This is a genomic window from Diplocloster agilis (assembly GCF_019042275.1).
GTDB lineage: Bacteria > Bacillota > Clostridia > Lachnospirales > Lachnospiraceae > Diplocloster > Diplocloster agilis.
In genome coordinates, this window is the sequence record NZ_JAHQCW010000047.1 from 1 (window position 1) to 45,638 (window position 45,638).

General features: G+C 50.1%; 32 protein-coding genes. 7 read left to right on the top strand and 25 right to left on the bottom strand.

Annotation, left to right across the window (positions count from 1 at the left end; all coding sequences use genetic code 11):
- Positions 1-217 precede the first annotated feature (217 nt).
- Positions 218-1,669, bottom strand: coding sequence for a glutamate--tRNA ligase (gene gltX / locus KTH89_RS20875; protein ID WP_238722962.1), 1,452 nt, complete (start codon positions 1,667-1,669; stop codon positions 218-220).
- 75 nt (positions 1,670-1,744) lie between these two features.
- Positions 1,745-1,999, bottom strand: a complete 255-nt coding sequence (locus KTH89_RS20880) for a LysM peptidoglycan-binding domain-containing protein (protein WP_238722963.1) — start codon at positions 1,997-1,999, stop codon at positions 1,745-1,747.
- A 1,276-nt stretch (positions 2,000-3,275) separates the two neighbouring features.
- Between KTH89_RS20880 and KTH89_RS20885 the strand changes: the two genes are divergently transcribed.
- Positions 3,276-7,520, top strand: coding sequence for a 2-hydroxyacyl-CoA dehydratase (locus tag KTH89_RS20885; protein ID WP_238722964.1), 4,245 nt, complete (start codon positions 3,276-3,278; stop codon positions 7,518-7,520).
- Between the two features lie 88 nt (positions 7,521-7,608).
- Here KTH89_RS20885 and KTH89_RS20890 read toward each other — a convergent pair whose 3' ends face one another.
- A complete protein-coding gene (locus KTH89_RS20890) occupies positions 7,609-8,208 on the bottom strand; it encodes a TetR/AcrR family transcriptional regulator (protein WP_158346715.1) in 600 nt (199 codons plus the stop codon).
- Positions 8,208-12,203, bottom strand: a complete 3,996-nt coding sequence (locus tag KTH89_RS20895) for an efflux RND transporter permease subunit (protein ID WP_238722965.1) — start codon at positions 12,201-12,203, stop codon at positions 8,208-8,210. The genes KTH89_RS20890 and KTH89_RS20895 overlap by 1 nt, the downstream gene beginning before the upstream one ends.
- A 628-nt stretch (positions 12,204-12,831) precedes the next feature.
- Between KTH89_RS20895 and KTH89_RS20900 the strand changes: the two genes are divergently transcribed.
- Positions 12,832-13,860, top strand: coding sequence for a 3-deoxy-7-phosphoheptulonate synthase (locus KTH89_RS20900; protein WP_238722966.1), 1,029 nt, complete (start codon positions 12,832-12,834; stop codon positions 13,858-13,860).
- A gap of 197 nt (positions 13,861-14,057) precedes the next feature.
- On the opposite strand, the gene KTH89_RS20905 is transcribed toward KTH89_RS20900, so the two are convergent.
- The 9 genes from KTH89_RS20905 to KTH89_RS20945 form a co-directional block, all read right to left on the bottom strand.
- Positions 14,058-14,339 (bottom strand): type II toxin-antitoxin system YafQ family toxin, encoded by a 282-nt coding sequence (locus tag KTH89_RS20905; RefSeq protein WP_238722967.1) that lies wholly within the window; start codon positions 14,337-14,339, stop codon positions 14,058-14,060.
- A gap of 6 nt (positions 14,340-14,345) precedes the next feature.
- Positions 14,346-14,633, bottom strand: a complete 288-nt coding sequence (locus KTH89_RS20910; protein ID WP_238722968.1) for a type II toxin-antitoxin system RelB/DinJ family antitoxin — start codon at positions 14,631-14,633, stop codon at positions 14,346-14,348.
- Positions 14,634-14,763: 130 nt separating this feature from the next.
- Positions 14,764-15,648: a site-specific tyrosine recombinase XerD gene (gene xerD, locus KTH89_RS20915; RefSeq protein ID WP_158346704.1), complete on the bottom strand. Its 885-nt coding sequence runs from the start codon at positions 15,646-15,648 to the stop codon at positions 14,764-14,766.
- 236 nt (positions 15,649-15,884) lie between these two features.
- Positions 15,885-16,499: a stage II sporulation protein M gene (locus KTH89_RS20920; protein ID WP_238722969.1), complete on the bottom strand. Its 615-nt coding sequence runs from the start codon at positions 16,497-16,499 to the stop codon at positions 15,885-15,887.
- A gap of 81 nt (positions 16,500-16,580) precedes the next feature.
- Positions 16,581-17,120 carry an NUDIX hydrolase gene (locus KTH89_RS20925; protein ID WP_158346700.1) on the bottom strand — a complete coding sequence of 180 codons (540 nt, stop codon included), beginning with the start codon at positions 17,118-17,120 and terminating at the stop codon, positions 16,581-16,583.
- 189 nt (positions 17,121-17,309) lie between these two features.
- Complete coding sequence (rny, locus tag KTH89_RS20930; RefSeq protein WP_158346698.1) at positions 17,310-18,857, bottom strand: ribonuclease Y; 1,548 nt, start codon at positions 18,855-18,857, stop codon at positions 17,310-17,312.
- A 143-nt stretch (positions 18,858-19,000) separates the two neighbouring features.
- Positions 19,001-20,320, bottom strand: coding sequence for an aspartate kinase (locus KTH89_RS20935; protein ID WP_238722970.1), 1,320 nt, complete (start codon positions 20,318-20,320; stop codon positions 19,001-19,003).
- 362 nt (positions 20,321-20,682) lie between these two features.
- The gene (locus KTH89_RS20940) at positions 20,683-21,708 is read right to left on the bottom strand and encodes a zinc-dependent alcohol dehydrogenase (protein ID WP_238722971.1); all 1,026 of its coding nucleotides are present in this window, start codon (positions 21,706-21,708) and stop codon (positions 20,683-20,685) included.
- 344 nt (positions 21,709-22,052) lie between these two features.
- Positions 22,053-23,177: an ROK family transcriptional regulator gene (locus KTH89_RS20945; protein ID WP_158346692.1), complete on the bottom strand. Its 1,125-nt coding sequence runs from the start codon at positions 23,175-23,177 to the stop codon at positions 22,053-22,055.
- Between the two features lie 204 nt (positions 23,178-23,381).
- Between KTH89_RS20945 and KTH89_RS20950 the strand changes: the two genes are divergently transcribed.
- From KTH89_RS20950 to KTH89_RS20965, 4 genes are all read left to right on the top strand, one after another.
- Positions 23,382-24,068 (top strand): response regulator transcription factor, encoded by a 687-nt coding sequence (locus KTH89_RS20950; protein ID WP_238722972.1) that lies wholly within the window; start codon positions 23,382-23,384, stop codon positions 24,066-24,068.
- Positions 24,055-25,044 carry a sensor histidine kinase gene (locus KTH89_RS20955; RefSeq protein WP_238722973.1) on the top strand — a complete coding sequence of 330 codons (990 nt, stop codon included), beginning with the start codon at positions 24,055-24,057 and terminating at the stop codon, positions 25,042-25,044. Before KTH89_RS20950 ends, KTH89_RS20955 begins: the two co-directional genes overlap by 14 nt.
- Before the next feature lie 82 nt (positions 25,045-25,126).
- Entirely contained in the window at positions 25,127-25,813 is a 687-nt protein-coding gene (locus tag KTH89_RS20960) for an ABC transporter ATP-binding protein (RefSeq protein ID WP_158346686.1), read from the top strand.
- Positions 25,813-28,512, top strand: a complete 2,700-nt coding sequence (locus KTH89_RS20965; RefSeq protein ID WP_238722974.1) for an ABC transporter permease — start codon at positions 25,813-25,815, stop codon at positions 28,510-28,512. Before KTH89_RS20960 ends, KTH89_RS20965 begins: the two co-directional genes overlap by 1 nt.
- Before the next feature lie 11 nt (positions 28,513-28,523).
- Here KTH89_RS20965 and KTH89_RS20970 read toward each other — a convergent pair whose 3' ends face one another.
- From KTH89_RS20970 to KTH89_RS21025, 12 genes are all read right to left on the bottom strand, one after another.
- Positions 28,524-31,121, bottom strand: a complete 2,598-nt coding sequence (locus KTH89_RS20970; protein ID WP_238722975.1) for an AAA family ATPase — start codon at positions 31,119-31,121, stop codon at positions 28,524-28,526.
- Complete coding sequence (locus tag KTH89_RS20975) at positions 31,118-32,269, bottom strand: exonuclease SbcCD subunit D (RefSeq protein ID WP_238722976.1); 1,152 nt, start codon at positions 32,267-32,269, stop codon at positions 31,118-31,120. The genes KTH89_RS20970 and KTH89_RS20975 overlap by 4 nt, the downstream gene beginning before the upstream one ends.
- 83 nt (positions 32,270-32,352) lie before the next feature.
- The gene (locus tag KTH89_RS20980; RefSeq protein WP_158346678.1) at positions 32,353-32,616 is read right to left on the bottom strand and encodes a glyoxalase; all 264 of its coding nucleotides are present in this window, start codon (positions 32,614-32,616) and stop codon (positions 32,353-32,355) included.
- Between the two features lie 13 nt (positions 32,617-32,629).
- On the bottom strand, positions 32,630-33,445 hold the full coding sequence (locus KTH89_RS20985; protein ID WP_238722977.1) for an HAD family hydrolase: 816 nt from the start codon (positions 33,443-33,445) through the stop codon (positions 32,630-32,632).
- A gap of 20 nt (positions 33,446-33,465) precedes the next feature.
- The gene (locus KTH89_RS20990) at positions 33,466-34,257 is read right to left on the bottom strand and encodes an HAD family hydrolase (protein ID WP_238722978.1); all 792 of its coding nucleotides are present in this window, start codon (positions 34,255-34,257) and stop codon (positions 33,466-33,468) included.
- Positions 34,258-34,557: 300 nt separating this feature from the next.
- Entirely contained in the window at positions 34,558-35,124 is a 567-nt protein-coding gene (locus KTH89_RS20995; RefSeq protein WP_158346672.1) for an AAA family ATPase, read from the bottom strand.
- Entirely contained in the window at positions 35,125-35,304 is a 180-nt protein-coding gene (locus KTH89_RS21000) for a hypothetical protein (protein WP_158346670.1), read from the bottom strand. It abuts the gene before it with no gap.
- A gap of 150 nt (positions 35,305-35,454) precedes the next feature.
- Entirely contained in the window at positions 35,455-36,105 is a 651-nt protein-coding gene (locus KTH89_RS21005; RefSeq protein WP_158346667.1) for an HAD family hydrolase, read from the bottom strand.
- A gap of 56 nt (positions 36,106-36,161) precedes the next feature.
- Positions 36,162-36,740, bottom strand: coding sequence for a Maf family protein (locus KTH89_RS21010; RefSeq protein WP_238722979.1), 579 nt, complete (start codon positions 36,738-36,740; stop codon positions 36,162-36,164).
- Between the two features lie 39 nt (positions 36,741-36,779).
- Positions 36,780-41,204, bottom strand: coding sequence for a PolC-type DNA polymerase III (locus KTH89_RS21015; RefSeq protein ID WP_238722980.1), 4,425 nt, complete (start codon positions 41,202-41,204; stop codon positions 36,780-36,782).
- Positions 41,204-42,262: a flavodoxin-dependent (E)-4-hydroxy-3-methylbut-2-enyl-diphosphate synthase gene (gene ispG, locus KTH89_RS21020; protein ID WP_238722981.1), complete on the bottom strand. Its 1,059-nt coding sequence runs from the start codon at positions 42,260-42,262 to the stop codon at positions 41,204-41,206. Before ispG ends, KTH89_RS21015 begins: the two co-directional genes overlap by 1 nt.
- A gap of 962 nt (positions 42,263-43,224) precedes the next feature.
- Positions 43,225-44,409 carry a collagen-like domain-containing protein gene (locus KTH89_RS21025; RefSeq protein WP_238722982.1) on the bottom strand — a complete coding sequence of 395 codons (1,185 nt, stop codon included), beginning with the start codon at positions 44,407-44,409 and terminating at the stop codon, positions 43,225-43,227.
- Positions 44,410-44,843: 434 nt separating this feature from the next.
- Here KTH89_RS21025 and KTH89_RS21030 point away from each other — a divergent pair, with 434 nt between their 5' ends.
- Positions 44,844-45,218, top strand: coding sequence for a helix-turn-helix domain-containing protein (locus tag KTH89_RS21030; RefSeq protein WP_158346657.1), 375 nt, complete (start codon positions 44,844-44,846; stop codon positions 45,216-45,218).
- The last annotated feature ends 420 nt before the right edge of the window (positions 45,219-45,638 follow it).

Genomic DNA, 45,638 nt, shown 5'->3' on the forward strand with positions numbered 1-45,638 from the left:
GGCGGACTTCACGTCCGACGGGCAAGAGCCTCTGAACCGGGAACACATCACGTGTTCCTGGTGAATAGGCTCGGTTCCTGAACCCGGCTTTTCGATTCCGCTTAGCGGGTGCCAGCGCAAGCCCTCCGCGCTCCCAGGGAGACACAACAGCCCCCGGCCTTCGGGAGCATCCCCGGAAACCGCCCTTGCGCCTGCCCGCTCCGGCCCCCTACAGAAATCAGCCCTCCAGCATACCAATCCCAAGGCGGATACGCTTCAGAGATTCCTCTTTCCCCAGGACCTCCATAAGCTCCGTAGCCCCTCCGGGAGTCGTCTGTTTTCCTGACACAGCGGTACGGATCGGCCACATAACATAACCGTTCTTATAACCTTTTTCCTTAATAAAACCGACCAGCGTCTCATAGAGCGCGTCGTTGCTGTAATCCACCTGCGCCTCCAGCAAAGGAAGCACCTCCTTAAGCACAACCAGAGCCGTCTCAGGAGTCGTCTTCATTTTCTTATGAGCATACATAGCGGTATCATACTCCGGCAGCTCAGCAATAAAATCCACCATCTCGGGAATATCCGGGAAGACCTCAATTCTGGTCTTCACCATAGCCGCCACCTTGCGGTAATCCACGTCTCTTCCAATCGCTTCTTTCAGAATCGGCTCCACCTTCTCATAGAAGACATCAAAATCCATGGCTTTCATATATTCGCCGTTCATCCAGCGGAGCTTCACCACATCGAATACAGCCGGAGCCTTACCCATATGATGATAATCAAATGCCTCCACCAGCTCTTCCAGGGAGAAAATCTCCCGGTTCTCCTCCGGACTCCATCCCAGCAGCGCGACAAAATTCACCACCGCCTCATTCAGAAAACCGGCCTCGATCAAATCTTCATAAGAAGAATGACCGCTTCTCTTACTCAGCTTCTTATGTTCCTCATCCGTAATCAGAGGGCAGTGCACATACGTAGGCACCTCCCATCCAAACGCTTCATACAGACGATTATACTTGGGGGAAGAGGACAAATACTCATTTCCCCGCACCACGTGGGTGATGCCCATCAAATGATCATCCACCACATTGGCAAAATTATAAGTGGGATACCCATCGGACTTAATCAGGACCATATCATCCAGCTCCGCGTTATCCACGGTAATATCCCCATAAATATCATCCTGGAACGTAGTCGTTCCGGTCTGCGGGTTATTCTGCCGGATCACAAAAGGCGCCCCTGCCGCCAATTTCTCCTCCACCTCAGCCTTTGACAAATGCAGGCAGTGTTTATCATAAACCATGACTTCCTTACCGTTAATCTCCTGCTTCAACGACTCCAGCCGTTCCTTATCGCAAAAACAATAATAAGCCTCGCCCTTCTCTATCAGCTGCTTCGCATACTCGAGATAAATCCCCTGCTCCTGCCGTTCACTCTGCACATAAGGCCCCACCGGCCCGCCGATATCCGGACCCTCATCATGTTTAAGCCCCGTCTTCTCCAGAGTCCGGTAAATAATATCCAGCGCCTCCGGCACAAACCGTTCCTGGTCCGTATCCTCGATCCTCAGGATAAAATCCCCGCCCTCGTGCTTCGCAATCAGATAGGCATACAGCGCCGTCCGCAAATTCCCCACATGCATCCTCCCGGTCGGGCTGGGTGCAAATCTCGTTCTTACTTTATTCATCCTAATACACTCCTACACATCGGTATTTTAATAATTTTCATATGTGCCCTATTTTAACACACAATCCCATTCCTGTTAATAGAAATTTGAAAAAATCGGGATGCAAATCTCATCCCCCTCCTGCAGGTTATACACATTCACATAAGGATTTGCCGCCATCAAACTCGCCAGGTTCACGCCAAACTGCCTGCTGATCCGGTACAGCGTATCCCCCTCCTTCACCACATACATCTCGCCGTCGCAAGTAATCCCGTTCGACCAATTCCCCACATCAAAAGGAACATCCGTCTTGCACATACCATCCACGCCTTTCCACAAAACTTTCTTCATTATTATATGCCTGCCGGCATAGAATGTGATAAATCCAAATGGACGCTCTGAGGGACTTGCTTTGGTGGGGGGCTAAGGGCCGGAGGGAGCTGGGGCTGGTATCCGGGCGGGGCGGGACAAACGTAACGGGAGCAAAATCGCTTCGGCCATGCCTGAGAACGGGTAACTCCGAAGAGGGCGAAACCTCTTATTAGCAGGACCCGGGGCAAACTCGCCAAAATGCGGCTCAAACAGTGCCCCGGGTCCTGCGAGGTTTCGTCCTCTTCTGCGTAACCCGTTCTAAGGCATGGCCTCAAGCGATTTTGCTCCCGTTACGTTTGTCCCGCCCCGCCCGGATACCAGCCCCAGCTCCCTCCTACTTTAGTGAACGCCATAATTCTATGTGCTAAGTTTATTGGGGATATAGGCTTATTAGGTCATTGCGCTATATTATTATAGGCCTATGACGGATATAGGCTTATGGGTTTATGAGTTTATGGGTTTGTGGGTTTACGATTTTACGGATTTTACAACCTGTATTATAATCTTTATACATTTATACATTTTGAATCTTTATTCTTAAAATCATTATGTTTAAATAACTTTATTTTATAAAACCTTTATAGGTTTACAGCCTTTTAGACTTTTAGAGATTATAATTATTATTGGGTAGTTTCATTATATTATGGGTTATAAGCAATATCCGTTTATAATGGTTTCTAATGGATTCTAATCATGATAGATTGTAAACGTTATAATTTTACAATCTGATGCTTCATATAATTAGCATAGACAATAACCATCCCAACACTCCGCAACTAATGACCATGGAAATGGGCCTTCTGTAAACCAGGGAAGAGAGGCAAGGGGACGGGGACGAAGCGGGAAGGCGCTGGGGGAACCCCGGGGGACTGACGGCCGTGTCTGCGAAACGCTTCGGGCGGGCATAAGCGGATCTAGTTCCGAAGGATGCAGAACCCCTTATTCGCGGGTCCGGGGCAAACTCGCCAGAAAGCGGCTCAGACAGTGCCCCGGACCCGCAGGGTTCTGTATCCTTCTCCACAAGATCCGCTAATGCCCGCCCTCAAGCGTTTCGCAGACACGGCCGTCAGTCCCCCGGGGTTCCCCCAGCGCCTTCCCGCTTCGTCCCCGTCCCCTTGCCTCTCTTCCCGTCCCCCCCAGCAAAGAAGCCCCCCAGCACCCCCAGCAGATGTTTCCGGTTGTTTTTTCAGGGACTTTGTCGTATAATGTAGGCTGATATTAGAGTAAGGAGGTACAGCAGGTTACTGCGTTATTTATGGATAAACAATTATTACATACATTGGGCATCGATATCGGTTCTACTACGGTAAAGATTGCCATTCTTGACCAGGATAAGAATATACTGTTTTCTGATTATGAACGCCATTTTGCCAATATTCAGGAGACACTGGCTTCTCTATTGGAGAAGGCTCATGCACAGCTTGGGGATGTTGAGGTCTGGCCTATGATCACCGGGTCCGGCGGGCTGACACTGGCGAAGCATATGGAGGTTCCTTTTGTTCAGGAAGTGATCGCCGTATCTACGGCGCTGCAGACCGAAGCTCCCCAGACGGACGTGGCTATTGAGCTGGGCGGGGAAGATGCGAAAATTATATATTTTGAGGGTGGAAATATCGAACAGCGTATGAACGGTATCTGCGCAGGCGGTACCGGGTCATTTATTGACCAGATGGCTTCTCTTCTGCAGACGGATGCCTCCGGTCTGAATGAGTACGCCAGGAATTATCAGGCCATTTATCCCATCGCGGCGCGATGCGGGGTGTTCGCTAAGTCTGATATCCAGCCTCTCATCAACGAGGGAGCGACCAAAGAAGATTTGTCCGCTTCTATTTTTCAGGCCGTCGTAAACCAGACCATCAGCGGATTGGCCTGCGGCAAACCGATCCGGGGGCATGTGGCGTTTCTGGGAGGACCGCTGCACTTTTTGTCTGAGCTGAAACAGGCTTTTGTAAGGACTTTGAAGCTGGATGCGGAGCATACGATCGCTCCCGACCACTCCCATCTGTTCGCTGCCATTGGTTCCGCGTTGAATGCGAAGCCTGAGGTCAGTACTACCCTGATGTCCCTGATACAAAAGTTATCCGGGAATATTAAGCTGGAATTCGAAGTGGAACGGATGGAGCCTTTGTTCGCTTCCGCTGAGGATTATGCGGCTTTTGAGAACCGTCACAACAGTCATTGTGTGGCTACGGCTGATCTGGCTTCCTATGAGGGAAATTGCTATCTGGGAATCGATGCGGGTTCTACCACTACAAAGGTCGCCCTGGTGGGTGAGGACGGCTCTTTATTGTATTCTTTCTACAGTAATAACAACGGCAGCCCGCTGGCTACCACCATTAAGTCCATAAAGGAAATCTATACGCTGCTGCCGCCTAGCGCCTCGATTGTCCGGTCCTGTTCTACCGGGTATGGGGAAGCTTTGATCAAGGCAGCTCTGTTATTAGATGAGGGCGAGGTGGAAACGGTAGCCCATTACTATGCGGCGGCATTTTTTGAGCCGGCTGTGGACTGTATTCTGGATATCGGCGGACAGGATATGAAATGTATCCGCATCAAAAATCAGACCGTGGACAGCGTGCAGTTAAATGAAGCCTGCTCCTCCGGCTGCGGTTCTTTTATTGAAACCTTCGCCAAATCTTTGAATTACAGCGTGGAGGATTTTGCCAAAGCGGCGTTGTTCGCCAAACACCCGATCGATCTGGGTACCCGCTGTACCGTATTTATGAATTCTAAAGTAAAACAGGCACAGAAGGAAGGGGCCGAGGTTTCCGATATCTCCGCAGGCCTTGCTTATTCTGTCATAAAAAATGCGCTGTTTAAGGTAATTAAGGTTTCCGATGCGTCCTCCCTTGGCCGGAACATCGTGGTACAGGGCGGTACCTTTTATAATGATGCGGTGCTTCGAAGCTTTGAAAAAATCGCGGACTGTGAGGCGGTCCGGCCCGATATCGCCGGTATCATGGGGGCGTTCGGCGCGGCGCTGATCGCCAGGGAACGCTATGAGGAAGGGATGGAGACCACCATGCTTCCTTTTGAGAAGATCAACACCCTTCAGTTCTCTACCAGTATGGCCAGATGTAAAGGCTGTACCAATAGCTGTCTGCTGACCATCAACCGTTTTACCGGAGGCCGTCAGTTTGTGACGGGCAACCGCTGCGAACGGGGGCTTGGAAAGGAAAAGAATAAGGATAATATCCCCAATCTGTTTGAATATAAAAACAAGCGTCTGTTCGACTACGAGGCTTTGCAGGAAGATGAAGCGGTAAGAGGCACCGTGGGCATTCCCCGGGTCCTCAACATGTATGACAATTATCCGTTCTGGCATACGTTTTTCACCAAACTGGGGTTCCGGGTGGTGCTTTCCCCCTCTTCCAACCGGAAAATATATGAGCTGGGCATCGAGTCCATTCCCAGCGAGTCGGAATGTTATCCGGCTAAACTGGCTCACGGACATGTGATGTGGCTCATCAAGCAGAAAGTGGATATGATCTTCTATCCGTGCATTCCCTATGAGCGGAATGAATTCCCGGATTCCAACAACCACTACAACTGCCCCATCGTCACGTCTTATGCGGAAAATATTAAGAATAATATAGAAGAAATCCGTTCCGGACAGGTGAATTTCAAGAATCCGTTCCTGGCATTTACCAGTGAGGAAGTTCTCGCCAACCGGCTAAAAGAAGAGTTTGCGGAGTATATGCAGATTCCGGCCGAGGAAGTAGGGGCTGCCGTGCACGCAGGGTGGATGGAGCTTGAAAATTTCCGTGAGGAAATGATGCGCAAAGGAGAAGAGACCCTGGCCTGGATGAATGAAAACGGCAGGCGCGGAATCGTTCTGGCCGGCCGGCCTTATCATGTAGATCCGGAGATCCATCACGGTATTCCCGAGCTGATCACCTCCTATGGTCTGGCGGTGTTGACGGAAGATTCTATTTCCCATATGTATCCGGTGGAGCGCCCGTTGATCGTCATGGACCAGTGGATGTATCATTCCCGTCTCTACGCGGCGGCAAACTATGTAAAAACCAGGGATAATCTGGATCTGATCCAGTTAAATTCCTTTGGCTGCGGCCTGGACGCGGTTACCACCGACGAGGTAAGCGATATCCTGTCCAAGTCCGGAAAGATTTACACTTGCCTGAAAATCGATGAGGTAAATAATCTGGGCGCCGCCAGAATCCGGGTCCGTTCGTTACTGTCCGCCATCCGGGTGCGGGAACAGAAATCGATCTGCCGGACTGTGGTATCCTCCGCCTATGACCGGGTAGTATTTACCAAAGAAATGAAAAAAGATTACACCATCCTCTGCCCCCAGATGTCGCCGATCCACTTTGCTCTGATCGAGCCGGCGTTAAAATCCTGTGGGTTTAACATCCGTGTTCTGCCCAATGACAACAAAGCGGCGGTGGATGTGGGATTAAAATATGTCAACAATGACGCCTGCTACCCTTCACTGATGGTAGTCGGCCAGATTATGGAGGCCATCTTATCCGGTGAATACGATGTAAACAAAACTGCGGTTGTTATTTCCCAGACCGGCGGCGGCTGCCGCGCTTCCAACTATATCGGATTCATCCGCAGGGCTCTTGAAAAAGCCGGATATCCCCAGATTCCGGTTATATCCATCAACCTGAACGGATTAGAGAGCAACCCGGGCTTTTCCTTTACGCTTCCATTATTGAAAAAGGCCATATTCGGTCTGGTATTCGGCGACATCTTCATGCGCTGCCTGTACCGGATGCGTCCTTATGAGGCCACGCCGGGCTCCGCAAACGCGCTGCACAAAAAATGGGAGGCCAGATGCGTCGCGTTTCTCCAAAAAAAGCATCCGTCCTTCCGTGAATATAAGAAATTATGCCGAGAGATCATTCAGGACTTCGACAAACTCCCGGTAACCGATGTACAAAAGCCCAAGGTCGGAGTAGTCGGCGAGATTCTTGTAAAATTCCTGCCGGCGGCAAACAACTACCTGGTGGAATTGCTGGAATCCGAGGGTGCGGAGGCCGTAGTCCCCGATCTTCTGGACTTTTTCCAGTACTGCTTCTATAACTCGAATTTCAAGGCCGACAAGCTGGGCATGAGTAAGAAGACCGCTGCGCTTTGCAATCTGGGAATCAAGGGCCTGGATTGGATCCGTTCCGCTCCGCGTAAGGCCTTAGAGGCCAGCCGGCACTTTGACCCACCGGCCCACATCGAAGACCTGGCGAAAATGGCGGAGCCGATCGTCTCGCTTGGCAACCAGACCGGAGAAGGATGGTTCCTGACCGGCGAGATGATGGAGCTGATACACAGCGGCACCAGCAATATCGTATGCACACAGCCCTTCGCCTGCCTGCCGAACCATATCGTCGGAAAGGGAGTCATCAAAGAAATCCGCAGACGGCATCCCAAGTCCAATATCGTAGCCATCGACTACGACCCCGGCGCCAGCGAAGTAAACCAGCTGAACCGTATCAAACTAATGCTATCCACCGCCCAGAAAAATCTGGCCGAGCAATAACTAAAAGGGACATGTCCATTTCGATTTGGGACATGTCCATTTCAGTTTGGGACATGTCCATTCCGGTTTGGGACATGTCCGCATTACGTTATCCTAACATTTTCATGATATTCCCGTACAGGAATTCTTTCATCTGCTCCACGCTCACTGACTCTGAGATCTCTTCCTGATGGAAATAAAGTACAAAGCTCATGAACTGTGACACCAAAGCTGTGCGCTGTAAGGCCGGCGCTAACTCCGGCCGGAATACGCCCTCCTTAACTCCAGCTTCCACGAACGCCATCAGGATTTCATTGATTTCCCTACAATATCCTTCCTGGCTGTCCATCTTTTCTTTCAGGGAATTGGAAAATTCAAACGATCCGGTCGCCATCTGGAACAGCTGTGTAAATGAACTCTTCTGTCTCGCATCCGTTTCCATCCACTGAAAAATGGTAAAAATCCGGTCTCTGGTATTCATATTTTGTCTCAGCAGCCTGCGGATCTTCTCAATGCGCCGTCCCACGTCATAGAACAGCGCCTGTATAATAATCTCTTCCTTGCTCCGAAAATATTCATAGGCGGTGCCTTTGCCAATTCCGGCCCGGTTGGTAATGTCGGATACTTTTAACGAGTTGATATCCACGCCGTCTTCAATCAGTGCGATCACCGCTTCAAACAGAGCAACCTTCTTGTCAGCTACTTCCATTACTCAATCTCCTCCTCCGTCATGTCTTTCTTCCGGTTGAACAAATCATAGATACACGGCACTACAAACAGGGTCAGCAGCGTACCATAGATCAGTCCTCCGATCGTGACGATAGCCATGGGCTGCACCATATCTGCGCCCATGCCAAAACCGGCCGCCATGGTAGAGAGTCCTAACACCGTCGTCATAGCCGTCATCAAAATTGGCCGCAGACGGGTCCTTCCGGCTTCCACGATCGCCTCTTTTTTCTCCATTCCTTCTCTTCGCAGCTGATTGATATAATCCACCAGCACGATACCGTTGTTTACGATAATTCCTGACAGCATGACGAAACCGATCATTGCGATTACGCTGACTTCGCTGCCGGACAGGAACAGTCCCAGGAACCCGCCGGTAAAGGCCAGGGGAATGGTGAACATGATGATAAACGGTGACAGCAGTGACTGGAACTGGGCCACCATAATCAGATACATGAATACCAGCGCCAGCAGCAGCATTTTGATTACCTGGACCATGGCTTCATTGATCGTCTCATCCTCACCGGCCATCTCGATACTGTATCCGTCCGGAATCTGATACCGGTTCAGCTGCTTTTGTATTTCGCTGCTGACCAGACCGATATTGTGGTCTTTGTCAATGGATGCGGATACGGTAATACAGCGCTCATTTCCAATCCGGTTAATGGACGACAATCCTTCCCCTTCCGTAAACGTACAGAGCTCCGACAGGGGCACGTCTTCTTTCTCTTTATCCTTATTCGTGACACTGATGGTCAGTTTTTCCAGATCCTGCCAGGTCAGTTCTTCATCTTCCCCGTCTGTCACGGTCACATTATAATCTTTTGCCGCTGTCTGAAGAACGGTAGCCGCTTTGGCATCCGCCAGTCTGGCCTGTACCTTCTGGTATACCTGAGCCACGGTCAGGTTGTATTCCGAGGCCTTCTCTTTATTTACAATAATCCGGAACTCCGGCGTGGTCTCCTCCATTCCGTCATTGACTTCCGTAGTGCCTTTGGTGTCGGTTATGATTTTCGCCACATCGCCGGCGATCTCCTGAAGCTTATCCAGCTCACGGCCTTTAACCCGGACGGAAATACCGCTGCCGCCAAGAGCACTCATATCCATCGTATTCGTATTTACGGAAACCTCGCAGTCCAGATCCTGGGTCAGTTCCTTTATGCTGTCCGCCACTTCCGCATTGGTCATGGTCTGGTCTTCCTTCAGAATCAGATACAGAGACGCCGCGTCTGTCGAGCTGCTCCCCATTCCCATCATTGAGCCGGAACTGACCATTGCGCCCACGGTATCCACATCCGGGATCGTGGTCAGACGCTCGATCACCTGGTCTGTCATGGCCGCCGTCTCCGAAAGCAAAGACCCTTCCGGCATCTTCACATCCACGGACACCTGGGTGCTCTCCATCTCCGGCATAAACGCCGTACCTCTGGAAATAGCTCCAAATGCACTGACCGCCAGCAGCACCACCACCGTGATCAGGACCACAGCCTTATGCCGCAGTGACCAGGCGATTCCCTTTCCGCACACGCCCTGCAGCCGGTCCAGAATCTTATGTTCTTTCTCCTTGGTATTCTTAAGCAGTCCCGCCGACATCATCGGTACCAAAGTAAGGGCGATAAACAGGCTGGCCAGCAGCGAGTAAGCGATCGTCAGCCCCATGTCCACGAAAAGCTGCCGCGTGATACCCTGTGTAAATATAATCGGCGCAAATACGGATATCGTCGTCAGCGTGGATGCCATAATAGCTCCGGACACCTGCCTTGCTCCGTCAATAGCCGCCTTCTTAACCGGCACGCCCTCATTTCTCAGCCGGTAAATATTTTCAATCACGACAATGGAGTTATCAACCAGCATGCCGACTCCCAGCGCCAGACCGGACAGCGAGATAATATTGATCGTCACACCGGAAAAATACATCAGCACGATCGCTGTCAGGATACTGATCGGAATCGAACAGGCGATAACCAATGTAGGCCTGATATCCTTTAAAAACAGCAGTAGTATCAGAATCGCCAGCAGCCCGCCGAACAACATATTTTCCAGGACAGAATTGATCACCATGTCAATATAAATCCCCTGGTCCATCAGGGCTGTAAACGTCAGATTCTCATTTTCCGCCGCCAGCTTATCGAAACGGTCCTGCAGCCTGCCGGATACATCTCCCGTGGAATACCCGGTCTGCTTCTGAATGCTGAACATGATACCCGGATTTCCATTTATTTTGGCATAAACCTGGTCGCTGTTGTCCGTATAAATAACGTCCGCCACATCGGAGAGCCGGATCGGTTCCAGCCCGTCCATTCCCATGTCCAGCAATACCAGATTTTCCAAAGCCTCCGTGTCGGCCACCTTATCACCGACCCGCACCAGGTAGTCCACCCGGTCTTCCGTGACATACCCCGCAGGCATGGAAAAGTTCTGGGCCAGCAGGATCTGCTTGATCAGGTCCGTATTAATAATATTGTTCAGATCGGAATTATCATAGGCCGTATCTTTCGTATCGTCAAACTGCTCCTTGGCCGAGTCCATCTGCTTCTCGCCCATCTCCAGCATGGCCTTGGCGCTGCCCATCTCCACAGCAGCCTTGGACTGTCCTTCCACCAGCTGCTTCATCGCGTCGTCGGTTTTCTCTTTTATTTCCGGGAAGGCTTCCTGCGCTTCCTGAAGCTTGGTCTTGTTTTCTGCCAGCTCCTTCTTTGCCTCAGCCAGACTCCCCTCTAATTTATTAACTTCTGACTTGGCGGTATCATAAGCCGCCCGTATCTGGGCCAGCTCCTCTTTCGTCACCGGCAGCTGGGACGCTTGCTGGTCGATCTGATTCAGCGCCCCCTGAAGCCCGCTCTTTAACGCATCCAGGATCCCCTTCTGGACCTCCACAGGCATATTCTGGATTCCCATCTGAACCGCTTGGTTAATCGCCGCTTTCTGTTCTTCCGTAAGCCCGCTTGTATCGATCGCGGCCAGCATACCCTGCAAAGCCGCCGCCTGTTCCGGTGTGATCGCCCCGGGTGTTATGGAATTCAGGAAATCCAGCTGCTGCTGTATCTGCGCTTTCGCCTGATCCAGAGCATCCAGCCCCTCTTCCGCGGCTTTTAACTGCTGTTCCAGCTCCGATGCTTTCCCTTTCGTCTCTTTCAGCGTATCCTCAAGCGAACTGACCAGCGTTTCCCCCATCTGCACCATGCTCTGGGCTGTCGCGATCTGCACCTCGCCCTTGGCGATATCCAGCTTTCCATTCAGAATCTGGGTCTCCCCTTCCGCCATCTTTCCGGAAGCCTCATTCAGCCCGTCCTCCAGTTTCTTCTTCCCATCCTTAATCTCAGACTGGGCATCCTCCATCTCCGACTCTGCATCTGCGAAACTGTCATCTAACGCCGCTCTCACCTTCGCATTGGCCTCATCCACCTTATCCTGGCGGATAATCACCTGAACGCTTTCCTCGATCTCACCGGTAGCCGTGACGCTGGCTACCCCTTCCAGACTCTCGATATCCGGTATCACCTTGTCATTTACCAGATCCGTAAGCTCCGAAGCGCTCAGTCCCTCCCCGTCCACCGCCGCCACCATAACCGGCAGCATATCCGGGTTCAGCTTCATAATCAGCGGATCACCGATATTATCATCCCAGTACGTCTTGATCTGATCCAGGCTTTCCCGCATCTCAATGGTAACGGAATCCATATTGGTAGTCTCCGCGAACTCCAAAATAACCATAGAAACATTATCCGAAGAAACCGAATTGATGTTCTCTATATTACTGATGGTCGCCATCGCCGACTCCACCGGTTTCGTCACTTTCTCTTCCACTTCTTCCGGGCTGGCTCCCGGGTCTGTCGTCATAACTATCGCATAGGGCAGGTTCATACTGGGAAACAGATCCGTGGTCATCTCCGTAAAAGATACGACCCCCAGAATCAATATCAGCACCACAGCTACCACTACCGTATACGGTTTCTTCACGCTAATCTTCGATAACATGCCGCTCCTCCTTGCGCTTGGCTCTTCCTGTCAAAATATACCGACCGACCAACCGGTCAGTCACTTTCCTCATTATAAGGGCCGCCCTGATTTGCGTCAATCCTTTTAAATATTAAACTTTTATAAACTGAATTTGTGGGCCGGAGAGGAAAGGGGGAGCCTGGGAATCCGGGGGAATGGGGACTGGGTGCTGGAGAGCGCACGTCGCGGGCCGGCTTATGGCGGCAGGGAATTCCCGTGCTCCCGCCTCCGGCCAGGTCTTTGTACGCTTTGAAAAGACATAAGAAACGGTTACTAGTTACACTTGCGGAGGAGTCCGGAAATCCCCATTTTTCAGGGCACTGTTTGAGCCCGCAAGGGCGAGTTTGCCCTGGAAAATGTAATAAGGGATTTCCGGGCTCCGGAGCTAGTGTAACTTGTAACCGTTTCTTTGTCTTTTCAAAGCGTACAAAGACCTGGCCGGAGGCGGGAGCGCGGGAATACCCTGCCGCCATAAGCCGGCCCGCGACGCGCGCTCTCCAGCACCCAGTCCCCATTCCCAACGGCCCCTCCCTAAAAACCCACCCCAAAAAATAGTCGACAAGCCAGGATAATTAGTTTATAATCATTGCGAAAGGACGTGCTAACTATGGGATTTACTTTTATTAAAAAATTACCTACCCCTTCGGAGATTCGGGAACAGTATCCGATCAGCGAAGAGATTAAGAAGATAAAGGAACAGAGGGATGCGCAGATCCGCGATGTGATCACTGGTGTCTCGGATAAGTTCCTGGTCATTGTGGGGCCTTGTTCCGCGGATAATGAGGATGCGGTGTGCGATTATGTAAGCCGGCTGGCTGAACTTCAGGAAGAGGTGAAGGAACGGCTGATCCTGATTCCCAGAATTTATACGAATAAACCAAGGACTACCGGCGAGGGGTATAAAGGAATGGTTCATCAGCCGGACCCTGAGAAGAACCCGGATCTTCTGGCGGGTCTCATCGCCATTCGGAAGATGCATATACGGGCTATCGAGGAAACCGGGCTGACTGCCGCGGATGAGATGCTCTATCCTGAAAACTGGCGTTATCTCTCAGATATTCTGTCTTATGTGGCTATCGGCGCCCGCTCTGTGGAGGATCAGCAGCACCGGCTGACGGTCAGCGGTTTTGACGTGCCGGCGGGCATGAAGAATCCGACCAGCGGCGACTATTCGGTTATGCTGAACTCGGTGGTGGCCGCACAGAACGGGCACAGCTTTATTTACCGGGGCTGGGAAGTAAAGACGGACGGAAATGAACTGGCTCATGTCATTTTGCGCGGCGCCGTCAATAAACATGGTTCCTGCATTCCCAATTATCACTATGAGGACCTGAACCGGCTCCTTATGATGTATGACGAGCGGGAGTTAAAAAATCCGGCTGCGATTATCGATGCCAATCATTCCAATTCGAATAAGCAATACCTGGAACAGATCCGTATCGTGAAAGAAGTTCTGCACAGCAGGCGGCATTCCCATAATATTCATCGTCTGGTTAAGGGTGTCATGATCGAGAGTTACATAGAACCCGGCGCACAGCGGGTAGGCGAACATGTCTATGGAAAATCTATCACCGATCCTTGCCTGGGATGGCCGGAATCGAAACGCCTAATTCTGGATATTGCGGAATTATGCTGATATAATTTAACTCTTTATTGAAGAAACTTAAAAATTTTAAAGGAGCTGTGAAAAACAGCGTAAATCGAAGAGGACTTCTGTCTCCGTGTTGCAGAGACGGTAAGTCCTCTCTTTCAATTCGTTTTTTCCGCTAAAACCTGGGTTCTAAATCCGGGGACCAGGTTTCAAGGCCCTGACGCGGATTTCCTTCCTCCCATTTATCCTTTTCTCAGCAGATCCGAATGGGACCCTGTCCGGGAAGCGGTTAATATCAGCTTATCTCGATGGACTGCATAGATGAACAGCCAATCCCTCGAAACATGGCACTCCCGAAATCCGGCATAAGTTCCCGACAGAGCATGATCATGGTATTGTGCCGGTAAAGCTTTCTCCTCCAACAGCTTATCGATCACCTGTTCCATCCGGCACATGTCGTATCCGCGCTTTTTCAGCCGTTTATAGTCCTTTCGGAATTGGCCGGTGGTTTCCAGTTGCAGCATTATTTTTTAGTCCATTTCTTTATTTAACTCTTCAAATAGCTCTCCTGCCGTAGCATAAGTCTTCGTATTTACCTTTCCACCCAGAATATCGCGCGCTTCCTGCACGGAAACCTCTGTTTCCGTATTATAAAGAGGCTGTTTCTCATCAAATGGCAGACCTCCCGCAGCGATAGATTTGCACAAAAACAGGTCAATGGCATCCGATAAAGTGATACCCATGTCCGCAAATAATTTTTCTGCTCTTTCCTTCGTCTCCGGATGAATTCTTATCTGGATACTGGTGGTTTCCGCCATAATATGAGCCTCCCTTTCTCCTATAAACCATTATATGCATCCTAACCAATTCGAACTATGAAAACCGGCAGGGCCCGGGACATTCCAAGTCGAATGGCAGGTTTGTCCCGGGCCCTCCCCATATCTGCGTTTATTTTCTTGGATGGGCTTTCGCATATACTTCCCGTATATGGCTGCTGTTAATATGCGTATAGATCTGGGTCGTTGATATATCGGAGTGCCCCAGCATTTCCTGTACGGCTTTTAAGTCCGCTCCATTCTCCACCAGGTGGGCCGCAAAGGAATGCCGTAATGTGTGGGGAGTAATATCCGCCTCGATCCCGGCCCTCTTTGCATAGTATTTGATCAGTTTCCAGAAACCCTGACGGCTCATAGGCTTGCCGGAGCAATTGGTAAATAAGGCTTCACAGCCCTCTGATCCGATGAAATGGCTTCTCGCGTTTTCCATATAATTCTCAAGCGCCCGCTGGGCGGCATGTCCAAATGGAATGATCCGCTCTTTCTCGCCCTCCCGGCAGACGATATAATTCATCTGAATATTTACATCTGATGCCTTCAGGGTAATCAGTTCGGTCACCCGGATGCCGGTGGCGTACAAAAGCTCCAGCATGGCCTTGTCCCTGATCTCCTTCGGCGTGGCGCCGTGGGGCTGCTCTAACAGAAGTATGACATCGTCCGTGGAAAGCACATCCGGTATTTTCTTCTCTACTTTGGGGGCTTTTAACACTTCCGCCGGATCTTCTTTTACAATTCCCTGGCGGAATAAGTAGATAAAGAAAGCCTTTGCCGACGCGATGCTCCTGGAAATAGTTGCCGCCGCAAAGCCTTTTTTCTCCAAATACAGAATGTATGAGTTCATATTTGTGGATGTAATGTTCCTTACATCCATAACCCCCTGGCCATACATGAATCTGGCCATTTTCAATAAATCTCTCTGATAGGAAATTTCCGTATTGTTCGAGGTCTTCTTTACCTCGTGCAAATACGAAATAAATTCCTGTATTTCTTTTTCCATACACTCATCCTTTGCTTTCCGGCTGACTCACCCACATTTATTCTTACCGTTTCTTCTCCCGATACGCCCCTGTATAATTTACATAATATTGCGTTATATCTAGTATTATAAGCATAAATTCCGAGAAAATCAAATGTAAATTTACTTAAAAACCCAGGATTCATGCGGGTCCGACATAAAAATACAACATATCGGCGGCCCATTTCGGGGCGGCACAATATGTTGTTTATATTCCGTTAAAAATTTTTCAAAATAAGCTTTAAAAAACCGGTATTTACGTAGGTTTCCAGGAAAGTTCCGGCCAGGATTCCTCCCATGGTCATAACCAGTACCAGCACATAGGGGACAATAAGCTGCTTCTTTGGCTGGTAGCTGCTTCCCGACAGGTATTTTCCGTAATACAGCTGAGCCGACATCCCATGAACCTTAACCAAAAAGAAGATCAGCAAAGGCACATAGACCACATACTGGGGCAAAATACCTCCCACACACAGCATCAGCCCCTTTACCCCGAATTTCATCACCGACATGGACAGAATCATCCCGGCGGAAAATCCGTACCAGACGAGATACAGCCAGACGGCCGGGCAGCCAAGGACCGTAACTCCCATAATCCAGAGGAAAAGAATACCCATAGACCGCTTTCCCAATATGTAGAAAAACAGATTTCCGTAATCGATTTCCATATATTTATATTTACTGAGAAAATAATCGCTCAGGATTCCGGTTTGGTTCAGATAATTTTTACCGAAGAGATTGGCGAACAGCACGCCGCCTATAAGCCCTGCCATAAACAGCAGAATAAACAGTTTTTTATTTACCGCTGTCTTTCCTGTCCGAAATATCTGCACATGGATGCCCCTTTCCAGCTTACTCCTTTCATTTTATGCAACCGGCGCAGGAATTAGACGGGAAATAGGGAACTTAAAGTCTTAGCTGCAATATTTCAGCTTATACGCCAGGATCGCCGACACGGTCTTGGAATCCTGCAGCACACCGTCGTAGCAAAGCTTTACCAGCTCGTCGATCTCATGCTCCTCCACATCCACATACTCGTCCTCATCCAGATGCTGCCGGGAGGGAATCAAATCTCTGGCCACATAGACGTCGATAAATTCATTACAAAAAGCAACCGTTGTCCGAAGAGACAGCAATAACTCCAGGTTCTCTGAGCGGTACCCGGTCTCTTCTTCCAACTCCCTGGCCGCGCACACAATGGTTTCTTCCTCCTCGCTGTCCCTGCCTCCTGCGGGTATCTCGAGAGTAAAGCGATCCAGGGCATTGCGGTACTGGCGCACCATCAGGATCTTTCCTTCCTTTGTGACCGGGACTACGGCCGCCGCTCCCTTATGTTTAATAAAATCCCACTCCGCCACGTTCCCGTTGGGAATCTGCACATAATCCTTATAGTAGTCGATCACCGCTCCCTTATGAATCAGTTCTCTCTTTAACCGCTTATACACTTCCGCCATACGACACACTCCTTATATTCAAATCTTTCAAAGCTCCAATAGTAATCAAGCGTCATTATACCACCGGCCGGCGGCTCTTACAAGAACGGGTTTTGTCCGTGGGTTTCGCTCGCAGGTTTTGTCCACAGATTTCGTCCAAGAAAAAATACCCCAAAACCGCTTCCGCGGTCTGGGGCATCTCTTATCTTCTTATTTTGCGTAGTCTGTAACCCTGGATTCCCGGATTACATTTACTTTGATCTGGCCCGGATATTCCAGTTCGGACTCGATCTGTTTGGAAATATCTCTGGCCATTAATACCATGTCGGCATCGCTGACCATTTCCGGAACTACCATTACACGAATCTCTCTACCTGCCTGAATAGCAAAAGACTTCTCCACTCCCTTAAAGGCATTGCTGATATCTTCTAACTGTTTCAATCTGTTTGTATATGTTTCTAACGTTTCTCTTCTCGCTCCCGGTCTCGCCGCCGAAATCGTATCGGCTGCCTGTACCAGACAAGCGATCAGACTTTCCGGTTCCACATCCCCATGGTGGGATTCAACCGCGTTGATTACCGTGGCTGATTCCTTATATTTTCTGCATAAGTCAACACCGATTTGAATATGTGAGCCTTCTGTTTCATGATCGATGGATTTTCCGATGTCATGTAATAAACCGGCACGTTTTGCCATTCTTACGTCCACGCCAATCTCGCTGGCCAACAGACCTGACAGCAGTGCCACTTCAACCGAATGCTTCAAAGCATTCTGGCCATAACTCGTCCTGAATTTCATCTTTCCTAACAATCTGATAAGTTCGGGATGAACGCCGTGAACACCCGCTTCCAACGCAGCGGCCTCTCCCTCTTCGCGCATCATGGTCTCTACTTCCTTCTGCGCTTTTTCGACCATCTCTTCGATTCTGGCCGGATGAATCCGACCGTCCACAATCAATTTCTCCAGTGCGATTCTCGCCACTTCACGTCTGATCGGGTCAAAGCTTGAAAGGATAACCGCTTCCGGCGTATCGTCAATAATCAGATCCACCCCGGTCATCGTCTCCAAGGTACGGATATTCCGGCCTTCCCGGCCGATAATCCTGCCCTTCATCTCATCGTTGGGCAGCTGAACCACGGAAATCGTCGTCTCAGCCACATGGTCTGCCGCACATTTCTGTATGGCGTTTACCACATACTCTTTTGCTTTCTTTGATGCTTCTTCTTTTGCTCTGTTCTCCATCTCTTTGATGAGAACAGCCGTGTCATGTTTTACTTCGTCTTCAACAGTTTTCAACAGATATTCTTTTGCTTGTTCGGAGGTAAGTCCAGAGATTCTTTCCAGTTCCTGTACACGTTTGGCATGAAGTTCCTGCACTTCCGCCTTTTTCTTTTTTAAATCTTCTTCCTTTGCTGAAATAGAAGACTCGCGCTTTTCCAAATTATCCGCTCTCTTGTCGACAGCTTCTTCCTTGGAAAGTACTCTTCTTTCATAACGTTGCAGCTCAGCCCGCCGTTCCTTGGTCTCTTTTTCCAGTTCATTCTTGGTCTTTAAAGATTCCTCTTTGGCTTCCAGCAGGGCTTCCCTTTTCTTGGTTTCCGCGGTTTTCAATGCTTCATCTATTATTTCTCTTGCTTTGTCTTCCGCACTACCGATCTTGGATTCTACTACATTCTTCCGATAGGCAGTGGCGACGATCCAAGTAATAACAGCCACAACCAACGCGACTACAACAGCAACAATGATCGTAGTTGGCACAGGAGCACCTCCTTATTTAGTTTTCATTGTACATAAAAATACAACACTTAAATTTTATACTTTTTTATGCATTATGTCAAGTTACCCAAAGAATTTTCCACAATAAATTGTGAAAGTCCTAAAATTCACAAAAAACCGTTTTATCACAGCTGGGCAGTTACAAAAATATCATAAATTGCACGAATCGCAGTCTCAAAATCACTGTTTTTCACACCAATTATAACATTTAATTCGCTGGAGCCCTGGTCGATCATCTTCACATTTACCCGCGCATGGGCCAGCGCCGAGAATATGCGTCCGGCGGTACCGCGCGTGGCTTTCATGCCCCGCCCCACCACGGCGATAAGCGCCAGGTCAGATTCCAGTTCCACGATATCAGGATGCACCGCGCGGTGAATTCCGGCGATCACCTGCTGCTCTTTGTCGACAAATTCCGACTGCTGCACGAAGATCGTCATCGTATCGATCCCGGACGGCATATGTTCAAATGAGATGCCATTGTCTTCAAATACTCCCAGAACTTTCCTTCCGAAACCGATCTCGGAGTTCATCAGATCTTTATCCACGCTGATGGAGGCGAAGCCTTTCTTACCGGCGATTCCGGTGATGGTATACTTGGAACTGCGGCAGGTGCTCTCCACGATCAGCGTGCCTTTCTCGTCCGGCGCGTTGGTGTTCCGGATATTGATGGGAATCCCTTCCTTGCGCACAGGGAAAATGGCGTCCTCATGCAGAACGGTGGCTCCCATATAGGCCAGCTCCCGCAGCTCCCGGTAGGTGATGGTCTCAATAACCTCCGGATTGCTTACGATTCTCGGATCGGCAACCAAGAAGCCGGACACATCGGTCCAGTTCTCATACAGATCCGCGTGAATGGCTTTTGCCACCAGGGAACCGGTGATATCGGACCCTCCTCTGGAAAATGTCCGGATGGCGCCGTCGTCCAGCGCCCCGTAAAACCCGGGTATTACCGCATGTTCTGCGGATTTCAGCCGGTCATGGAGCTTTTTATCTGTCTTTTCGGCGTTCAGGCTGCCGTCCTTTTGGAAAAAGATCACTGTGGCGGCGTCTATAAATTCAAACCCCAGGTAGGCCGCCAGTACGATCCCATTTAAATATTCCCCGCGGGAGGCCGCATATTCACTGCCGGCTTTGTTGATAAACATCTCCGCGATTTTATCAAACTCAGCGGCCAGGGACAGTTTTATGCCCAGGCCCTGGATAATCTCTTCATATCGGGCTTCTATCTTTTTCAGCAGCTCTTTGAATTCTTTTCCGCTTTCTGCCGCTTCGTAACACTGATAAAGCATATCTGTAACTTTTGTGTCATGGGAATATCGCTTTCCGGGAGCGGAAGGCACCACATACCTTCTGGCTTCCTCCTGACAGATAATATTTTTTACCTTTTTAAACTGTTCTGCGCTGGCCAGCGAACTTCCGCCAAATTTTACTACTTTTTTCATTACTCTCTTTCTCCCTCTTGCTCTGTTTCATTCTATCTTTCCGCACGTCTTTATAATATGTACATTTGTATTCTCAAGAAACACACGCTAATAAAATACCTCTTTTCTATGAAAATTGCAAGTATTTTCTTTCTTTTTTACAATATTTCGCTCATGGACGGGACGGCAAAAGGTACCCGTGTTTTATCCGGCCTTTTCCGATACTATAAATTATACCCGCTTATTACCGTTCATGACAATAATATTTTTATGCAGGCAAAACTGTATGCAAAACACCGGAATTACCCTTTCAGGCAATTCCGGCGCCAAATATTTTCAACCGCTATTCTCCGACATACCGCTTTTCTCCTGCATCCTGCCGTTTAATCCTGGACGTCGATTAAGACTTTCATTGTTTTCTCCTGATTCTCATCGATGTACTTGTAAGCCTGCAAATACTCAAGGAACGGAAAATGCTTTGACATTAAGGGACGCAGCCGGATTTTCTTATCCTCTACCAGTTTAATGGCTTCTATGTAATCTTCGTTCCGATACATCATCGTCGTATTCAGATCCAATTCATGGTCATTCAGAACCGCCAGATCCACATTTGCCATACCTGCGTACACCGCGACCAGAATAATCGTGCTTCCTTTTCTGGCGTATTGAATAGCCTGGCCCATTGTCGTATCGTTTCCGGCGCAATCATAGATCACATCCGCTTTATCCGGGCCAAAGTGCTCCAGGACGGCATCCCCGAAATTCCGTTTCCTGGTGTTTTCCGCAAAATCAATACCGCATTCCTTTGCGATGCCAAGCCTGATATCACTCACATCCGTCACCAAAACTTTGCCGGCGCCCTTTGCTTTCGCCGCCTGCGCTACAAGATTTCCAATCGGCCCGGCGCCAATGACGGCAATATTTCCGCCGGAAATATCCCCTGCCCGGTTTACAGCGTGAACCGCCACTGCCAGCGGTTCGATCATGGCTCCTTCGTCATAGCTTAACTCCTCCGGCAGCGGTGTCACTTTGGAAGCGTCCACCGCAAAGAGTTCACTGGCCATCCCTGTCGTCTGAAACCCCATTACTTTTAAATCTTCACAGAGATTATATTTTCCGTGCGTGCACGGGTAGCACTTGCCGCAGAAAACCTGCGGCTGCACCGTAACTTTTTGCCCGACCTTCAGATTCCTGACATTACTGCCCGTTTCCACAATCTCTCCGCTTACCTCGTGCCCTTGCGTAACCGGATATTTTGTAAATGGATGCTTGCCGTGATATACATGAATATCACTTCCGCAGATACCAATCCGCTTAATTTTTACAACGACTTCCTGTTCCTTCGCAGCCGGGTCCGGAACATCTTGAAAACAGATCTCCCCCGGCGCCGTCATTACCTGTTGAAGCATTCTTCCACCCCAATTCTTTTTATATAGTTTTATAAAACTATTTATTAAAGTATTGTTATAATAACATTATCAAAAACGATTGTCAATACGCAATGCCAAAATTTCAGGCCTGTCAAGCCTCTCCCTCCCGCAATTCATGCCCGGAAACCAATACAAGATGCCGCAAGTGGACTGGCTCCTTTCGGATGAAAAGTTAAGCGGCAAGACACTAAAAGAGAAAGGTGCCTGTCCCCGGAAGCCGGCCCATCAAGCCCAGCCACCGAAGCAGACACCTCCCTCCGTTTCCCGATATTTCCACTTCGCCCAAACTCCCCCCAGTTCCAAATCAGGCCACAATCCCCCTGTTACAATCGATCCATATACTCTTCCATCGGAATCATCGCAGCCCCCAAAGCGCTTGATTCCTGCTTAAACCTGCTGGCAGACAAAAATACATCTCCCGGCTGCTCAAACGGATCAAGCGCGGCAACCTTTGACTGAAGTTCCTGAAGCCACGGCTCCATATAGCACCCGACATATCCACCCAAAATAATATCACAGTCAAAAGACATGCGGATATTAATAATTAATTCTGCCAGATGGTCCATATACTCATTCCAAACAGCCTTCTTTTCTTCCTCCCCCTCCCTTAAACGGTCAAAAAAAGCTTCCAGCTTCTCTTCCTTCGGGGCCAGTACCAGCGCCGAGCAATAAGCGTCCGCACATCCTAACTGCCCGCAATAGCACGGCCTGCCATTGTGCACAATCCTCATATGCCCAAACTCCCCGCTTCTCTGGTTGATTCCCCTATAGATATCCCCATTAATAAAAATTGCTCCGCCCACGCTGTTACTAAGCGATAAATATACCATTGTACTGTTCTGCGGCAAGTTCCGCAATTCCGCCAAAGCCGCGGCATTTGCGTCGTTTACAAAGTAAGCTTTCCAAGGCAGCAGGGAACTGATGGCCTTACAGGATACATTCCTGATATTTAACACATGGGAATCCGCGATGACGGTCGCGTCCTCAGTCATGATTCCGGGGATGGAAATGCCCACGCCCGCTATTTTTCTGGTATCGATGGGATGTTCTCCTATAAAAGCCTGAATCATAAGGGCTAATTGGGAATAATATTCATTGGTATTCCTGTAAGGCAAAACAAACCTCTTATGAAATAAAATATTTTCCGACAGATCAATGAGAACGATACGGACGTGATTCTTTGTAATCTCAACCCCGATAGACAGCGCCGCGTTTGAAATGCTCGTAATCACATTCGCTTTTCTGCCGCCTGTGGATTCAAACCGGCCGCTCTCTTCCACTACACCCAGCTCCTGTAATTCCTTCACGTTCTGCAGGATCGTGGGCATACTAAGGCCAAGCGCTGCCGCGATGTCCTGCCGGGAAGTTGTTTTGCTTCTAAGAATATATTTCAAAATATGATTCCGGTTTTGTTTTTTTATCTCTATGCTGGCTCCTGGCCCTTTCATATTCCCTCCTGCGACGCAGTTACCGCGTCTATTTTCTTCTTTCCGCTATTACATCTTTCCTTTTACAAAACTCTTTTTATAAGTATATACCAGATTTTTTCTATTTTCAACATTTTAGACGGCCGTTATTCTTATCTCCTCTGGCATATTTGCGCCAAAAGAAATATAATAGACTGCAAGATCTCTTAACGATGGAGGGAACACATGAAACAGATATTTTTAGTAGAGGACGATAAAGCGATCGCCAGGAACCTAATACGCCTGCTCCGCTCGGAGGGCTTCGCAGTCACCCACGCTCCCACGCGCGCGCAGGCTCTCGCTGCGCTTGCCGGTAATCATTTCGACCTGGCGCTGGTCGACATTTCCCTGCCTGACGGAAATGGTTTTACGGTCTGCACGGAAATCAAAGCTTCCCAGGACATTCCCGTTATCTTTCTGACCGCTTCCGACGATGAATCCAGCGTTGTTACGGGCCTGAACCTTGGCGCGGACGACTATATCACCAAACCGTTCCGCCCCAGGGAGCTGATCGCTCGGATCGGAACCGCTCTGCGAAGAAGCGCGCGCCCCGGGCCTATATTTGAGATTCACGGAGTTCAAGTGGATACCGCCAGCGGAATCGTGAAAAAATGCGGGAAAGAGATTTACCTTTCCGCGTTGGAATACCGTCTGCTGCTGGTGTTCATACAGAATCCAAAAAATATTATCACCCGGGACCGCCTGCTGGATGAATTGTGGGATGCCGCAGGTGAATTTGTCAATAATAATACCCTGACCGTCTACATCAAACGGCTGCGGGAAAAGATCGAGGATGATCCCACCGATCCGCAGATCATCCTCACCGTGCGCGGGACCGGGTACCGGCTGGGAGGCGGCTATGTTTCGGAATAGAGAAATCCGGCAGTTTGCCGTATGGTTTGCCCTGATAACCGCCGCCTCCTGCGCCGTAGGTTTCGCTGTCCGGCCGGCAGCGGGAATACTGGCTCTTGTCTCTGCCCTTGCCTTCGGCACGGCATTTTATGTGTTTACCAATGCCCGTTACCGGAGCATTGCACGGATTACCGATCAGATCGATCTGGTCCTGCACAACGCCGATCATACGTTTATCAGTGAATCGGACGAGGGCGAGCTTTCCATCTTGCAAAGTGAAATAACCAAAATGACGCTGCGGATCCGGGAACAAAACGACGCATTAAAAAAAGAGAAAACCCACCTTGCAGATTCGCTGGCCGACATTGCCCATCAGCTGCGCACACCGCTGACCTCCGCGAACCTCATCCTGTCCCTGCTGAAAAACAACCCGGAAAAAGCGGAACGGATGGCCCTAATGAGGGAGACGGAAGAATTGTTTATCCAGATGGACTGGCTGATTACCTCTCTGCTCAAATTATCCCGTTTGGACGCGGGTATTATCGTTTTCCAAAGAGAACCGACGGACGTGGACCGCTTGATCCGGTCCGCCCTTCACCCGTTTTTGATCTCCATGGAGCTGCACAATATTCAGGTACAAACGGACATACCGGAGGGGATATCCGTCTTTGGCGATTCGGACTGGCTTTCTGAGGCGGTACAAAATATCCTTAAAAATTGTATGGAAAGTACGGGAGATAACGGAAGAATTCAAATTGCCTGCGAGGACAACCTGCTGTTCACACAGATAACGGTCCGGGACAGCGGCGCAGGCTTTGCAAAGGAAGATCTGCCCCATGTATTTGACCGGTTATACCGGGGAGCAAATGCAAACGCTTCGGGGTACGGGATCGGTCTGGCCCTCTGCAAGTCCATCATCATCCGGCAGGGAGGGACCATAACCGCTAAGAATCATCCCCAGGGCGGGGCCCTATTTACCATCCGTTTCCCAAAGTGACGAATCTCTCACCAAAAAGTCACCCTGCTGTAAGGGCAAAGATCTATTATATGGGTAAACCACAAATAAGGAGGCTCACATAATGGAGTTTTTGAAAATTGATCAACTGTGCAAGGTCTACGGGAGGGACGAAAACCAGGTCACCGCGTTAGATCATGTATCTCTTACCATCGATAAGGGGGAATTTACCGCAATCATCGGTTCCTCCGGCTCCGGTAAGTCCACTTTGCTCCACACCATCGCCGGCGTGGATGTGCCCACAGGCGGAAAGGTGTATTTGAACGGACAGGATGTCTATGCCCAAAGCAATGAAAAACTTGCTATTTTCCGCAGACGGCAGGTGGGGCTGATTTATCAGTTCCACAATCTGATTCCCACTTTGAATGTGGTGGAAAATATCACGCTGCCCATTCTGATGGACAAACGAAAGGTAAACAGGGAACGGCTCAACGATCTGCTGGATCTGCTTGGGCTTCAGGACCGCAGGACCCATCTGCCGAACCAGCTCTCCGGCGGCCAGCAGCAGCGTGTCGCAATCGGGCGCGCTTTGATGAATGCCCCGGCAGTTATGCTGGCCGATGAACCCACCGGCAGCCTGGACAGCCGCAACGGCCAGGAGATCATCCATCTGCTGAAGGAAAGCCACGAAAAGTATCACCAGACTTTGATCATCGTCACCCACGATGAAAATATCGCATTGCAGGCAGACCGGATCATTACCATCGCAGACGGCAAGGTAATGCGGGATGAGAGGCAGGTGGAACGGTAATGAACATCTTCCATAAAGTTGCCCTGCAGGGTCTGAAAAAGAACCGTACGCGAACGGTTGTAACCGTGATCGGGGTCATTTTGTCCGCCGCCATGATTACGGCCGTGGCCACCTTTGGCGTTTCTCTGCTGGATTATATGACAAAGGGCGCGGCCCAAAAATACGGCGACTGGCAAGCGGCGTTTTTGAACGTTGATTCCTCCTTTGTCCGGGAGCAGCTGCTCAATAAAGAAGTGAAAAATACGGTCACCTTTGAAAATATCGGTTATGCCGCTCTTGACGGCGCAGAGAATCCGAATAAGCCTTATCTTTTCATAGCCGGCTTCCAGCCGGAAACTTTTGATGCTCTGCCCATCCACCTGCTCTCAGGCCGGCTTCCGGAAAACAGCGGCGAGATCCTGGTCTCCGGAAAAGTTGCATCAAACGGCGGTGTATCCTATGCGGTAGGCGATACGCTTACTCTTACTGTGGGAGCCCGCATGAAGGGAAATGAGAAACTCGGTCAAAGTGATCCGTACACAGCCGGGGACGAAACGCTCCTGCCGGAAGAGAAGAGGACTTACAGGGTAGTCGGTATCTGCCAGACACCTGCTTTTGAAAAAGACTCCTCCCCTGGTTACACTTTGATTACCGGGGCCGATCCATCGGACAGGGCGGATAGTCTTAGTTTATTTGTCACCCTGAAAAATCCGCGCCAGGTTCATTCGTATGTCGATGCCGGGAAGGGACGCCATTCTTATATCCTGAATAATGATGTTCTGCGGTTTATGGGATTATCGGACGATCCGTCCGACCGGTTGTTCAACGGACTTTTGTATACCGTGGGCGGGATTGTGATAGCCATTATTATGATAGGCTCCATCTTTTTGATATATAATTCCTTCAGCATCTCCCTGAACGAACGCACGCGGCAGATCGGGATTCTTTCCTCTGTAGGCGCCACCGCAAAGCAGCTGCGAGCTTCGGTACTCTTTGAGGGCCTGTGTATCGGAGCGGTTGGCATCCCGCTCGGCGTTCTGGCCGGCATAGGCAGTATCGGGCTTGTCATAATTGTGGTCGCCAAGAATTTTGGGAACCTTCTCTACGCCGACGTCCCCTTAACCTTACACATATCCGTTCTCGCTATCGCCGGGGCGGCGGCCGTCAGTATCGTTACGATTTTGATTTCCGCCTATATCCCGGCGAAAAAGGCGGCCGGCACGCCGGTGATGGAATGTATCCGGCAGACGAACGAAGTGAAATTGGGAGCCAAAGCCGTGAAAACCTCAAAGCTGTCGCAGCGTATTTACGGTCTGGAGGGCACCCTGGCGCTAAAGAATTTTAAACGAAACAGGAAGCGATATCGCAGCATTGTACTGTCCCTTGTTTTAAGCATCGTTTTGTTTATATCAACCAGCGCTTTTGTAATGGAATTGAAAAAAGCATCCGAACAGACAAAGGTGGTTACCAGCTACGACATCGGCTTTGGCTCACAGGATATGGACGACGGGGAAATGCTGCAGCTTTATGACAAGCTGAAAAACACCGATGGGGTTTATGAAAGCTCCTATCAGTCCTATATCGAGTATTCTTGCATTGTTCCCGCAGGCAGACTCACAGAAGATTTCCGGGAATCCGCCGGAGGGGATTCATCGGATGGGATTGCGTCGAATGGAATTTCAACGGATGGGATTTTGCCCAGTGAGATTGCGTCGGGCGGGATTTCATCGAGTGGGATTTCATCGGGCGGTCTTACGACGGATGATTCGGTAGCTCTGTCATTGGGAATCCAGTTTCTGGATGACGGCACTTATCGGAACATATTAGACAGCCTGGGCTTGCCTCTGGATGAATATACCGGGCAGAATGGGAAATTGATCGCCGTTGCCAAAATGAAGGACGACGGCAGCCAGGCAGAGAAGGTGGAACAGCTTCGTGATCTGTTCACAGATTCAACAATGGATCTGACCATCTTCCCCCAAACAGACAATGCTTCTGAAATGGAAACAGGACAAAACGTCGGAATTACCTTAGTCGATATCGTGCCTCCGGATACGCCCCCGATGACAGGAACCGTCCAGCAGAAGCCATATGATTTCCAAGCGCTGGCCCCCTGGTCGCTTAAAGATAAGCTTGCTCCCTCCGGGCTCACTGAAGACGTCAGGGTCAAGGGCCTGACTTTTCAGTCCCACAATCCCTCCAAGTCGGCGGCGGAAATGAAAACCGTGATTCAGGGCGCCGGGATCACCTCCGCCTATATCCTGCTGAATACGTCTGAGATGCTGGAGGAGAGCCGAAATTATATCTTCATTGCCAATGTGTTCGCTTATACCTTTATTATAATGATTTCCCTGATCGCGGCAGCCAATGTGTTCAATACGATCTCCACCAATATCAAGCTGCGCCGGCAGGAGCTGGCCATGCTTCGCTCTGTGGGAATGTCCGACCGGGATTTCAACAAAATGATGCGTTTCGAGTGTGTATTCTATGGTATGAGAGCTTTGCTTTTCGGGCTTCCTCTGGCAGTCGTGTCTTCCTGGCTCATTCACAGAGGGATGTTCGCAGCCGGGGCGGAGGGCATTGATTTTACACTGCCGTGGGTCAGTATCGGGATCAGCGTATGCAGTGTGCTTCTCGTCATATTTGTCACCATGATGTATGCCGTCAGCAAGATCAAAAAAGAAAATATTATAGACGCGCTGCGGGATGACATGACCTGATACACATTCCGTCAGGTCCTGATGTGGCTTCCCGCCGGCGTCCGCACCACCTCGATCTGGTTATCCAGCCGCTCCTTCAGTTCTCCCACATGGGAAATAATTCCGATTAGCCGGTCTCCTTCCACCAGGGACATCAGGGTGCGCACCGCCTGGTCAAGCGCCTCGGAATCCAGCGATCCGAAGCCCTCATCCACGAACAGTGTCTCGATCTCGATTCCGCCCATGTGGTTCTGGATCACATCCGTGGTCCCCAGGGCCAGAGATAAGGCAGCCTGGAAAGCCTCACCGCCTGACAGGGTCCGCACCGGCCGGTATTTACCCGTATGGGCGTCGAAGACCATCAGTTCCAGACTGTCATGTCCATGGGCGGCCCGGTCGATCCTGGACAGCTCATAGCGCCCGGTGGTCATATCCCGCAGCCGGAAGTTCGCGGCATAGAGCACCTGGTCAAAATAGCTGCCGCTGACGTAATCCTCGAACAGAAGCTTTAAATGGTTCTTCCCGTCCCCTCTGGTCACCTGGGCCAGATCACTGACTTTTCCGAACAGGTCGTTTTTCTGATCCCACTCGCCCAGTTTTTCACCCAGAGACAGGCTGGCCCGCCGGTTGCCCTCCAGCCTGGCGGCCAGCGTTTCCTTTTCTTTGGACAGTTTTTGTTTTTCCCTGCGTTTTTCCTCCAGAGCCTTGGACAGCTCCGTCAGATCTTTGATCTCTTTTCCCTTCGTTTCCCGCTCCAGGCGTTTCTGATTCTCCTGGGCCAGATGCAGCTGCTGCTCATAGCTTCGGATCTCACGGTCGAGAGCGCCGGCCGTCTTCTCATCCAGGAAGCTGAAACGGTAGCTGTCCGGGTTCTCATAGCCCTGCCGGCTCAGGATCTTAAGGAACTCCTTCCTGGCCTGTTCCAGGTTTTTCATCGCTTCGGGAAGTTCCTCCTCCATATGTTCCAGAATGGTCCGCTGCCCCTCCGTCTTCAGCTGGCTGGCCCGCAGTGCCTTTTGTAGTTTTTCCAGATCCCGGATCTGATGCGAGATGTCTTTTCGAAGGGCGGGGACATCCTGATCGGCGGCCACTTTTGCCAGAATCAGATGCTGCTCTACCGTAAGTTTCGTACGGTCCCTCTCCCCTTTCAGGCCGGCCGCGTCCTGCTGCACCGCCGCCAGCTGGTCTTTGATATCCTGATGTTCCTGTTTCAGGCGCTTCAGGGTCTCCTCATCAGGAACCTCCTTCGTCACCCGCGCTTTCTTCGGATGTTCCGTAGAACCGCACAGCGGACAGGGCTCCCCGTCCTTTAACTCCTGAGCGGCCAGTCCGATGGCAGCCCTGCGGTAAGCCCGGTCCTTCTCCTCGTACCGCTTGCGCTTTCTCTCCTCCTGCGCTTCCAGCCGGAGATATTCTTTCTGCTTCTGGGACAGCTTCTGCTCCGTCTGCCGAAGCTGCTTCTGCTGCTCTTCCAGCAGGCTTATATGGGTTAGACGTTCCTGACACTCTGTCAGATAGGAAGCCAGATGCTCCTCCCCCTCCGGCAGTAACTTCTGTTTCTCCAGTTCGAGAGCCTGCGCCTCCTGACTGATCCGAGCCCAGCTTTCTCTAGCTTTCCCTAACTTTTCTTCCGCCTCTTTTTGCTGCTGTTCCGCCTTCTCATACGCCACCTCATAAGGCCTGACCAGACGGGCCCTGCCTGCGGATGAAAGTCTTTCCTTCTTCTGCTCTGTCTCTTCCTGGCGACTTTGCAGGCAGCTAAGCTCCTCTTTTACCTGGGAAAGCTGTGCGAAGAGCTGATTCGTCTGCCGGGCCCTGGTATATTCCGCCACCATGGCGTTTTCTTCCTTTTCCAGCCGTTCCCACCGCTCCTTTTGAACCCGTCTGAACTCCCGGTCGTCCCGGATCAGCTCCTGGAGAATCCGGCTCAATTCCTGATAATTCCGGTTCTCAGACCGGTAAGCCGTAAGCCAGTCTTCCCTGTCCGTCACCACGGCCGAGAGCGCTTCGTCGATCTTATTGATCAGTTCGGTCATCTGCTCCTTCAACCGGCGTTCCCTGTCCCGCAGGCTGAATTTTAACTGCTGGTATATGTTCAGATCAAATATTTTGCTCAGAATCTTCCGGCGTTCTTTCGGCTCCGCCACCAAAAGCTGTGTGTATTCTCCCTGGGCCAGCATGGAGATCTGTTTAAACTGGCCGTAATCCAGGCCCAGTAACTCTTCCACCTTCGCCTTCACATCCAGCAGACGGTCGTACTCTTTTCCGTCCGGCATCGTCAGCAGGACCGTGGGCTTTGCCAGAAGCATCCCGCTTCCCTTCCGTTTCGGCCGTTCATATTCCGGGGTCCGCCGGATCCGGTATTTTTCCCCCTTATGCAAAAAGGTAAGTTCCACGTAAGTATCTGTCTCCGGCTGGGCAAAATCGCTGCGCAGCTGCCGGGTCTCCCGGATGCTGCCGCTCACATTCCCATACAAGGCGAACGTAATCGCGTCAAAGATCGTGGTCTTCCCGGCTCCGGTGGGACCAGAGATCAAAAACAGCCCTTTGCGCGCCACATTGTCAAATTCTATCACTTCCCGGTCCTTATAGGGGCCCCAGGCGCTGATGGTCAGATTCACCGGTTTCATAGGCAGTCCCTCCCCAGCGAATCACAGATGACTTCCGTCAGGATCTGCCGCCGCTCCTCATCCAGTTCCTCGTCCGTCACATATTGATAAAAGTCGGAATACAGCTCCAGAACAGACTTGTCCGGCTTCTCGATCTCCTGCAGTTTCAGCTTGTCCGTATCCCGGTAATGCCGTTCCACCACGACCTGCAGGACGTTGGGATACACGGTACGAAGCCTTCCGATCGGATCGTCCAGCTCGTCCTTGTCCGTCAGCACCGCGCGGATAAAATCATCCGTCCCTTCGCCCTGGTAATCCGCATCGGCCAGGAGCAGCTTCAGTTCACCGCGCAGAATCCGCATCTCACGCAGCGGTTTTAACGGGACCTTTGTCACCAGAACTTCTCCTTTTTTCCCCAGCTCCACCAGATTCACGCTTTTCTCCTGCATCGTCTCGGAAAAAGAGTATTTTAACGGAGTTCCGGCGTAATAGACCGGCCGCTCTTTGATCTGCTGGGGCTTATGGATATGTCCCAATGCCGTATAGTCAAAGCCGGCAAAGGCCGAAGCTTCCACCTGGTCCAGCCCTCCCACCACAACCCGGGTCTCCGAGTCGGAAAGTTCCGGCTCACTGCCCGCGTCGGTCACAAAATAATGGGTGACCAGTACATTTCTGGCAGCGGAATCTATCGGAAGCCGGCCGATGATTTTTTGAACCCCCTCATCGCAGCTTTTGATCTCTTCTTTCAGATACAGCTTCATATCCCCAGGCTTCATAAAGGGCAGCAAAAAGAAAGCCACTTCTCCGAAATCATCAGAAAAAGTGACTTTCCGAATTTCTTTTTCACAGACCCCCGAAAGATGCAGACCCTGCCGCTTCAGGATATTCCCTGCAAAGCTTAAACGCTCCGGTGAGTCATGATTGCCGCTGACCGCCAGCACGCAGATTCCCTGCTCAATCAGGTCTGTCAAAAATTCATCCAGAACCGTCACCGCCTCCGCTGTGGGAATGGAACGGTCATAGATGTCTCCGGCCAGCACCACGGCATCCACCTTCTCCCTGGCCGCCAGCCCGGCGATCTGACCGAGTATGTACCGCTGGTCCTGCAGCAAGTCACATTCATGCAACACCTTCCCGATATGCAGATCCCCCGTATGAATAAATTTCATATTTCCTCCAGTGCCGCATTTACTGCGGCTCAATTCAGGTATGGTGTAACCATTTCCTCCAGTGCCGCATTTACGCAGCTTTATTACCCTTCTACCACCAGATACTTTCCATTCGGCAGGGAGAATACTTCCGATGCGTCTTCCAGGTCGTCATCGCTCATACCTTCAATATCCATACCATTTTCATCAAAATATTCCCGGACGTCACTGAGTGAATCCAGTACCACTGCCATACAGTCTTCCAGGAAAGCTTCCGCCTCCTCAAGCGTCTCTGCAACCGGTTCATCAAACAGCTGCGACTGCTTCCTTAAAAATGTAGCCAAACACTCATCATCATACTCGTACATAAGACACACCCTCCTACTTATTTTCGTTTTTCATTGTATTAATTAATTCTTTGAGAACTTTGATTACGCCTCCGTCAGGACCGGCCTGGGCCACGTGCCTGGCAACTTCTTTCACACTGCTTCCGGCATTGGCCACCGCATAGCTCTCACCTGCCTGCTTCAGCATCCCGATGTCGTTGCCGTTGTCCCCGAAAGCCATGGTCTCCTCACGGGAGATCCCCAGCACCTTCTGGATATCGGCCACCGCATGGCCTTTGTCCACGGATTTGTCCATGAAGTCGATCCAGTATTTTCCGGAAACCACCACCTGCAGATCCTTCTGCCAGTGCGGGATCAGCAGATCGTCCCGGATCTGCCGGCTAATTCCATTCTTCTGGAACACCGATACCTTCACAAAATCCGCATCCGCCTTAAGTACGTCATCCACCATATAGACGTTATTCTTATAGCCCTTCGTAAGCACATCATAAAAATAATCGTTCTGATAATCCAGATATATGCCTTCCGGCGCAGAAGTAGAATACTGACAATCATCTCTGGCCTTCAGCGTTCGCAAAAGATCTTCAAACACGGACCGCCGGATCGGCTTTCTGGAAATTTCCACACCCCTGCACACCACATACGCGCCATTTTGCGCGATAAATATCATCTCGTCCTTAACCGGCTCAAACACCCGGTAAATACTGTCATATTCCCGTCCGCTGGCCGCCGCAAACACGATTCCCAGCTTTTTCATCTCCAGCACCAGATCATAGATCTCTTCGCTGACCTGATCGGTCCCTTCTGTCGTCAGTGTCCCGTCGATGTCCGTAACTACCAATTTAATCATATTTTCCTCCAGTGCCGCATTTACTCCACAGGAAGTTTCCCGTCCAGCAGATCCCGCAGCGTCTTTTCCACCAGGCCTGTCCGGAAGCGGCAGACTTTTTTCACACTTTCCTTAGCATTGTCCATAGCATAACTATAAAATACATTCTCCAACATTTCAATATCATTTTCATTGTCTCCGAAAGCCATGGCTTCCCCGGGGCTGACCCGGAAATGTTCCAGCAGCGTATCCATTGCCGGTCCTTTCCCTGCGTCCAGAGACATCATATCCAGCCAGGCATGTCCTGCGGTAACCACCTTGACCCGGCCCTCAAAGCGCTCCCGGAAATAGCTTTCGCACCGGTCCACGCCTCCCTTTTCATAGACTGAAATCTTTAAATATTCTTCCTCTACTCCCATGATATCATTCACCACAGTGACATTATTTCCCACCACATATTTCATATGGTCCACATAATCATGGATCTTCGGCTGAAGATAACAGGTTTTTACTCCCGACAGCAGAATCTCACACTGATCCCGCTCCTGAATGGCCGTCAGGATCTCACGGCCCAGGTTCCTGTCTATGGTTTTTCTGGAAAGCACCTGATCCTGATAGAGCACCAATGCCCCGTTTTCCGCGATGTAGGCGATCTCATCCGCCACCGGTGCAAATAATCTTTTTAAATTTGGATATTGTCTGCCGCTGGCCGCAACGAACACAATACCCGCTTTCTTCAGTTCTCTGATCAGGTCAAAAACTTCCGGATTCAGCTTCTGGCTGCCGTTTAACAACAGAGTGCCGTCCAGATCGCTGGCTACTAATCTTATCATTTCAATTTACTCCTAACATTTAAACATCGGGATACATTCTCATTATAAACGTGGGCCGTGATCCCGCCCGGCTGATTCTCATGACTGTATTGCAGTCTACGTTATGTATAGTGCAGACTTCACACAGACTATATATAGTCTGCTGCTAAAACTGAATAGGATACTTGAAAAATTCAAGTACCCTATATATATTTGTTTAAAAGTACTCAAAAGGCTCTGTCTCGTCTGATGATTTCGCTTCGGATACCATAGCAATTTATAGTTACCAGCTAGCCTTATTCGCAAAAAACTGATTTGGATTTAAAAATACCCTTCCCGCCATTTTCTATACCACTCAGGAATATTCTTTGACAGCCTCACAAGTTCACCATTTTTATATATGGCAAATCTGCGGAATTTATCTGTATTATCATATAATGCGGATAAATCACAAAAATCAATAATTTCATGAAGATTTTTTAAACTCTCCCCAAACCTTTTGTCTATGTCTATGTCCGGTATCCCATGGCCTCCTAACTCGACTCTTCTGGCAACTCTCTTCTTCGCTATCTCCGCAGTATCAACACCGACATAATGTAATTCTATGACATAACCCGACTGTTTTGCCCTGCGTATAGTACGCAATATTGTATGACCGCATAGTGTTGTTTCCTGATTAAAAGTAATACCTTCACATAAGTAGGAATTTAGCCTTTCAACTGCAATCCTGCCTGCTTTCATTAAATCTGACGTATTTCTCCAATCACCAAATTCTCTCAATATTTCATCTGTGTTCACCCGCGGCATTATATCCTGATAATGTGTAGTCCTGTATAAAGTTGATTTTCCAGCACCGTTTACTCCAGCATATAAAATATACTTTTTCATTTAAAACCTCTTTTGGGCAATTACATTCTTCTGCTTCCTTTGCAATACAAAATCACTTAACATAGAAAAAAAATCCTGTTCATCTTCCGTTTCCGCGCTTAAAACCAGCTCCATGGTTTCCTCTATATCCATATCTTTACATTCTTCATATAATTTTCTAGCACTTTCCGTCTTCGACATATCATGATACTCCTTTACCTATAAAACGGAGACAACGCTAAACGTCTTATTTATTTTTACAGCCTTTCCGGCTATACCGCTAGTAGTCCCTAGCGGACATCATACATTATACAGGATGATTATCTAAAAGAAAAGGCGTAAAGGCATATTTTACAAAAGCCTGCACAGCTCCATAGGCGCATCGATAATATCCTGCGCCTGGTTAGCCTCCAGCTCTTCCCTGTCCCGAAATCCCCAGGTAACGCCGACCGTATGCATCCCTGCCGCATTCCCTGTCTGCATATCCGTATTCGTATCTCCCAGATAAAGGCATTCGGCCGGTTCTATCCCGAATCCCGCGGCGATCGCCAGGGCCCCGTCCGGATAAGGTTTTCTGCGGATGCCCTCCTGCTGCCCCTGGACATGATCGAAATAGCCTTTTCCAAACAGCGTTTCCACCACGTCGATGGTCTGGGCATGGGGTTTGTTGGATAAGACCGCGATCTTGATCCCCCGCTCCTTCAGAGTGCCCAGCAGTTCCAAGATCCCGTCATAGGGCTTCACCTCATACATACAATCCTTCGCAAACACCTCTTTATATTTCGCGGTTATTTTCTCCATGTTCACAAGCTGCGTATCTCCTGCCGCGATTAACGCCCGCTCCAAAAGCTTGGCCGCGCCGTCTCCGACCATGGTTTTATAAGCTTCCATGGGATGACCGGGAAGGCCGCAGTATTTAAGCGCCCGATTGGTACAATAGTGCAGCGATTTAAGCGTATCCGCAAGTGTTCCGTCCAGATCAAATAGTACTGCTTTCCACATAATCTCATTCTCCTCTTTTTAAGGTTGTCTTGTATTATTTCCGATTCCATTCCCCTCTACAGTACATCCAGCTTTTTCAACTCTCTATAAAGGCGGGCGACCGGAAGGCCCACCACATTGCTGTAGTCCCCCCGGACAGCCACAATATAACGGGCCGCGAAGCCCTGTATTCCATAAGCTCCCGCCTTATCCATCGGTTCCCCGGTGGCTATGTATTCCCGTATCTCGGATTCATCCATGGGTCCGAACTCCACTTCTGTCATCTCGGTAAAATGAACCTCCCGATTCTTGGCCCCGGATTTTAGAATCAGCGTTACCCCGGTATATACCTGGTGGGTATCTCCCTGCAAAAACGCAAGCATCCCGGCGGCCTCCTCCTCGCTCCGCGGTTTACCCAATATCTGCCCGTTATGGCATACGACCGTATCCGCCCCGATAATCAGGGCCGGACCCTCTATGGAAGAAGCGATATCCCCTGCCTTCTGAGCGGACAGCTCCGTAACCAGCTCCGACGGTTCCCGGGCTTTGGACGCCTCCTCCTTTTGGCTTGGCAGCACTTCATAAGTCAGACCGATCTGCGATAACAGTTCCCGTCTTCTGGGTGAAGCCGAAGCCAATACAATTCTGGTTTTCATAAAAAGTTTCCTCCCGCGCCGCATTTACTGCGGCTTATATTACAGATCAAATAAGGACAACTGATTGGATTCCGGCAGATCGCCCAGCAGGTGCAGATCATCCATCAAGTCTGTAACCGTCTTACTCACCTTGGTTCTGGCCCGGAAATCATCTTTAGAAAGAAATTTTCCATCCTTAGCGGCGTCCACGATCGCATCGGCCGCTTTATCACCCAGACCGTCTATGGACGAGAAGGACGGCATCAGTTTCCCGTCGATAATCTGGAACTTGGAAGCCTGCGCCCGGTATATATCAATGGGCATAAACTCAAATCCTCTGGCGTACATTTCCTGGACGATTTTCATATCCTTCAGGGTATCCTGCTCCTTTTTGGACAGGGTATCGTTCCGCCTTTTGTAATCATCCAGAAAATATTCCAGCTTATCCCGACCCAGGCACATGATCTCGTAGTTGAACGAGGAAGCCCGGATACTGAAAAACGCCGCGTAATAAGCCAGCGGATAGAACACCTTAAAATAGGCGATTCGAAAAGCCATCATAACATAGGCCGCCGCGTGGGCCTTCGGGAACATGTACTTGATTTTCTTACAGGACCAGATATACCAGTCCGGCACATTCGCCTTGATCATGGCCTCTTCCCATTCCGGCTTCAGGCCTTTTCCCTTACGGACGCTCTCCATGATGGTAAAGGAAAGCTCGCTGTCCATCCCCATCTGGATCAGATAGATCATGATATCGTCACGGGTACAGATGGCGGTGGAAATCGTCGCCTTTCCCTCTTCGATCAGCGTCTGCGCATTCCCCAGCCACACGTCGGTACCGTGGGACAGGCCGGAGATACGGACCAGATCGGAGAAGGTCTTGGGCTTCGTATCCTGAAGCATCTGGATAACAAACTCCGTACCGAACTCCGGGATTCCCAGAGATCCCAGCTTACAGCCCCCGATGTCCTCGGGCTTGATCCCCAGCGCCTCCGTATTCAGGAACAAGGACATAACCTCTTTATTATCCAGCGGAATCGTCTTGGCATCCAGGCCGGTCAGGTCCTCCAGCATACGGATCATGGTCGGATCATCATGGCCCAGAATATCCAGCTTTAACAGGTTGTGGTCGATGGAATGGTAATCAAAGTGCGTGGTGATAATGTCCGTCGTCATATCGTTGGCGGGCCGCTGGACCGGCGTGAAGGAATAGATCTCCTCCCCGTGAGGCAATACAATAATACCGCCCGGGTGCTGGCCGGTCGTACGGCGCACGCCGACACAGCCGTCCACGATCCGGGTGATCTCGCAGTTCCGCTTGCGCACCCCGCGCTCTTCATAATAATTTTTCACATAACCGAACGCTGTCTTGTCCGCCAGCGTACCGATGGTTCCCGCCCGGAAGGTCTGCCCTTCCCCAAAGATAACCTCCGTATACCGGTGGGCGTTTCCCTGGTAATCGCCGGAGAAGTTCAGGTCGATATCCGGCTCTTTATTCCCCTTGAATCCCAGGAATGTTTCAAAGGGGATATCAAATCCCGCCTTCACCAGCGGCTCCCCGCATTCCGGGCAATTCCGGTCCGGCATATCACAGCCGGAACCGCCGCCAAACGACTTCACCAGCTCCGAATCAAAATCACTGTAATGGCATTTTTTACAATAATAATGCGGAGCCAGCGGATTCACCTCCGTAATCCCGGCCATGGTAGCCACGAAGGAAGAACCTACGGAACCACGGGACCCTACCAGATACCCGTCCTCATTGGATTTCCACACCAGCTTCTGGGCGATGATATACATCACGGCGAATCCGTTGGAAATAATGGAATTCAGTTCCCTCTCCAGCCGCTCCACTACAACCGGAGGCAGTTCGTCCCCGTACATCTCATGGGCGGTGTTATAGCAGATGTTCCGCAGGGTTTTATCCGAATCCTCAATCACCGGCGGACACTTATCCGGCCGTACCGGGGAGATCCGCTCGATCATATTCGCTATCTTATTCGTGTTGGTAATCACTACCTCTTCCGCTTTTTCACTGCCCAGATAGCTGAACTCCTCCAGCATCTCCTCCGTCGTCCTGTAATAAAGCGGCGCCTGCATATCCGCATCCTTGAATCCCTTTCCCGCCATGATAATCCTTCGGTATACCTCATCCTCCGGATTCAGGAAATGAACGTCGCAGGTGGCGACCACCGGCTTGCGGAACTGCTCTCCCAGCTCCACGATCCGTTTATTCAGATTGATCAGATCCTGCCTGGAATTCACCGTGGACTTTTCATCCCGGAGCATGAACTCGTTATTCCCAAGAGGCTGTATCTCCAGATAGTCATAGAATTGGGCGAGCCTGGCGATCTCCTCCTGGGGCGATTCCCGCAGCAGCGCCTGATAAAGCTCGCCGGCCTCGCAGGCCGATCCGATCAGAAGTCCTTCCCGGTATTTCATATATAAGCTTTTCGGCACTCTGGGCCGCTTCGCGTAATAATCAATATGGGACATGGAGACCAGGCGGTACAGGTTCACACGGCCCACATCATTTCTGGCCAGTATAATGGCATGATAGGTGGGTAGTTTCTTAATGGCGGTGTGATCCAACGTACTAATGCTGTTTACACCGTCTAAGGACGTCACATCCCTGTCCTTTAACATCTCCACGAATTTCAGAAAAATCTCCGCCGTACAGGCGGCGTCGTCCACTGCCCGGTGGTGATTGTCCAGGGAAATGTTCAGCGCCTTAGCCACTGTGTCCAGCTTAAACCGGTTCAACTGCGGCAGCAGCACTCTAGCCAGAGAGACGGTATCGACCACCGTTTTATGCAGGGAAATTCCCATGCGTTTGGCATTTCGCTGCACGAAACTCATATCAAATCCAGCGTTGTGCGCCACCATAACAGCGCCCTCGCAAAACTCCAGAAACTCCGGCAGCACCTGTTCGATCATGGGCGCTTCTAACACCATATGATCATTGATGCCGGTCAGCTTCTCAATATCGAAGGGAATCGGCACATCCGGATTCACAAAGGTGCTGAAGCGGTCGGTGATCCGTCCCTCCACCACTTTTACCGCGCCGATCTCTATGATCCGGTTATTCACCGGGCTGAAACCGGTCGTCTCCAGGTCAAATACCACATAGGTATCATCCAGGCTCTGGTTCCGGGAATCCGTGACGATCTCCTTGAGATCATCGACCAGATACGCTTCCATTCCATAGATAATCTTAAGATCCGCGTCCTTGGGGATGGCGTGGTTCGCTTCCGGGAATGACTGCACCACGCCGTGGTCCGTAATCGCCACCGCCTTGTGCCCCCATTTGACCGCCTGCTTGATAATATCTCCCACATCGGAGACCCCGTCCATATCGCTCATCTTTGTATGGCAGTGCAATTCTACCCTTTTTACAGGGCTGGTGTCCATCCTCCCGGTTCTGAAATCCGCGATAGACTTAATCCCCACCACAGAGGCGATAGAAAGCTCCCCGTCAAACCGGTCGATATTGCTGACGCCTTTAATCTTGATAAACGCACCCTTCTTGATTCCCTCTAAAATCTCGGACAGCTCGTCATTTTTCACAAACATCTTCACATTGATGCTGTCCGTAAAATCCGTAATACTGAAAATGATAATCGTCTTCTCATTCCGGATCTCCCTGGTATCTAAGGTCATGATCCGGCCCCGCAACACTACTTCGCCGATCTCGCCCACCAGCTGTTCGATGGGCATGGCGTCCTCCTCAAAATCCCTGCCATAGAGCACATCCGGGTTATCGGACCGCTTAAATCCACGGGGCGCCCGCCGGAAGGAGGCATCCCCCTTGTCTTCCCGTCCTTTTCTCCCCTGCTGCCCTTGCTGTCCCTGCTGTCCTGTCTGCTCCTGGGCCGCGGCCGCTTTCTCCGTACCCTTGGCGCTCTGGATCACCGACGCGATATTGGCCACTTCCTGTTTGATCTTCTGATCGCTCTGTTCCCGGTACTTGCTGGGCTTCACCTCTTCGTATTCGACCCGCACCTGAACCGGAAAACCGCAGCGTTCATGAAAAATCTTCTCCAGAATCCTCACCAGCTCATCCGTCTTGCTGGCGGCCACCACCGTCTGCTCCAGACGCAGCACCATAACCTGTTCCTCGACGAACTCCCATTTCGCCTTCCGGAACAGATTATATTCCACCATGCTGTATTCCCTCAGCTCATCCAGAATACTGTTATGATATATTTCCATCAGTTTTCTGGGCGTATACTGATCCGACAGCTCGTATTTTTCATAGATCTTGATCAGCATCGGCACATTGGGAAACAACTGATCTTTGATCGAGCGTTCCAGCAGGAAAATATGATCCTTCTGTATAAGGATTTTACTATTGATATGAATTCGAATCGCATCCCGTTTCGGGTTCGTGGACACCTTGCTGATCTGGGTGCATTCCATCATGTCCCGCAGATCTTCTTTTAGCTCAAGGGTCGGAAATACTTCAAAAAACGGTTTTGCCATTACACTTCACTCCAATGCTCCAGCTCATCCTTCAGCACCTGCAAAAGCTGGTCCTCCGGAACCTTCTTTACCACTTCACCTTTTTTGATCAGCAGGCCTTCGCCCCTGCCTCCGGCGATCCCGATATCCGCCTCTTTCGCCTCCCCGGGACCATTTACCACACAGCCCATGACCGCCACCTTAAGATCCAGCGGCATACCGGACACCAGCGTCTCCACCTGGTTCGCCAGTCCGATCAGATCGATCTGGGTCCTGCCGCAGGTCGGGCACGAAACCACCTCAATCCCGCCTTTGCGAAGCCCCAGCGTCTTAAGAATCAGCCTGGCCGACTTAATCTCCTCCACCGGGTCTCCGGTGAGGGACACCCGAATCGTATCCCCGATCCCCTGATACAGGATAATCCCAAGCCCCACCGCCGATTTAATATTTCCGGACAGCACCGTCCCGGACTCGGTGATTCCCACATGCAGCGGGTAATTTGTCTCCTGAGCGATCCGTTCATGAGCCCGCGCGCACATCAGTACATCCGAGGACTTAATACTGATCACCAGATTGTCATACCCCATATCCTCGATCCGGTGCACTTTATCTAAGGCGCTCTCCACGATCCCCTCCGCGGTCACCCCATGATATTTCTCCACCAGTTCTTTTTCCAGGGACCCGCTGTTCACGCCCACACGGATGGGAATATTCCGGCTCTTGGCCTCCTCCACCACCGCCTGCAGCCGCTCCTGGCTGCCGATATTCCCCGGATTAATCCGGATCTTATCCGCCCCGTTTTCCATGGCTGCGATCGCCAGCTTATAGTCAAAATGAATATCCGCCACCAGTGGAATCCCGATCTGCTTCTTAATCTCCTGCAAAGCCCGCGCCGCCTCCATCGTAGGCACCGCGCACCGTATAATCTCACAGCCCGCCTCCTGGAGCCTTTGAATCTGCTCCACCGTGGCCGCCACATCTTCCGTTCTCGTATTTGTCATGGACTGTATCAGCACCGGATTCCCGCCTCCGATCACCCGGTCCCCGATCCGTATCACTTTCGTATGTTCTCTATGCATAAGGTTCACTCCTTTATCTTCCATTCACCTACCCATCTATTATACCCACTTCCCGGGGGCAGTGCAATGTATTTTGCTTTCGGGGGAAGGGCCGGAGCGGTCAGGGGACAGAGCGGCGGCGGGGAAGGGGCGCAAAAGCAGCAGGGAGGGAATCGCTTCGGCCGGGCCTAAGAACGGGTAACTCCGAAGAGGACGAAACCTCTGATTAGCAGGACCCGGGGCAAACTCGCCAGAGTGCGGCTCAAACAGTGCCCCAGGTCCTGCGAGGTTTCGCCCTCTTCTGCGTAACCCATTCTAAGGCCCGGCCTCAAGCGATTCCCTCCCTGCTGCTTTTGCGCCCCTTCCCCGCCGCCGCTCTGTCCCCTGACCGCTCCTACTTTGGTGAAAGCTTGGAATTTAGTGCAGAATTTTTTTTGTTTTGTACTATTAAAGAAGGTTATCCTCGGCCGACACAGTACATCTATCTTCATTCCTACCATCCTCTTGCTTCTTGATATCTACCTTTCTTAAGATTCCCGCCATCCCTGAACCGGATGTTTATGCCAAATTGCACACGCACGCGCATACCGTTCAAAAGCATGCCTATGTTATTCAGTCCGCAGGATAACACATTAGATTCCGACTTCTATCAGTTTGCAAAATCCATGTGCCTAGTATGATAACATAAATCTACTCCTGAATACATGCTTATTTCCTCTTTCGTACCTGCTAATCTGATCTGTTATGTGCTAAATTCGGCCATCAAAGTTCCCAGTGTAACTCCTACAAATTTTCCTTTGCGATATTCTGACCGGAGCTAAAGTGGGATGTTGTGAACAGCCATCCCGCCCAAATTTCAGGGATGTATTTAATATTTGATCAATAACTGTCAGCCACTCTCTAAGGTTGGAAAAACCGGTCCCTTGGACCGGTCTCCATCTATAATAGACTCAATTTTTTGTCATTGCATTTATATGACCACTTTAAATTTTGGTATATTCTAGTATAACTTTTGTTGTATCGTAGACCGACAAATCAGCTGACGTTTTAATAATAATATAATTTAAATTAGCAAAAAGCTGAATATTATTTCCGTTTATAGCTACATAAGGAAGTGGAACATTGTTGCCATTTGATGAATTTAATGCAATCCCTCCGATTCTTGTAAAAAACCTTAAATCAGATATGTTATGTGCAATAGATATATCCGTATTATCTGGGAGAGCACCACAGGATATTACTTTTCTATATAATGTGTATCCACCCCATGATCCACAAATAGTTTCAGTAGATGTATAACTTAAATTATTATTAACAGTATTAATAGCCTGCTCTACAGTGGTTTCCTTGTTTGACATATAAATCAAGTTCGCCTCGTTTGGTCCCTGCGGTCCCATCGGACCTGTTTCTCCTGTATCACCCTTGTCGCCTTTAGGCCCCTGCACTCCGGGGTCTCCCTTATCACCTTTTAGTCCTTGTGGTCCTGTCGCGCCGGTATCACCTTTTGGGCCCTGCACTCCAGGATCTCCTTTCGGACCAACATCTCCCTTCGGGCCTATAGCGCCAGTAGGTCCCTGCGGGCCCTCCGGCCCGGTCAATCCTCTCGGCCCTGTTGCACCCTGTGGTCCTTCCGGCCCTGTCAGGCCTCTGGGACCCTGCGCACCTGTTTCACCCTGAGGGCCTTGTGCTCCTGTGTCGCCCTTAAGCCCCTGCGGGCCAGCAGTCCCTGCATCACCTTTATCCCCTTTCAAGCCTTGAGGGCCTGTCTCTCCAGGATCTCCTTTTAATCCCTGAGGTCCCCTAGGTCCAACAGGTCCCTGCTCACCAGTGTCACCCCTCGGTCCCGCCGGCCCGGCAATACCTGGCTCTCCAGCCGGTCCTGTAACTCCCTGTTCCCCGGGATCACCTTTCTCTCCCTTCAAGCCGTTCATCCAGTCAACCATACTCCCCTGGAAACCATAATCCACCGCAATTTCATACGCCGATTTACCTTTTGCGTATACATTTGTTTTCTCATCTCCGATATACCAAAATCCGTCTTCACCGATATGCGGTGTAACGCCATTCTCACCTTTAGATGATTTCCCAGTATCAATTCCATTAATGTACCAATTTCCGTTTTCCCCGATTTCGGGAAGAAATAGTGTGTAAGTGCTTTGATCAGACATTTATATATCCTCCTTATAAAATATCAGAACGTATGTTCTGTAAATATTATAGAACATACGTTCTGATATTAATAGTCCTGCATTCGGTATATCCATCAAAAAGACACATTTAGTGTCATATGCAATTATGAAATTTTCTGACCGTCTCTTCATAGGCTTACAAACTTTTTTTATTTTAATATAATTAGCATAATATTTGAGCAATACCGTGGAGTCAATTTACTTGAGGCTGGGTTCTTTTAGTCTCCCGTAGCTCGTAGGACGACATTTCAAACCAACTTATGGAACACTTCACTTTATAAGCTGTTCAGGAAATTTACGGTGTGCCATTTGGGCACATATTTGAAATTTATTCTTTTTTGTTGTTGATTATCGACACAACTATATCCATTTCATTTCTAAATGGTACAATAGATAGCAAAGGAGGGAGAAATATGTCGTTTGGAAGTATTTTAAAAGAGTTACGAAAAGCGAACCACATCACTCAGGGAGAACTGGCTGAATTTTTAAAGGTATCCCGACCTACGATTGCCGGTTATGAGACGAAGGATAAACAGCCTGATTTCGAAAAACTAATCAAGCTTTCGGAATTCTTCAACGTTTCGATTGATTACCTGATCACAGGTGATTCCTTCGGAAAGTCCAATCCCAACTTGACTGAGACAAATCAGAAAATTTACTCTGATTATGAGTTGGAGCATTCTTTGATGCGCCAATTTATTAAGCTCTCCTACGAATCGCGGGTGGATCTGATTGAACTCGCCAAGGTGCTTCAGCTTCGTGATAAGATGCACGAGCCAAATCTTTAGACACCTTTTACAAAAGAAAAATAATAACAATGAGCCCTCTTCCGACAGTAGAAAGAGGGCTTTTATTTATGGCATTGTTCGTGTTTTTATGTCTATCAAAACTTATCCCAAACGCCGGTACGGTCATCCGCAAGACGCAAGGCGTAAGGGCGGCCGCCGGGATTGGGGAGCAGGGAGCAAAAGCAGCGGAGCGAAGTGCGGTTCTTCCCGGGGGCTTGAGTATGCCTGCTGCTTAGAAACGGAGACAGCCGCGGTATCCTTTCCTGTTCCCGGGGACCGGGTTCTTTTGTGTCTCTCTGGGAGCGCATAGGGCGGCTGAGCCTCCGCTTAGTGGAATCGGAAAGCCGGGTTCAGGATGCACGGCGGACTTCACGTCCGACGGGCAAGAGCCTCTGAACCGGGAACACATCACGTGTTCCT

What these genes read in the sequence shown, in the direction of transcription:
- KTH89_RS21025 (WP_238722982.1), bottom strand. Translation starts at nt 44,409, where the DNA reads ATGTCTGATCAAAGCACTTACACACTATTTCTTCCCGAAATCGGGGAA.
- KTH89_RS21015 (WP_238722980.1), bottom strand. Translation starts at nt 41,204, where the DNA reads ATGGCAAAACCGTTTTTTGAAGTATTTCCGACCCTTGAGCTAAAAGAA.
- KTH89_RS20975 (WP_238722976.1), bottom strand. Translation starts at nt 32,269, where the DNA reads ATGAAATTTATTCATACGGGGGATCTGCATATCGGGAAGGTGTTGCAT.
- xerD (WP_158346704.1), bottom strand. Translation starts at nt 15,648, where the DNA reads ATGGAAAAAGAAATACAGGAATTTATTTCGTATTTGCACGAGGTAAAG.
- gltX (WP_238722962.1), bottom strand. Translation starts at nt 1,669, where the DNA reads ATGAATAAAGTAAGAACGAGATTTGCACCCAGCCCGACCGGGAGGATG.
- KTH89_RS20955 (WP_238722973.1), top strand. Translation starts at nt 24,055, where the DNA reads ATGTTTCGGAATAGAGAAATCCGGCAGTTTGCCGTATGGTTTGCCCTG.
- KTH89_RS20925 (WP_158346700.1), bottom strand. Translation starts at nt 17,120, where the DNA reads ATGGCGGAAGTGTATAAGCGGTTAAAGAGAGAACTGATTCATAAGGGA.
- KTH89_RS20910 (WP_238722968.1), bottom strand. Translation starts at nt 14,633, where the DNA reads ATGGCGGAAACCACCAGTATCCAGATAAGAATTCATCCGGAGACGAAG.
- KTH89_RS20900 (WP_238722966.1), top strand. Translation starts at nt 12,832, where the DNA reads ATGGGATTTACTTTTATTAAAAAATTACCTACCCCTTCGGAGATTCGG.
- KTH89_RS20945 (WP_158346692.1), bottom strand. Translation starts at nt 23,177, where the DNA reads ATGAAAGGGCCAGGAGCCAGCATAGAGATAAAAAAACAAAACCGGAAT.
- KTH89_RS20985 (WP_238722977.1), bottom strand. Translation starts at nt 33,445, where the DNA reads ATGATTAAATTGGTAGTTACGGACATCGACGGGACACTGACGACAGAA.
- KTH89_RS20940 (WP_238722971.1), bottom strand. Translation starts at nt 21,708, where the DNA reads ATGCTTCAACAGGTAATGACGGCGCCGGGGGAGATCTGTTTTCAAGAT.
- KTH89_RS20980 (WP_158346678.1), bottom strand. Translation starts at nt 32,616, where the DNA reads ATGTACGAGTATGATGATGAGTGTTTGGCTACATTTTTAAGGAAGCAG.
- KTH89_RS21005 (WP_158346667.1), bottom strand. Translation starts at nt 36,105, where the DNA reads ATGTGGAAAGCAGTACTATTTGATCTGGACGGAACACTTGCGGATACG.
- KTH89_RS20995 (WP_158346672.1), bottom strand. Translation starts at nt 35,124, where the DNA reads ATGAAAAAGTATATTTTATATGCTGGAGTAAACGGTGCTGGAAAATCA.
- KTH89_RS20960 (WP_158346686.1), top strand. Translation starts at nt 25,127, where the DNA reads ATGGAGTTTTTGAAAATTGATCAACTGTGCAAGGTCTACGGGAGGGAC.
- KTH89_RS20905 (WP_238722967.1), bottom strand. Translation starts at nt 14,339, where the DNA reads ATGCTGCAACTGGAAACCACCGGCCAATTCCGAAAGGACTATAAACGG.
- KTH89_RS20935 (WP_238722970.1), bottom strand. Translation starts at nt 20,320, where the DNA reads ATGAAAAAAGTAGTAAAATTTGGCGGAAGTTCGCTGGCCAGCGCAGAA.
- KTH89_RS20895 (WP_238722965.1), bottom strand. Translation starts at nt 12,203, where the DNA reads ATGTTATCGAAGATTAGCGTGAAGAAACCGTATACGGTAGTGGTAGCT.
- KTH89_RS20950 (WP_238722972.1), top strand. Translation starts at nt 23,382, where the DNA reads ATGAAACAGATATTTTTAGTAGAGGACGATAAAGCGATCGCCAGGAAC.
- KTH89_RS20970 (WP_238722975.1), bottom strand. Translation starts at nt 31,121, where the DNA reads ATGAAACCGGTGAATCTGACCATCAGCGCCTGGGGCCCCTATAAGGAC.
- ispG (WP_238722981.1), bottom strand. Translation starts at nt 42,262, where the DNA reads ATGCATAGAGAACATACGAAAGTGATACGGATCGGGGACCGGGTGATC.
- KTH89_RS20965 (WP_238722974.1), top strand. Translation starts at nt 25,813, where the DNA reads ATGAACATCTTCCATAAAGTTGCCCTGCAGGGTCTGAAAAAGAACCGT.
- KTH89_RS20990 (WP_238722978.1), bottom strand. Translation starts at nt 34,257, where the DNA reads ATGATAAGATTAGTAGCCAGCGATCTGGACGGCACTCTGTTGTTAAAC.
- KTH89_RS21000 (WP_158346670.1), bottom strand. Translation starts at nt 35,304, where the DNA reads ATGTCGAAGACGGAAAGTGCTAGAAAATTATATGAAGAATGTAAAGAT.
- KTH89_RS20880 (WP_238722963.1), bottom strand. Translation starts at nt 1,999, where the DNA reads ATGAAGAAAGTTTTGTGGAAAGGCGTGGATGGTATGTGCAAGACGGAT.
- KTH89_RS21030 (WP_158346657.1), top strand. Translation starts at nt 44,844, where the DNA reads ATGTCGTTTGGAAGTATTTTAAAAGAGTTACGAAAAGCGAACCACATC.
- KTH89_RS20890 (WP_158346715.1), bottom strand. Translation starts at nt 8,208, where the DNA reads ATGGAAGTAGCTGACAAGAAGGTTGCTCTGTTTGAAGCGGTGATCGCA.
- KTH89_RS20885 (WP_238722964.1), top strand. Translation starts at nt 3,276, where the DNA reads ATGGATAAACAATTATTACATACATTGGGCATCGATATCGGTTCTACT.
- KTH89_RS21010 (WP_238722979.1), bottom strand. Translation starts at nt 36,740, where the DNA reads ATGAAAACCAGAATTGTATTGGCTTCGGCTTCACCCAGAAGACGGGAA.